The 54,559-nt window shown below is 67.3% G+C and carries 59 protein-coding genes, 1 tRNA gene and 2 pseudogenes (2 of these 62 only partly in view); 39 read left to right on the top strand and 23 right to left on the bottom strand.

Going from position 1 to position 54,559, the window contains the following annotated elements:
• The 3 genes in view from ACFWYW_RS20365 to ACFWYW_RS20355 are tightly spaced (at most 34 nt apart) and all read left to right on the top strand, a layout consistent with a single transcriptional unit that may run on beyond the window.
• A protein-coding gene (locus ACFWYW_RS20365; protein WP_379615104.1) for an LLM class F420-dependent oxidoreductase crosses the window boundary here: on the top strand, positions 1–340 show its 3' portion. 500 nt of this gene lie to the left of the window's left edge; the window shows 340 of its 840 coding nt (coding positions 501–840); its start codon lies beyond the left edge, outside the window; it ends in the stop codon at positions 338–340.
• Between the two features lie 17 nt (positions 341–357).
• Positions 358–1,152, top strand: coding sequence for an SDR family NAD(P)-dependent oxidoreductase (locus ACFWYW_RS20360; RefSeq protein WP_379615102.1), 795 nt, complete (start codon positions 358–360; stop codon positions 1,150–1,152).
• Positions 1,153–1,186: 34 nt separating this feature from the next.
• Positions 1,187–1,750 carry a hypothetical protein gene (locus ACFWYW_RS20355; protein ID WP_379615100.1) on the top strand — a complete coding sequence of 188 codons (564 nt, stop codon included), beginning with the start codon at positions 1,187–1,189 and terminating at the stop codon, positions 1,748–1,750.
• Here the strand turns inward: ACFWYW_RS20355 and ACFWYW_RS20350 are convergent.
• Both ACFWYW_RS20350 and ACFWYW_RS20345 read right to left on the bottom strand, forming a co-directional pair.
• Positions 1,745–4,555 (bottom strand): BTAD domain-containing putative transcriptional regulator, encoded by a 2,811-nt coding sequence (locus tag ACFWYW_RS20350; protein WP_379615098.1) that lies wholly within the window; start codon positions 4,553–4,555, stop codon positions 1,745–1,747. The two genes, ACFWYW_RS20355 and ACFWYW_RS20350, sit on opposite strands and share 6 nt — an antisense overlap.
• A 150-nt stretch (positions 4,556–4,705) precedes the next feature.
• On the bottom strand, positions 4,706–5,140 hold the full coding sequence (locus ACFWYW_RS20345) for a hypothetical protein (RefSeq protein ID WP_379626249.1): 435 nt from the start codon (positions 5,138–5,140) through the stop codon (positions 4,706–4,708).
• A gap of 114 nt (positions 5,141–5,254) precedes the next feature.
• Between ACFWYW_RS20345 and ACFWYW_RS20340 the strand changes: the two genes are divergently transcribed.
• Genes ACFWYW_RS20340 through ACFWYW_RS20330 form a run of 3 tightly spaced genes read left to right on the top strand, consistent with a single transcriptional unit; the run spans position 5,255 to position 10,097 of the window.
• Positions 5,255–5,515, top strand: a complete 261-nt coding sequence (locus tag ACFWYW_RS20340) for a hypothetical protein (RefSeq protein WP_379626247.1) — start codon at positions 5,255–5,257, stop codon at positions 5,513–5,515.
• 56 nt (positions 5,516–5,571) lie between these two features.
• Positions 5,572–6,498, top strand: a complete 927-nt coding sequence (locus tag ACFWYW_RS20335; protein ID WP_379626245.1) for an S-4TM family putative pore-forming effector — start codon at positions 5,572–5,574, stop codon at positions 6,496–6,498.
• Complete coding sequence (locus ACFWYW_RS20330) at positions 6,495–10,097, top strand: tetratricopeptide repeat protein (RefSeq protein ID WP_379626243.1); 3,603 nt, start codon at positions 6,495–6,497, stop codon at positions 10,095–10,097. The genes ACFWYW_RS20335 and ACFWYW_RS20330 overlap by 4 nt, the downstream gene beginning before the upstream one ends.
• Here the strand turns inward: ACFWYW_RS20330 and ACFWYW_RS20325 are convergent.
• Positions 10,094–10,705 (bottom strand): hypothetical protein, encoded by a 612-nt coding sequence (locus tag ACFWYW_RS20325; protein ID WP_379626241.1) that lies wholly within the window; start codon positions 10,703–10,705, stop codon positions 10,094–10,096. The genes ACFWYW_RS20330 and ACFWYW_RS20325 overlap by 4 nt on opposite strands.
• Before the next feature lie 147 nt (positions 10,706–10,852).
• Here ACFWYW_RS20325 and ACFWYW_RS20320 point away from each other — a divergent pair, with 147 nt between their 5' ends.
• From ACFWYW_RS20320 to ACFWYW_RS20310, 3 genes are all read left to right on the top strand, one after another.
• A complete protein-coding gene (locus tag ACFWYW_RS20320) occupies positions 10,853–11,110 on the top strand; it encodes a hypothetical protein (RefSeq protein WP_379626239.1) in 258 nt (85 codons plus the stop codon).
• A 236-nt stretch (positions 11,111–11,346) separates the two neighbouring features.
• Positions 11,347–11,628, top strand: a complete 282-nt coding sequence (locus ACFWYW_RS20315; RefSeq protein WP_379626237.1) for a hypothetical protein — start codon at positions 11,347–11,349, stop codon at positions 11,626–11,628.
• 121 nt (positions 11,629–11,749) lie between these two features.
• Positions 11,750–12,271: a hypothetical protein gene (locus ACFWYW_RS20310; RefSeq protein WP_379626235.1), complete on the top strand. Its 522-nt coding sequence runs from the start codon at positions 11,750–11,752 to the stop codon at positions 12,269–12,271.
• 152 nt (positions 12,272–12,423) lie between these two features.
• Here the strand turns inward: ACFWYW_RS20310 and ACFWYW_RS20305 are convergent, their stop codons facing one another.
• Both ACFWYW_RS20305 and ACFWYW_RS20300 read right to left on the bottom strand, forming a co-directional pair.
• Positions 12,424–12,687 (bottom strand): hypothetical protein, encoded by a 264-nt coding sequence (locus ACFWYW_RS20305; RefSeq protein ID WP_379626233.1) that lies wholly within the window; start codon positions 12,685–12,687, stop codon positions 12,424–12,426.
• 238 nt (positions 12,688–12,925) lie between these two features.
• Entirely contained in the window at positions 12,926–14,149 is a 1,224-nt protein-coding gene (locus ACFWYW_RS20300) for an FAD-dependent monooxygenase (protein WP_379626231.1), read from the bottom strand.
• Positions 14,150–14,800: 651 nt separating this feature from the next.
• Here ACFWYW_RS20300 and ACFWYW_RS20295 point away from each other — a divergent pair.
• The gene (locus tag ACFWYW_RS20295) at positions 14,801–15,121 is read left to right on the top strand and encodes a hypothetical protein (protein ID WP_379626229.1); all 321 of its coding nucleotides are present in this window, start codon (positions 14,801–14,803) and stop codon (positions 15,119–15,121) included.
• Between the two features lie 30 nt (positions 15,122–15,151).
• The gene (locus ACFWYW_RS20290) at positions 15,152–15,970 is read left to right on the top strand and encodes a type II CAAX prenyl endopeptidase Rce1 family protein (protein WP_379626227.1); all 819 of its coding nucleotides are present in this window, start codon (positions 15,152–15,154) and stop codon (positions 15,968–15,970) included.
• Positions 15,971–16,207: 237 nt separating this feature from the next.
• On the opposite strand, the gene ACFWYW_RS20285 is transcribed toward ACFWYW_RS20290, so the two are convergent.
• From ACFWYW_RS20285 to ACFWYW_RS20275, 3 genes and pseudogenes are all read right to left on the bottom strand, one after another.
• Positions 16,208–16,633 (bottom strand): hypothetical protein, encoded by a 426-nt coding sequence (locus ACFWYW_RS20285; protein ID WP_379626225.1) that lies wholly within the window; start codon positions 16,631–16,633, stop codon positions 16,208–16,210.
• Between the two features lie 228 nt (positions 16,634–16,861).
• Positions 16,862–16,987 (bottom strand): annotated as a pseudogene (locus ACFWYW_RS20280) (hypothetical protein); the annotation flags it as partial.
• A 530-nt stretch (positions 16,988–17,517) separates the two neighbouring features.
• Positions 17,518–17,850, bottom strand: coding sequence for a DUF6247 family protein (locus ACFWYW_RS20275; protein WP_379626221.1), 333 nt, complete (start codon positions 17,848–17,850; stop codon positions 17,518–17,520).
• A gap of 603 nt (positions 17,851–18,453) precedes the next feature.
• Between ACFWYW_RS20275 and ACFWYW_RS20270 the strand changes: the two genes are divergently transcribed.
• A complete protein-coding gene (locus tag ACFWYW_RS20270) occupies positions 18,454–18,978 on the top strand; it encodes a hypothetical protein (RefSeq protein ID WP_379626219.1) in 525 nt (174 codons plus the stop codon).
• Between the two features lie 399 nt (positions 18,979–19,377).
• Positions 19,378–19,761, top strand: coding sequence for a hypothetical protein (locus ACFWYW_RS20265; RefSeq protein WP_379626217.1), 384 nt, complete (start codon positions 19,378–19,380; stop codon positions 19,759–19,761).
• Positions 19,762–19,927: 166 nt separating this feature from the next.
• Here ACFWYW_RS20265 and ACFWYW_RS20260 read toward each other — a convergent pair whose 3' ends face one another.
• Positions 19,928–20,434, bottom strand: coding sequence for a transposase family protein (locus tag ACFWYW_RS20260; protein ID WP_379626215.1), 507 nt, complete (start codon positions 20,432–20,434; stop codon positions 19,928–19,930).
• A 474-nt stretch (positions 20,435–20,908) separates the two neighbouring features.
• Between ACFWYW_RS20260 and ltrA the strand changes: the two genes are divergently transcribed.
• On the top strand, positions 20,909–22,177 hold the full coding sequence (gene ltrA, locus ACFWYW_RS20255; RefSeq protein ID WP_379626213.1) for a group II intron reverse transcriptase/maturase: 1,269 nt from the start codon (positions 20,909–20,911) through the stop codon (positions 22,175–22,177).
• A 78-nt stretch (positions 22,178–22,255) separates the two neighbouring features.
• Here the strand turns inward: ltrA and ACFWYW_RS20250 are convergent.
• The 3 genes and pseudogenes from ACFWYW_RS20250 to ACFWYW_RS20240 all read right to left on the bottom strand — a co-directional run.
• A pseudogene (locus ACFWYW_RS20250) lies at positions 22,256–22,642 on the bottom strand (transposase family protein); the annotation flags it as partial.
• A 91-nt stretch (positions 22,643–22,733) separates the two neighbouring features.
• Positions 22,734–23,567 carry an inositol monophosphatase family protein gene (locus ACFWYW_RS20245; protein ID WP_379626211.1) on the bottom strand — a complete coding sequence of 278 codons (834 nt, stop codon included), beginning with the start codon at positions 23,565–23,567 and terminating at the stop codon, positions 22,734–22,736.
• Positions 23,564–23,848, bottom strand: a complete 285-nt coding sequence (locus tag ACFWYW_RS20240) for a DUF5919 domain-containing protein (RefSeq protein WP_379626209.1) — start codon at positions 23,846–23,848, stop codon at positions 23,564–23,566. Before ACFWYW_RS20240 ends, ACFWYW_RS20245 begins: the two co-directional genes overlap by 4 nt.
• Positions 23,849–23,930: 82 nt before the next feature.
• Here ACFWYW_RS20240 and ACFWYW_RS20235 point away from each other — a divergent pair, with 82 nt between their 5' ends.
• The gene (locus tag ACFWYW_RS20235; protein ID WP_379626207.1) at positions 23,931–24,590 is read left to right on the top strand and encodes an NPCBM/NEW2 domain-containing protein; all 660 of its coding nucleotides are present in this window, start codon (positions 23,931–23,933) and stop codon (positions 24,588–24,590) included.
• Positions 24,591–24,736: 146 nt separating this feature from the next.
• Here ACFWYW_RS20235 and ACFWYW_RS20230 read toward each other — a convergent pair whose 3' ends face one another.
• Positions 24,737–26,308 carry an ISL3 family transposase gene (locus ACFWYW_RS20230; protein WP_379626205.1) on the bottom strand — a complete coding sequence of 524 codons (1,572 nt, stop codon included), beginning with the start codon at positions 26,306–26,308 and terminating at the stop codon, positions 24,737–24,739.
• Between the two features lie 632 nt (positions 26,309–26,940).
• On the opposite strand from ACFWYW_RS20230, the gene ACFWYW_RS20225 reads away from it, so the two are divergent.
• Positions 26,941–27,258, top strand: coding sequence for a hypothetical protein (locus tag ACFWYW_RS20225; RefSeq protein ID WP_379641028.1), 318 nt, complete (start codon positions 26,941–26,943; stop codon positions 27,256–27,258).
• Positions 27,259–27,675: 417 nt separating this feature from the next.
• Here the strand turns inward: ACFWYW_RS20225 and ACFWYW_RS20220 are convergent.
• Positions 27,676–27,749, bottom strand: a tRNA-Gly gene (locus tag ACFWYW_RS20220).
• A gap of 92 nt (positions 27,750–27,841) precedes the next feature.
• Between ACFWYW_RS20220 and dcd the strand changes: the two genes are divergently transcribed.
• Positions 27,842–28,417, top strand: a complete 576-nt coding sequence (gene dcd / locus ACFWYW_RS20215; protein ID WP_379626201.1) for a dCTP deaminase — start codon at positions 27,842–27,844, stop codon at positions 28,415–28,417.
• Here dcd and ACFWYW_RS20210 read toward each other — a convergent pair.
• Positions 28,389–29,618: an MFS transporter gene (locus tag ACFWYW_RS20210; protein WP_379626199.1), complete on the bottom strand. Its 1,230-nt coding sequence runs from the start codon at positions 29,616–29,618 to the stop codon at positions 28,389–28,391. The genes dcd and ACFWYW_RS20210 overlap by 29 nt on opposite strands.
• A gap of 198 nt (positions 29,619–29,816) precedes the next feature.
• On the opposite strand from ACFWYW_RS20210, the gene ACFWYW_RS20205 reads away from it, so the two are divergent.
• Positions 29,817–30,434, top strand: coding sequence for a DUF47 family protein (locus ACFWYW_RS20205; RefSeq protein ID WP_184958320.1), 618 nt, complete (start codon positions 29,817–29,819; stop codon positions 30,432–30,434).
• On the top strand, positions 30,435–31,439 hold the full coding sequence (locus ACFWYW_RS20200) for an anion permease (RefSeq protein ID WP_379626196.1): 1,005 nt from the start codon (positions 30,435–30,437) through the stop codon (positions 31,437–31,439). It begins immediately after the preceding gene.
• On the opposite strand, the gene mshD is transcribed toward ACFWYW_RS20200, so the two are convergent.
• Positions 31,372–32,337: a mycothiol synthase gene (gene mshD / locus ACFWYW_RS20195; RefSeq protein ID WP_379626194.1), complete on the bottom strand. Its 966-nt coding sequence runs from the start codon at positions 32,335–32,337 to the stop codon at positions 31,372–31,374. The genes ACFWYW_RS20200 and mshD overlap by 68 nt on opposite strands.
• Before the next feature lie 108 nt (positions 32,338–32,445).
• Here mshD and ACFWYW_RS20190 point away from each other — a divergent pair, with 108 nt between their 5' ends.
• The 4 genes from ACFWYW_RS20190 (at position 32,446) to ACFWYW_RS20175 (ending at position 37,595) form a co-directional block, all read left to right on the top strand.
• Positions 32,446–34,230 carry a bifunctional metallophosphatase/5'-nucleotidase gene (locus tag ACFWYW_RS20190; protein WP_379626192.1) on the top strand — a complete coding sequence of 595 codons (1,785 nt, stop codon included), beginning with the start codon at positions 32,446–32,448 and terminating at the stop codon, positions 34,228–34,230.
• 572 nt (positions 34,231–34,802) lie between these two features.
• Positions 34,803–35,912: a hypothetical protein gene (locus tag ACFWYW_RS20185; RefSeq protein WP_379622800.1), complete on the top strand. Its 1,110-nt coding sequence runs from the start codon at positions 34,803–34,805 to the stop codon at positions 35,910–35,912.
• Positions 35,909–36,493, top strand: coding sequence for a hypothetical protein (locus ACFWYW_RS20180; RefSeq protein WP_379622798.1), 585 nt, complete (start codon positions 35,909–35,911; stop codon positions 36,491–36,493). The genes ACFWYW_RS20185 and ACFWYW_RS20180 overlap by 4 nt, the downstream gene beginning before the upstream one ends.
• 592 nt (positions 36,494–37,085) lie before the next feature.
• Complete coding sequence (locus tag ACFWYW_RS20175; RefSeq protein WP_379622796.1) at positions 37,086–37,595, top strand: GNAT family N-acetyltransferase; 510 nt, start codon at positions 37,086–37,088, stop codon at positions 37,593–37,595.
• Positions 37,596–37,922: 327 nt separating this feature from the next.
• Here ACFWYW_RS20175 and ACFWYW_RS20170 read toward each other — a convergent pair whose 3' ends face one another.
• Positions 37,923–38,048 (bottom strand): hypothetical protein, encoded by a 126-nt coding sequence (locus tag ACFWYW_RS20170; protein ID WP_379622794.1) that lies wholly within the window; start codon positions 38,046–38,048, stop codon positions 37,923–37,925.
• 209 nt (positions 38,049–38,257) lie between these two features.
• On the opposite strand from ACFWYW_RS20170, the gene ACFWYW_RS20165 reads away from it, so the two are divergent.
• Positions 38,258–39,019, top strand: a complete 762-nt coding sequence (locus tag ACFWYW_RS20165) for an SDR family NAD(P)-dependent oxidoreductase (protein WP_379622791.1) — start codon at positions 38,258–38,260, stop codon at positions 39,017–39,019.
• A gap of 105 nt (positions 39,020–39,124) precedes the next feature.
• Here the strand turns inward: ACFWYW_RS20165 and ACFWYW_RS20160 are convergent, their stop codons facing one another.
• Entirely contained in the window at positions 39,125–39,820 is a 696-nt protein-coding gene (locus tag ACFWYW_RS20160; RefSeq protein ID WP_379622789.1) for a winged-helix domain-containing protein, read from the bottom strand.
• A 167-nt stretch (positions 39,821–39,987) separates the two neighbouring features.
• Here ACFWYW_RS20160 and ACFWYW_RS20155 point away from each other — a divergent pair, with 167 nt between their 5' ends.
• The 11 genes from ACFWYW_RS20155 (at position 39,988) to ACFWYW_RS20105 (ending at position 45,954) form a co-directional block, all read left to right on the top strand.
• On the top strand, positions 39,988–40,239 hold the full coding sequence (locus ACFWYW_RS20155; protein ID WP_379622787.1) for a MoaD/ThiS family protein: 252 nt from the start codon (positions 39,988–39,990) through the stop codon (positions 40,237–40,239).
• 61 nt (positions 40,240–40,300) lie between these two features.
• The gene (locus ACFWYW_RS20150; RefSeq protein WP_379622785.1) at positions 40,301–40,966 is read left to right on the top strand and encodes a DUF2993 domain-containing protein; all 666 of its coding nucleotides are present in this window, start codon (positions 40,301–40,303) and stop codon (positions 40,964–40,966) included.
• A gap of 68 nt (positions 40,967–41,034) precedes the next feature.
• Complete coding sequence (locus tag ACFWYW_RS20145; protein WP_379622783.1) at positions 41,035–41,547, top strand: sigma-70 family RNA polymerase sigma factor; 513 nt, start codon at positions 41,035–41,037, stop codon at positions 41,545–41,547.
• Between the two features lie 2 nt (positions 41,548–41,549).
• Positions 41,550–42,353, top strand: coding sequence for an anti-sigma factor family protein (locus ACFWYW_RS20140; protein WP_379622806.1), 804 nt, complete (start codon positions 41,550–41,552; stop codon positions 42,351–42,353).
• A 118-nt stretch (positions 42,354–42,471) separates the two neighbouring features.
• Positions 42,472–42,828, top strand: coding sequence for a TlpA family protein disulfide reductase (locus tag ACFWYW_RS20135; protein ID WP_379622804.1), 357 nt, complete (start codon positions 42,472–42,474; stop codon positions 42,826–42,828).
• A gap of 3 nt (positions 42,829–42,831) precedes the next feature.
• A complete protein-coding gene (locus ACFWYW_RS20130; protein WP_376773436.1) occupies positions 42,832–42,945 on the top strand; it encodes a putative leader peptide in 114 nt (37 codons plus the stop codon).
• Positions 42,946–43,004: 59 nt separating this feature from the next.
• Positions 43,005–43,418: a DUF4395 domain-containing protein gene (locus ACFWYW_RS20125; RefSeq protein WP_379622780.1), complete on the top strand. Its 414-nt coding sequence runs from the start codon at positions 43,005–43,007 to the stop codon at positions 43,416–43,418.
• The gene (locus ACFWYW_RS20120) at positions 43,415–44,254 is read left to right on the top strand and encodes a sulfurtransferase (RefSeq protein WP_379622778.1); all 840 of its coding nucleotides are present in this window, start codon (positions 43,415–43,417) and stop codon (positions 44,252–44,254) included. Before ACFWYW_RS20125 ends, ACFWYW_RS20120 begins: the two co-directional genes overlap by 4 nt.
• Complete coding sequence (locus ACFWYW_RS20115; RefSeq protein ID WP_184958290.1) at positions 44,254–44,559, top strand: DUF1416 domain-containing protein; 306 nt, start codon at positions 44,254–44,256, stop codon at positions 44,557–44,559. Before ACFWYW_RS20120 ends, ACFWYW_RS20115 begins: the two co-directional genes overlap by 1 nt.
• Before the next feature lie 115 nt (positions 44,560–44,674).
• Positions 44,675–45,226, top strand: a complete 552-nt coding sequence (locus ACFWYW_RS20110) for an RNA polymerase sigma factor (RefSeq protein ID WP_379622802.1) — start codon at positions 44,675–44,677, stop codon at positions 45,224–45,226.
• Positions 45,223–45,954 carry a methylated-DNA--[protein]-cysteine S-methyltransferase gene (locus tag ACFWYW_RS20105; protein WP_379622776.1) on the top strand — a complete coding sequence of 244 codons (732 nt, stop codon included), beginning with the start codon at positions 45,223–45,225 and terminating at the stop codon, positions 45,952–45,954. The genes ACFWYW_RS20110 and ACFWYW_RS20105 overlap by 4 nt, the downstream gene beginning before the upstream one ends.
• On the opposite strand, the gene ACFWYW_RS20100 is transcribed toward ACFWYW_RS20105, so the two are convergent.
• Positions 45,921–46,484, bottom strand: a complete 564-nt coding sequence (locus tag ACFWYW_RS20100) for a helix-turn-helix domain-containing protein (RefSeq protein ID WP_379622773.1) — start codon at positions 46,482–46,484, stop codon at positions 45,921–45,923. The genes ACFWYW_RS20105 and ACFWYW_RS20100 overlap by 34 nt on opposite strands.
• 47 nt (positions 46,485–46,531) lie before the next feature.
• Between ACFWYW_RS20100 and ACFWYW_RS20095 the strand changes: the two genes are divergently transcribed.
• Positions 46,532–47,716 carry a benzoate/H(+) symporter BenE family transporter gene (locus tag ACFWYW_RS20095; RefSeq protein WP_379622771.1) on the top strand — a complete coding sequence of 395 codons (1,185 nt, stop codon included), beginning with the start codon at positions 46,532–46,534 and terminating at the stop codon, positions 47,714–47,716.
• Here ACFWYW_RS20095 and ACFWYW_RS20090 read toward each other — a convergent pair.
• On the bottom strand, positions 47,671–48,039 hold the full coding sequence (locus ACFWYW_RS20090; RefSeq protein ID WP_379622769.1) for a tetratricopeptide repeat protein: 369 nt from the start codon (positions 48,037–48,039) through the stop codon (positions 47,671–47,673). The two genes, ACFWYW_RS20095 and ACFWYW_RS20090, sit on opposite strands and share 46 nt — an antisense overlap.
• An 81-nt stretch (positions 48,040–48,120) precedes the next feature.
• Here ACFWYW_RS20090 and ACFWYW_RS20085 point away from each other — a divergent pair, with 81 nt between their 5' ends.
• Complete coding sequence (locus tag ACFWYW_RS20085) at positions 48,121–49,440, top strand: hypothetical protein (RefSeq protein ID WP_379622768.1); 1,320 nt, start codon at positions 48,121–48,123, stop codon at positions 49,438–49,440.
• Here ACFWYW_RS20085 and ACFWYW_RS20080 read toward each other — a convergent pair.
• The 3 genes from ACFWYW_RS20080 to ACFWYW_RS20070 are packed head-to-tail and all read right to left on the bottom strand — an operon-like array spanning position 49,430 to position 51,597.
• The gene (locus tag ACFWYW_RS20080; protein WP_379622766.1) at positions 49,430–50,296 is read right to left on the bottom strand and encodes a hypothetical protein; all 867 of its coding nucleotides are present in this window, start codon (positions 50,294–50,296) and stop codon (positions 49,430–49,432) included. The two genes, ACFWYW_RS20085 and ACFWYW_RS20080, sit on opposite strands and share 11 nt — an antisense overlap.
• A 3-nt stretch (positions 50,297–50,299) precedes the next feature.
• Positions 50,300–50,938 carry a hypothetical protein gene (locus ACFWYW_RS20075; RefSeq protein WP_379622764.1) on the bottom strand — a complete coding sequence of 213 codons (639 nt, stop codon included), beginning with the start codon at positions 50,936–50,938 and terminating at the stop codon, positions 50,300–50,302.
• Positions 50,935–51,597, bottom strand: a complete 663-nt coding sequence (locus tag ACFWYW_RS20070; protein ID WP_379622762.1) for a hypothetical protein — start codon at positions 51,595–51,597, stop codon at positions 50,935–50,937. The genes ACFWYW_RS20075 and ACFWYW_RS20070 overlap by 4 nt, the downstream gene beginning before the upstream one ends.
• Positions 51,598–51,767: 170 nt before the next feature.
• Here ACFWYW_RS20070 and ACFWYW_RS20065 point away from each other — a divergent pair, with 170 nt between their 5' ends.
• On the top strand, positions 51,768–53,717 hold the full coding sequence (locus ACFWYW_RS20065) for a hypothetical protein (protein WP_379622760.1): 1,950 nt from the start codon (positions 51,768–51,770) through the stop codon (positions 53,715–53,717).
• 169 nt (positions 53,718–53,886) lie between these two features.
• Positions 53,887–54,559 carry the start of an ATP-binding protein gene (locus ACFWYW_RS20060; protein ID WP_379622758.1) on the top strand. It continues 2,162 nt past the right edge of the window, so the window shows 673 of its 2,835 coding nt (coding positions 1–673); it begins with the start codon at positions 53,887–53,889; the stop codon falls past the right edge of the window.

Below are 54,559 nucleotides of genomic sequence, written 5' to 3'. Positions count from 1 at the left end.
CAGCTTCCCCAAACCCCACCAGACCACCCGCCTGCCCATCCACGTAGGCGGTTCCAGCCGCCCCGCCGCCCGCCGCGCCGGCCGCCTCGGCGACGGCTACTTCCCCGGCGGCCGCCCGGACCCGGCACAGTGGGACCTCGTCCGCGCCACCGCCGCCGAGTCCGGCCGCGACCCCGGCACCCTGGAATACACCAGGACCGCCACCATCGACCTGTCTCCCGAACGGCTGGCGGACCTGACCAGCGAAGGCGTCACCCGAGTCGTCGTCAGCACCTCGGCCACCTCGCTCGACCAGCAGCGAAAGGAGCTGACCGGCTTCTCCCGCCGCTTCAGCCTCTGACGGGTATGTTCTGGATCATGCTCATCGATCTCACGGACAGAACGGCCCTGGTCACCGGCTCCACTCAGGGCATCGGGGCGGCGATCGCGGCGGGCCTGGCGCAGGCCGGCGCCAGGGTCGGGGTCAACGGCCGGAGCCGGGAGTCGACCGCGGCGGCGGCGTCCCGGTTGAGCGCCGAGGTGCCGGGCGCCCAGATCGTCCCGGTCGCGGCGGATCTGGCGACCGAGGAGGGCACCGCGGCGGTGGTGGAAGCGCTGCCGGACGTCGACATCCTCGTCAACAACCTGGGGATCTTCGAATCGCGGCCCGCCCTGGAGATCGACGATGCCGAGTGGCGCCGCTACTTCGAGGTCAACGTCCTCGCCGGTGTACGGCTGACGCGCGCGTACCTGCCGGGCATGATGGAGCGCTCGTTCGGCCGGGTGCAGTTCATCGCCAGTGACTCAGCCGTCGCGATCCCCGCCGAGATGATCCACTACGGGATGAGCAAGACCGCGCTCCTGGCGATCTCCCGCGGCTTCGCCAAGGCCGCCGCCGGAACCGGCGTCACGGTCAACTCCGTGATCGCCGGCCCCACCCACACCGGCGGCGTCGAGGACTTCGTCTACCAGCTCGTCGGCCGCGACCTGCCCTGGGACGAGGCACAGCGCGCCTTCATGCGCGAACACCGCCCGCAGTCGCTCCTGCAACGCCTCATCGAGCCGGAGGAGATCGCCAACATGGTCGTCTACCTCAGCTCAGCCCAGGCCTCGGCGACCACCGGCGGCGCCCTCCGCGTCGACGGCGGTTACGTCGACGCGATTCTCCCCTGACGAAGAAGCGCGCCCGCTGGATACTTTCGCGTCCATGGACGACAGAACAAGATCACTGAGTACGGCTCTCGCGACGGCGCTCGACGTGGCCGACCCCGGCACGGCGTACCGCGTGTGCGGCACGAGCGCCGCCCTCCTCCAAGGCGTCCAGCTCCCCGCCAGAGACGTCGACATACTGTTCGCCGGCCGAGAGGACCTGGACAGGTTCGCCGCGGCACTCTCGGTGTTCCCCTGCCTGTACGAAGCCTCATGGCTCCCCGAAACCGCGCAGTACTTCACCAGGTTCGACGTGAACGGCGTCGACCTGGAGCTCAGCACCGTCGAACGGCCGGCCGACTCGGACGCCCTGGAATGCGTGGGCAGCGGCCCATGGCAGCACCACGTCCTGATCACGTGCGGCTCTCACCAGGTGCCCGTCGTCCGCCTGGAGCTCCGGCTGGCCACCGAATTTCTGCGCGACCGGCCCGACCGATACGACCCCCTCCTGGACCACCTGAGCACCCATGGTTTCGACGCCGACCTGCTGGGACGCGCGCTGGACGCCCACGCCATCCCCGCGCACCACCGCCGGCTCGTCGAGGCCCGCCTGCGGCTATGACACCAGCAGCAGGCGCACGTCCTCCGCCTCCGGCAGCGCGAGCCGGTCGAAGATCTTCAGTGCCTCGGTCAGACAGGCTCGCGCCCGCCCCGGCTGCCCCCGTTCGCCGAGCGCCCGGCCGAGCACGGTGAGGGCCATCCCCTGCGCCCACTCGTCGTCCGCCTTCGTCAGCACCGCCAGCGCGTCCTCCGCATGCTCGATCGCACGCTCGGAACTACCGACCAGGAGGTAGGTCTCGGCCATCCGGAACAGCGTCGCTCCCTCCCACCCCAGCTTCTTCAGCTTGCGATGTTCGGTCAGGGCCGTCTCGAACTCGGCCAGCGCCTGCTCGGGATGTCCCGCTTGGTGCAGGACGATCCCCAGCTGGTACGCGGCCGACGCGTCCGGCCTGCCGTCACCCACCTCCAGCATGATCTTCTCGGCTTCCCTGCCGGCGTCGAGCGCCTCGTCCATCCGGCCCAGATCGGCCAGCACGCGTGCGAGGTTCCCGAGCGTGATCGCCAGGTTGGACGGGTCACCGACCGAGCGCCACACCTCGGCGGCCTGCCGGTACCAGTCCGCCGCCTCCTCCGATTCCCGCCTGCACATCGCACTGCGGGCCAGCAGGCTGAGCGAGTCGGCGTAGGTGTCCAGATCGCCGTGCTCCAGGCTGAGGTCGCGCGCGGCCAGGCCGTCCTGCGTGGCCGCGTCGAGTGCGCGCCTGCTCACCCAGGTGAACCCGCGCACACAACGGGCCCGCGCCTCCAGAACCCCGTCCGCGCGGTCCGCCGCCGCGGTGACCAGCAGATCGCACAGCCGCTCATAGCGGGCGGTGTCGGACTCATAGCCGATCACGTCGATGGTCATGTCGAGCAGGATGACGGCCTGGCGCAGTTCGCCGCCCGGGGTGCGCGCGGTCTGTTCGAGGCAGTTGAGCAGGCCTTGCTCCTCCTCGTCCGCCCAGTCGACGGCGGCGCCCTCGTCGTTGAAGCGCAGCCCCGCCGAGCGCGTGACGACCTTGTCCGGGCGCAGGTCGCCCAGGAACGTCAACCGGAGCGCCCCGGCCACCGTGGCCAGGTAGAAGTCCAGCATCCTGGCGAGCGCGGCCTGCCGTACCCCTGGATCGTCGGGGCGTGACCTGGCGTAGAGCTTGAGCAGGTCGTGGAAGCGGTAGCGGCCGGGCGAGGGCGACTCCAGCATGCTCAGGTTGACCAGCGCCTCGCACACCTCCTCGGCGTCCGGCTCCGGCAGGTCGAGCAGCGCCGCCGCGACCGGCAGCGAGAACATCGCGGCATCCGGTACGGCCAGCAGCCGGAATGCCCGAGCGTGCACCGCGTCGAGCTGGTCGTACCCCAGCGAGAACGTCGCCTCGATCGCCAGATCGCCCGCCCTCAGCTCGGCCATCCTGCGCCGCTCGTCCGACAGCCGGTCGCGCATCGTGGCCAGGCTCCAGCCCGGCCGGGCCGCCAGCCGGGCGGCGGCGATCCTGATCGCCAGCGGCAGGAATCCGCAGGCCGCGACCAGATCCATGGCGGCCCCGCGCTCGGCGGAGACCCGCTCCTGCCCGACGATCGTCGTGAACATCAGCAGCGCCTCGGCCGGCCCCAGGACCTCCAGATCCACCTGCCGCGCGCCGGACAGCCCGGTCAGCCGGGCCCTGCTCGTGACGATCACCCCGCACCCCGCCGAACCGGGCATCAGCGGTCGTACCTGACCGGCGCCGGACGCGTTGTCGAGCACCACGAGCACCCGCCGGTCGGCGAGCGCGGTCCGGTACTCCGCCGCTCGCTCGGCCAGGTCCTCCGGCGGATCCTCATGCCCGAGCGCGCGCAGGAACGCCCCGAGCACCGCCCCGGGCTCGACCGGCCGCGCGCTCGATCCGCGCAGGTCGACGAACAACTGCCCGTCGGGATAGTGACCGGCAAGCCGATGAGCCGCGTGTACGGCCAGCGTCGTCTTGCCCACCCCGCCCGCCCCCGACACGGCCGAGATGACCAGGGCCGGCGCCTCACCGGAACCCAGCGCGGCCACCACGCCCGCCACCTCGCGCTCCCGGCCGGTGAAGTCGGCCACGTCGGACGGCAACTGCCTGGGCACCTGCCGCTGCGGGACACGTTCGGCGGGGCGGCCGAGCGCCACGTCCGCGCTGATGATCTGCTGGTACAGCTCCGCGAGCTCCGGAGACGGGGCCACGCCCAGTTCCCGGTCCAGCAGCTCGCGCGTGTCGGTGTAGACGCCGATCGCCTCGGCCTGCCGTCCCGCGAGGTAGAGGGCCAGCATCAGCAGCGCGCGCATCCGCTCATTGGTCGGGTGGTCGGCGCACAGCGTGGTGAGCTCGGGGACGATGTCCGCATGCCGGCCGTTTCTCAGGTCGGCGTCCAGGCGGCACTCGAGCGCGGCCAGCCGCCGCTCGTTCAGGCGAGCGCGCTGGGTCTCGGCGAAGAAGCCGTCCAGGCCGGCCAGCGGCTCTCCCTGCCAGAGGGCGAGCGCCTCGGTGTAGTGCCGCTCGCCGTACAGACGCTCGAATGCGACGACGTCGCGCTCACCGCCGAGCAGGACATAACCATGACCGACGGACGACAACACCTCCGCGCCGAGCACCCCGCGCAGCCGCGAGATGTAGGTCCGCAGCGTGCTGAGCGCCGTGCGCGGCTGCTCCTCACCCCAGATCGCGTCGATGAGCAGGTCCGGGCCGGTCGCCCTGCCCTCGGCCAGCAACAGTACGGCCAGCACCGTCCGTTGCTGCGGCGAGCCGAGCTTCAGCTCCCTGTCACCGCGCCAGGCGCGCACCGGGCCGAGCAGCGAGAATCGCAGGTCGTCCGCCATCGTCTTCCTCCTGACCGGCCCTCCTGGGGCTGGCTTGAGTGGAGCCGTGGCCTCGATCGGGGCGCCCGCAATCGTAGAGGACGTTCCTTGTTCAGCGGCCGGCCGAGGTCCACCAGGATGGTCACGTAGCTGCCGACGGCCCTGACCTGGTCATATCGTCCACCCCTGGCGCTGAGCTCCGAGCAGCTCTCGGATGAGGTCACGGGCGTTGGAGTCCCGTTCGGCGATCACCTGCAACGTGCCGGCGGCCCGCCCAACTCGCTCGACGATCGCCGCGATGACATCAACCGTCTCACCCTCCGGATCGATGAACGTCTCGAAGCCCGGTTCCGGCTGAAAACATCCCCACCAGTCCAGCAGAACACAAAGAGCGATCTGCCTCGGCGACCCGGGGCGCTCGGCGATGATCTCCAGTAGGACGTCGGTGCCCGCGACGGCGGCTGGATACAGCGTCCCAGCGTGATCGTTCCCGATCACTGATCGGATGCCGCCACCTTCCGCCATATCTCTGCGCAGGGCGGTGAAGGCTTCCGGGACGGCTTCAGGCCGGTACCACTCCGGCCCGGGGATCGCCGCCCAATCCACAGCCTCAGGGTTCACGAGGGGAGCGTACGCCCGACCATCGCCTCCGCAGGAGGCGTTAGGTTGAAGCGGCACAGATCGAATGCTCGGCTTGGGCACGGAGAAGGGGCGAAGGGTATGGCGGTTCGTCCGAAAGCCTGGAGTAAAGAGTCGCGCGGTGCCCTGCTCAAGCTGACTGCCTGCCTCGTGATGCTTTTCCTGGTGGAGCTGGTCGTCGACTACCTCACCGACGGGCCGGAAAGGTTCACCGCGTCGTACCTCACCGTGCGCCCTCTCACACTCGCCTTCTTCTGGATGGTCGGGGCGGTGTTGATATGGCGATGGGGCTATATTCGCGCTCTCCGCCGGCAGAACGATCCGGACGACGTCAAGGAGTAAGGCGCCAGGCGGTCAGCACAGCGGGTATCGCGGGAACGCTGGGCGTGTGACACTCAGTGAGTCGACCGGCATGCGCGGGAGGGGCATTGAAAGGCGTGCACCCATTATCCGATCGGCAGGACAGTGTCGCGGCCATGCGCCTTCTCAAGGCCATCGCTGTCACTCACGTCTACAACCAGCGCGCGCAGGCTCTGAGCGTCGGTGTCTCGATCGCCGTGGCTGTCGCGGGCCTGGTGACCGGGCTGGGTTCAGGGTACGGCGCCGCGGTCGCTCTCATCGGCGCTCTCTGGGCCGCCGTTTACAAGGCGGTGATGGCCCCCTGGGCCGAGCGGTATTTGCGTATGGCCGCGACGCTCCAGGAAATGTTCGACGCTGACCTGCTCGGATTGCCGTGGAACCACGTCGCGGTCGGGCATCGCATCGGCGATGACGAGGTGAGCCGGCTCAGCCGGCGCTTCCGGGGTGACGAGCGTCGGCTGCGGGGCTACTACCTGGTGGCGAACGCGGCACCGCCGTACGACGTGCTCTTCTGTCTGGACCAGAACCTGGCTTGGGGCTCACGCATCCGGCTCCGTTTCGCCCAGATGATGCTCGGCGTGCTGGGGCTGTGGTCGATAGCGGGCGTCGTGTTCACGCTCGCCACCGGCGCGACGGTGAGCAGGCTGGTCACGGGATGGTTCGTGCCCTCGCTCGGCCTGCTGCTCTTATGCCTGGAGATGTATCGCACGCAGATGGCGAGCACCGCGGAACGGCTACGCGTACTGGGATTGGTGCGGGCGGCCATTGACGATCCGTCGTCACCGGTGATCGCCACCCCCGCCGCGCTGACGCTCTTCGTCCGCCAGGTGCAGGACACGCTGTATCACATGCGACGGCTCCAGCCACGCCTGCCGACGTGGTTCTTCCAGCGTTACCACGACCAGGACAAGGCCGATTTCCAGGTCAGAATGCAACTGCTGGAAGCGCGGTTTCCCCGCTCATGAACGCCTTGGAGCAGTTGACCCGCGTGTTCGACGACCAGGTGGTCGCGTCGGAGATCATCGAGTCGCTGTTCGGCGACGAGGTCGAGATCGATGCCAAGAGTGTCGCGCCTCTCGCGCGCGGCTACACCGGGGCCCGGCTGGCGAAGGCGATGCTGACCAATCGCAGCGGGAAACCCGATCCTCGCTGGTGCGTGATCAAGTTCTGCCCGCCGGTGCCGGCGAACCATCGGCGGGAAGGCGAACAGCACAGGCAAGCTCTGAATGAATCGCCCCGGGAGTTTCGCGAGCAGCACCTCACTGAGATCGCCTTTCCGGCCATTCGATGTCCCGGGGGCACTTTGGTGATCGGTCAGTCGATGGTCGACGGCGATCCGCTGGGAACGGTGGAACTCAGCCAACTCGCGGGCGCCTGCGAAGTGGTCTGGAAGGAAATCCTTGAGAAGTGGGCCGGTTGTGATTACGGCAGCGAACACTCGACGGTGGCAGAGCTACTGCGGTGCGAATTGGGCAGTAGCTTCGAAACAGGCGGGTGGTTACGCGGCTGGGCGGAAAAGCACAACCTCCTTGAGCCCGCTTTCCTGCGACTGCCGGACGAGGAAGCGGCGCTACCGAACCCATGGCGGCTTTTCGCCGAGGACTCGTCTGCGGCCCAGGCGGGGATCCACTATCTGGTGGGCCGAACGCACGGTGACCTGCACGGCGACAACGTTCTCGTACCGGTGCGCAACAGGACCGTCTGTCCAGCCGACTTTCGGCTGATCGACCTGGCGACGTACAACTCGCGGGGACCACTGAGCCGGGATCTTGCCACCCTGCTGCTCTCGCTCTGCTCCCGCGAGATAGGCGCCTCCTCCGAGCACAGCCAGAACGTGTTCCTCGCCTACCTGGAGCTCGGCTATCGAGATGAACGCCTCGACGGCGGCATGCCGGGTGACGTGCGGAGCGTCATCGACGCGCTCCGCGAGCCGGCGCTCGGGTTCGTGCGCCGGAAGAGCTGGGACCCGGCGCTCTGGCAGCGGCAACTGCGGGTGTCTCTCCTCGCGCAGGCCATGCTGCACAGTGCCTACACCTCCGGTACGCCGGCAGCCGCCCGCTGGTGCTCGCGGCTGGCGGGTCGGCTCACCCGGTGTCTGCTCGGGCCAGTGGACGTTCGGACGGGCCCGAGCATGCCCTTCGACGCCGGGAAGATCGTTGAGAACAGTCGCACGACGGCGACACGGACGATGAGCCGGTCGGCACAGAGCGGGTCGGTCTTCGTCGACCGAACAGGGCACCGCGGTCACCTGCGCGCGGCTCTGGAGGATCAGGTCACGTCCGTCATCGTGGTCACCGGCCCGCCCGGCATCGGAAAGACGGCGTTGGTACGCGAGGTGCTCGCCGACCTGGGCTGGAACGATCCGGATGTCGATATCTCGCCGGTGCGCTGGCACGAGGCCACACCGCACGAGGAAATCGGCGTACCAACCTTGATCGAGGCCATCGAGCCGCCCGGGTCGGGACAGGTGGCCGGCCCGTCCGCGCCGGCACGCCTGGAGATCGCCCTGGACGGTCTTGAGCAGGCCGGTGGCATCCGGCCGATCATCGTGCTGGACTCGGCGGAGAACCTCCTCAAGGAGGGGAACCTCCTGCGCGACCCGCAGCTCGATCTGGCGCTGGACGTCGTGCAGAGCCGGCCGTACCCCCTGGTCAAAGTCGTTCTTCTGACGCAGCACCCGCCCGAGACGACGACGGGTGTGGCGTGGGCGGGAAGCGCGTGCCGGATCAGTCTCGAAGGACTGGAGCCGCCGTCCTTGGGCGAATATTTCGCCCAGCTCGATCCAGACCGCAGGTATGGCCTCGCAGAGCTGAGAGGAGCCGATCTGCGGCGGCTTCATGGCCTCTTGGCGGGAAATCCCCGGCGCGCCGAACTCCTCCATGCGTGCCTCAGCAGCGAGCCGCCCGCCCTTCAGGCCCATGAGGTTGGACCATGGCTGGAGGCGAGCGAGGTGCATCAGCGTCTGGTACGCACGTTCGTCGACCACCTGCCCGTCGAACAGCAGCGGGTGGCGGAGGCCGTCGCGGCGCTCGGCGTCCCGGTTCACCATGACACCGTCATCAATGTCCTCAAGCCGTACGTGTCGGCGACGCGGGTCGAGCCGGCCCTGCGCGCTCTCGTGGCGGCTCGCCTCGTCCTTGAGCGCAGGGATGGCCGCAGACATCTGCGAAAAGCCGAAACGGACGCGGTCCTCGGGCGTCTGGGCCAGGGCGATCGGTGTGCGGAAGAGGGAGAGCCGCCAACCCGATTTGACCTTTTGCTCCGGGCGGCCGAGGTGCTGGCGACCATGCAGAAGGACGACGAGGACGTGCGCGGCATCGCCGACCTGGACATGCACTTCGCACGCGTCGACGTCTGGCTGCGGGCCGGGATGTACGGCGCGGCGCACGACTTGATCCACTCCATGGACCACCTGGTGTACCTCTGGGGCAGCGGCGCCGAACTGCGCACCCAACGGGAAGCCATCCGAGGCCGACTCCATGACGACCGGGAGGGCGAGATGATGAACCTCGCGGCCCTCGGCGACATCTACTCCTACAGCGGCGACCATCCCTCCGCCCTGATGGCGTACAAGAACGCGCTCTCCATTGCTCAAGAGGAACACGATCGCGAGGCGATACGCCGGTGCCACATAGGCATGGGCGCCATGTTCTGGGAACACGACGATCTCGCGAAGGCCGAGGAGCATTTCGGCTGGGCGTACGCTCTGGCGGGCGAGGACGAGGATGACGGCGGCGATCGCGCCGCCGCGCTGATGGGCCTGGCCGACTGCCGCCAGCGGCGTGGCGACTACCGACATGCTGTCGGAAATGCTCTCGAAGCCTTCGGCGCCGTACGGGAAACCGAACCTGGGCTGGCGTCGAGCGCCACGCTGCGCCTCGCTCGCTGGTACGCCGAGCTGAACCAGATCCCGGACGCCCAGCGGATGCTGGACGAGTGCGCGAATCTCATCCTGGCCGCCCCTGATCCCACGGCCCAGGCGGAACTGCTCACCTCGACCGCGGACCTCCATCTCTACCGGGACCTGCACAGCGAGGCGCGAACGACAGCGCAGCGGGCCGTCGATGTCGCGCGCGACCACCGGGATCCGATCAACCTGCGGCGGTCACTCACCACGCTGGCCCTCGCCCACGTGCACATGGGCGCTCTCCCGGAGGCTCGAAAGGCGATCGAAGAGGCGGCTCGATACCGAGTGGCCGGCCGGGAAACCGCGGAACTGGCGCTGCGGGGCATCATCGCGCACCGCTGCGACCTTCCAGGCACCGCGAGGGACCTTTTCCAGCAGCTCCGTGAGGAGACGGACAAACGCACCGGGGCGGACCAGAATGATCTCGTAGCCTGGGACTTCACCGGGATCGCCCGGTGCTACTCAGTCCTTCTCGGCACCTCGGAAACAACGGTGGCGCTGGAGGCGTTCCGTCGCGCACGGCCAGAGTGGGCCGAGCCGACCCCGGGTCTGGACGTCCGTCTGAGGTTCATGGTGAAGGCGATGGCCGACGGCGCCTCCGAACTGGAGCCGGTGCTGAACGGGCTGGCCTGCATCCGCCCGGGCGCTACCGTCTAGGACTGAAGCCAGCCCTCCTCATGTGCCAGCAACATGGCCTCAAAGCGGGAATTGGCGCCTATCTGTTGATAAAGCGTCTTGAGCAGCCGGTACATCGCTCGCTCGGAGTAGCCGGCCTCCGTGGCGAGGCGCGCCACCGTCCACCCATCGGATAACCGTCGCAACCAGGCGATCTGCTCCTTCGAGAGAACCGAGCGACGGGGCGGCCGGCCACCCCGGCCGGCAACCAGAAGGTCGGCCACGTCGGCCGGCATGACCGCTTCGCCGTCGAGCGTCGCCGCCACCGCCCGTTGCAACGCCGGCACCGTCGCCGTGTGCGCCACCACCGACCGGGCACCTGCCCGCACGGCCCGCGCTCCCAGCGAAGAGGCCTCGCCGAAGGGCAGCGCCACGACGAGGGGCCGGGGCCGTACTCGGCACAATGTGATCACCTGGTCGAGGTCCTCGGCGGAGCGCAGGGTCAGCAGGATCATCGCGCCCGGCCGTTCGCTGAGCCATGCCGCCGCATCGGGGGGCTCCTCGACGAGATATCCCTCGCTGGACAACGCCGCCACGACGCCATGACGGAACACGGGCACGGGGTCCACGACCGCAACGTGAACGGTCACCCGCACCTCCCTCTCACCTCCAATGGCAGCCGACAGCTTAGGGCTGGCAGGAACATGTCATTCGACGTCACAGTCCCGCACAATTCGGTCATAGACCTGCATGCCGTGCATTTTTAGCGTCGAGTCATCCGGTGCTGGGAGGTATGCGTGGTCTACTTCGACAAATCAGGCCGGCGTATACGTCGGCCCCTCGAACGCCGCATCCCACGAGCAGACTCCAACCCCGACGAGGCCAAGGCCCGATACATCCGCGACGTTGCCGCCCAGCACCCAAAGTTCACGCCTGAGGAGGTGTACGTCGAGATTCGCTACGTCCGGCGCCGGAACGACATCACCAAGGACCTGGTCCGTCGCGTCCTTGGCCGGCGACGCCGCACCTTTACGTTGTGGCCTTTCCGCCGTTGACGACGGCCCGCAGGGCCGGCTGTACGGCGTGCTCGGCGGCGCCATGGCCGGCCTGAGCCGCACCAGGGCGCCTATCCAGTCCCGTGCCCAGCGGATTTGAGCTCCAGACTTCGCCTTGCCGCGCTGCGAAACCAGGGCGCAGGTAAGAGCTGGCTCCCTGGCACGCGATGGCTCGCTCGTGCTTAGGTGTTCGATGTGAACCCCGATGTGAGTGGCGTGGGCGTCTCCGATCTGCGGTGGCGACGATGAACCCAGCGGCTGGCAAGTCGAAATCCCTCACGCCGGCCCTTTTGCTGGGCGCGGTCCCTCTTCTCCTGGCCAACTGGTTTGCCGTTGTTGCGATCCTGGGGCGCAACTGCGTGTTCTTATACGACGGCGGCAACATTACGGAATGTGGTGGTGGGCTTTCGGAGGAACAGATGTCCGCCGTGTCGGGACTGATCGCGCTGGCGATGCTTGTTATCCAGACAGCGCTGATCGTCCTGGTAAATCGGCGCGTCCGCTCCGGCCCTCAGTGAGGACGCCCGGCGTACCGGCGCAACCCTTCGGACCATGACTCTGACACGTATCTGGCACGGAAGCCGCTCTGTGCCGCCCGGCAGCCGAAACTGTCGTGGAAGAACTCTATGCTCCCCGTCCATGAGCAGAGACGAATCTCCTGTCGTGCGCACGAGGCGGATGGTCGTGGAGGTCGAGGACTGTGGTCAGGTCTATCTCATGGATCGCGGGGACTATAAGTCGGCCGACTCACGGACCCACACCGCGGGGCTCATCAAATTAGAGGAGAGAGGTCTCGCGAGCCTGAACATCGCCACGCAGTGGGGGGATATTCCCTTCACGGTGACTGCCGCCGACCGGGATCCAGGCGCTGACCTTGACGGCTATGAGGACATCGTAGAGATCAGTTTTGAGTCCCCGTCCGGCAAGCTTTTCCTGGTGGGATGGCTCATGGACTGGAACGATGAAAAGGCGCACAACCTTGCCCCGTTGCTTTCTGGTCCCGGTACATACCGCTTGCGATACCACCTCCGAGGAAGGGATGAAGAGCGCTGCGCGGTAGATGACCACTACCTTCAGATATGGCCCGCGCCACATTATGACCCGGCAGTGCTGAAAACCACGGACGCCGCCGTCCAGTACTTCCTGAAGCCCGAAGCCTGATGCTGTCAGATTGGAAACAACAATGATCCGTTCCTGCGTGACCGTGATCGACTAATCGCACGACGATCACGGTGAGGCCGGGCAGTCGCCGTCCACCGCGGTATGGCACCCGCCCCCGCTGACAGACTGCCGGCGGGAACGGACGCTCGTCGTCAGCGGCGATACTCGCGGAAGAACGTGAAGTTGCGATACTCCCGGACCCGCCCGCTGTTGTAGACATAGTCGTAGTTGCCGAAACCGGGGCGTTCGACGACCACGAACCCATCTTCATCGGGATGCCGGCCCTCGAAGCAGCAGGCGCTCGCGGGTGTCGCTGTACTGACGGCACCAGCGACGGTGAGGCTGGCGGTCGCTACGGCCAGGGATGCCAGCAGCCGGACCCAGCGGCGGGTAGGGCGGGAGATGTCAGCTTGCATTTCTGCTCCTGCGTTGGTCGGGACACCGGAGAACCCCGGCCAGCTCTATTCGAAATCGGGCATCCGCAGGATGTGTCGGCGGCCTTGAAATCGTCGATCGCATCGGGGGCATGCCGAGGCCGGCGCACGCCGTACCGCGAAACTCGTCCCGCCCTTGGACCAGCCGAAGGTCCGCACGGGCGGCACCTGACGCTCCAATGCGCACTACGCGGCTTGAGCGGAGATTGTCCGGCCGTGTCTACCGCTTGGCCGACGAGGCGGGTGGCGATCCGGCAGGGTCCGGCACGCCCGCGTAGTCGGGCAGCTCGACGCCGTTGATCGCGCGCCCGACCAGCTCGGCGAACCATTCGCCGGCGAAATCGGGGCGCGGCTCGGCGTCCGGCCCGGGGACGTCGCGGCTGCGGGCGTTCAGGCGGCCGATCTCCTGGTTGGCCTCGACGAACGAGCGCATCCGCGCCTCGTAGGCGGCGAACCCCGCGTCAGGATCCCATCCGGCGGCGGCCAGCTCCCCGGCCAGCACGTACGCGCCGACCAGCGCCAGCCCGGTGCCCTGCCCCGACATCGGCGAGGAGCTGAACGCCGCGTCCCCGAGCAGCCCCACCCGGCCACTCGACCAGCGGCCCATCACCACCTGGGCGACCTGGTCGAGGTAGAAGTCCGGGGTGTCGTCCAGGTGCGCGAGGATGCCCGGAGTCACCCAGCCCAGGCCCGCCATCCGCTCACGCAGCAGGACCTTCTGGGCCGCGATGTCACGGTAGTCGACGTCGAAGCCGGCCGAGGAGAAGTAGAACATGGCCATCGCCCGGCTGGCGTCCTGAATGGGCCGCAGGAGGGCGGAGCGCCCGGACTCCTGATCCTGGTACTCAAGCAGCCAGCGGTCCAGCCCGAACTCGTTGGGCACACTGTAAAAAGCCAGCACATGCCCGAGATGGCGAAGGAACCGCTCATGCGGCCCGAAGACCATCGCGCGCAGCGCCGAGTGCAACCCGTCGGCCCCGACCACCAGGTCGAAGCGCCGCCGGCTCCCGCCCGCGAAGACCACGTCGACCCCGTCCGCGTCCTGGGTGAGCTCCGCGATTCGGTCGCCGAAGACGTACTCGACGCCGTCGCGGGTGTCGTCATAGAGCACCTGGGACAGGTCCCCGCGCAGGATCTCGATGTCCGCGATGAACCCGTCGCCGCCGTCGTCGTCGACACGGAAGGTCTCCAGCACCTGCCCGTCCGCGTCCACCGTGTGCGCGCCGGCGGTGTCGGTGCACGCCGCGCGTACCGCCGCGTCCAGCCCCATGCGCCCGATGACCTCCCTGGCGACCCCGCGCGCGTCCACCGCCTGTCCGCCGGGACGCAGCTCGGGAGCCCACTCCACCACGGTCACGTCGGCCCCCCACCGGCGCAGCCAGTGGGCCAGCGCGGGCCCCGCGATGCTCGCCCCCGCCACCAACACCCTGGGACCGACGCTCATCGTTGCCTCCATATGCTTCCTCCCACGCTGAGGCGTTTCCAGCCGTATAGACCGCGGGTCCGCACAAAACTCATCGGCACGACCCGAAATCGCGTCCTGAACTCGGCATCTGCGTGCCGCAACGATCAGCCTTCGCGGCGGTCTCAGGTAGCCTCCAGCGTCATCTCCCGGTGCGGTACGTTCTCGCGCCCCACGGACGGCGACGGCGTACAGCCAGATCTCCGTGCTCTGTAGCGTGCGGAAATGACCAGAAGCGATGAGATTTACGGGAGATGGAACGCAGGGGTCCGCGAACTCTCGGACACCGACCTGGAGAAATCGAGCTCCGCACGTACACGTGAAAGGCACCAATCACGGCCTCAACCGTGCGCACGTAACGTCATGCCCGCCGCGACCGTGCGCGACGTCACCTCCGGGACATCGGCGCCGGCCCCGGTGGGTGGCCGCGACGATCCTCGATCTCGTACGGCGGGTGCCGATGCGGAGGGCGACCGCCCTGAACGGCCGTACCTGCGCGACCACATGGACACGGTGATCCACGCCTACGCGAATGAGCTCGTCGCTCGCCACGAAGTCCATCCTGGCGGGCGGTACCCGGTTCACCCCTTCGGGTGAGGACGGACCGATGCCGCCCGGCCTAGCTTCGAGATTGTGCGTTTCCCACGTCTCATACTTCTCAGCGTCGTCATGCTCGTCGGCTGGACAGCCCCGGCCTATGCCGGTGACCAGGAGCTGACCGACGACCACCGCTCCGCCTACGGTACGCCGGGCGTACCCGCGGCCGTGATCGACGGGTGGTCGGTCGAGACGATCGTCCGCGGCCGAGACGAGGACGACAACGCGGTGACGCCCCGGACGCCGTCCCGCATCGCGTCCTTGAGCGAGTCGATGACAGCAACGGTGATCATGCTGCGCGAGTTCAAGATGGCCGATCCGCGCCACACCAAGATCACCGCACGTTCATCGAGCTAGATCCTCGCGCCCGCACGAAACGAGGTCATCATGACTACGTCCCCCACGCGCTCCAGTCCCGCCAGATCAACCACTGCCGACGTCACGTGGTTCTTCGCGATCGCCGTCCTGCTGTGTTTCGCGCTGTCCATTCCGATGGTCTTCCGGCTCGTCTCGACGGACCTCAACAACCTGATCACTCCGATCCTGCAACTGACCCCGCTGCTCGCAGCGATCATCATGTGGCTCGCCCGACGACCCGGAACGTTCCGGGAGACGTTCGCCACCAGGTGGCGCGGCACACCCAAGTGGGCCGGCATCGGGATCGGCCTCATCGCCGCGATCGCCGCGATCCAAACCGCCATCGCACTGGCGTTGGGAATCTGGCCGCTCAACCCGCTTGACCAGATCCTCGTGGCGTCCATATGGATCGTTCCGGTCTTCCTCATGCAGTCGGTCTTCGCCATCGGCGAAGAGTTCGGCTGGCGCGGCTGGCTGGCGACGCGCGCCGCGTCCTGGGGATTCTGGCGGCTGGCCCTTGTCAGCGGCCTGGTCTGGATCGTCTGGCACCTGCCGGTCTTGGCCGTCATCGGTGATCGCCCATTCTGGGACCTCGTCATCTACTACGCGGGCATGCTGCCGTGGGCGCCGCTGTTGCTCGCACTTCGCTGGCAGTCGGGAAGTGTCTGGCCCGCGGTCCTGACGCACGGAGCGATCAACAGCGTCCGGGTGTTCCTGCTGCAATCCGTCCCCACCGCAACGGATCACCTGCTCATCGAAGTGATCGGCTGGGTACTCACGCTCGCCGCCGCCGTATGGCTGATGCGCCCAAGCCGGGCCCGGCTCGTCCGCGGGCCTATCGAAGGTTAGGTTGATCCCCTTGCTTGAGCCTTCGCCCCATAGCCCTGGCCTCTTCCTTGAACTCCGGCGAGAACTGCCTACGACGCCTCGTCACGTACCTACCTCTTCCGGACTTCTGTCAGCTTATGGAGCCGACTGTCCGGAATCTGCTGGGCACCTCAGCCTCCGGCGCCCCGCTCGTGGTGGTCGAGATCTTGCTCCCTGCTGATCGTCACGAGCTGGAGGACGCCTACCCGGTCGGGTAGGTCAGGTGCAGCGCCAATCCCAATCGCTGTTGTGGCTGTCGTACACCTCGACGATGACCCGGCGTCCGCCGGCGTTGCCCTCCTCCTCGAAGAACAGGGAGATCTGTGCCTGGTGCACAGCTCCAGGGATCTTCGCTTCGCGGTAGTGCGTGCGGATCTCCTCTTGGGTGAGTGCGGTCTGAAGCGTCAGGCGTACGCGGTAATCGCAGTAGTCTCCGCTCCCGCCAGTCAGGTTCTTTCCGAAGGTCGCTTCGGGATCTTTCGGATAGATGCCGCTTGTATTGGGCGGGAGAGGGTGAGCGAGAACCCGTTCTCGCAGGTCGTTGAGCCGAGCATTGTCACGCCAAACCGGGCTCATGATCAGATAGAAGCCGCCGGCTAGCGGCACCAGTACGATCGCGGTCAGAGTCGCCCATAAGATCCGCACGACGGCACTCTAAGGTCGCGGCCCTATGCTTCGAGCCACCCCGTTCCATCTAGGAACTCGACCTATCAAGAAGCCGGCATGTTCGTAGATCATAACTTGATAGCTTAAGTGACTATCGCTCAATGGGAGGAGCAGGCTCGGCTCTGCGAGGTTCGATCCCTGCCACTTGCGAGACGCTCTACGGCGGGTGCGCCGCGCCGGATGGCGTTGGGCCGCCCAACAGGTGCTTCACGATCGCGATTGCAGCCCTGAATCGAGGTCCTGGGTACGTGGGAAGCCACTCAGCCCCCTCAGGCGATCGCCGAGCCCTGCCTCGAGCTTCCGGCTCAGGCCGGCCAGTTCGCCCTTGGCCTCGAAGAGGCTGAGCGGTCACGCTGATCCTTTTGACGGTTCTGGGCCTGTCGATCATTCAGCCCTGATGATCGATCTGTTGCCGAGCGGGTGCTGATCAGCCCATGCCTTCGGGAGTCAGGAGATTGGTGTCGATCTGGCTGACAGGTGCTGCCTGGGGCTTGCCCTGGAGGCCGTGTTCGCACCCGCCTTTCGGCCGTGGCTTAGCTGATGGCGTTAGCTCTTAGAGGAACGTGCGGAGCGAAGCGGTGGGATCCAACTGGCTGACCACTTGGCTGGGCAACGGGTGGGGCCTCAAAAAGGGCACTAGGTAGGTCTCGCGCTGTCGTTCCAGGACGATGTAGGTTGCCAGACCGCGTTCACCGAAGGCGTGGGTGAGCATGTTCGCTTTGGGATTGGCGGAGTTGTACGGCTCGCCGCTCCACGGAGCGGTTTCCAGGAGGGTGAACAACTCCGCGAGCGGTCGAAGGGCCTTCATCGGGGGGAGCGGCGATCTGATCTTCGGCTATCGGATCGATGGCGAGCTTGTACACCTACACGTCGATTCCGCGCGCGGACAAGATCTCACGCCATGGCTTTCCTTGCTGTACCGCTTCGCCGGCCATGACTTGCTCAGCCCGGATGTGCATCTGCCGCCGCCCTTCGGGATCCTTCACCGAGTCGCAGGCGGAGATCCACCAGCGGTGCACGAACGCGCTCAGCGCTCCGAGGTCGAGGCTGACCCTGACTTCGTCGAGTACGGCCTTGAGCCCAGCGTCGAACGCCTCCCGATCTTGTGGGACCACAAGCGCGGCGCGTATGGAGCGGAGATTCTTGTCCGGCATGGACGCGCCTGCGGGGGTGAAGTCCTGCGGTTGGGCTGTCATGGCTTGCTCCTATCCCTGTTATAGAGGGTACAGAGTGAGGGTGACATCGCTCATGAACATGGGTGGAGCGGGTGACGGGAATCGAACCCGCGCTGTCAGCTTGGGAACTCTTCAAGATCATGGGCTCTGAGCAGGGGAAACGCTGAGCTGGGCATATGCCGGTCGAGTGACCGTGAGTCCCCGTGACTCCCCGATGATCGCCCAGCTCGTCCGCGGGCCTATCGAAGGTTAGGTTGATCCCCTTTCTCGAGCCTTAGCCCCATAGCCCCGGCCCGCTGGGGCTTGTCCCGGGGTCGACGGCGGGCGGGACGATCAGGCTTCCACCTCAGCCACCCATCCACCGGTCACGACTGGCCGCGATCATCCCCGGCCGGAGGCGTATTGTCTTTTGCCGTTGAGGTCCGAGCATCATCCCGAGGGCTTCGGAACTGGCGGCGAACGAACCACCAAAGATGCCAGATGAGCTGACCAGAGAGCAGGAAGAAGCAAGGCCGCGCGCCGGCGCTTAAGTATCCAGTTCGCAAGATCGTGAGTGCGGCGCCAGGGCTCAGCGTGCGGGCATGCGCGGGCCGCGTGGCGGCGCGCTCCTGGCATGATCGCCAGATGTTCGACTTTGGGATCAGCGGATACAGGCCTGTGTGGTTGAGCGGAAGTTCGGTAGTTGCCACCGCTCACGAAGGGAGGCTGGCCTTGCTGGAAGGGAGGAGGCTGACCCGAGCCCTGTTGATGTGGGACCTCGACGAGGATGTCTGGTTCTCCGATGGCCCGGTCCTGCTGGACTTCGAGGGTGAGCAAGTCGAGATCGTCCACCAGAAGCTCGATGAGATTTCGATCACGTGGAACACTGTCGATCCGGCCCGGCCGCTGGATTGGACAGGGGGAGGATTCCGACTGACATGGCGAGGGCGCGAGCCTGACGAACTGGCGAGCTTGCAGGGACAGAGACTGCAAGCCGTGGAACTTCTTGAGTGGACGGGTGACGACATGGCGCAAGGGATGGTGGCTGTCGGATTCCTCTTCCCGCACGGCCGTCTGACGATCTACAACGCTCTCGATGAGAACGGCATGGAATTCGGAGATCCCGATCAGCGGTACACGTGCCAAAGGCTCAGAACGTCGCGCACCTGATCCAATACGCGGCTTGCCGCGCTCGAAATGTGGAGCCGGTGACGGGAATCGAACCCGTGTGGTCAGCTTGGGAACTCTTTCAAGATCATAATGTCTGAGCAGGGGAAACACTGACCTGTTCGTGTGCCGGTCGAGTGGCCCTGAGTTCCCGATATCCGCCGATGGAACGGGCAGGCAAGCCACGATGCCCAGGGGACCGGCGATCGCCCCCACCTTCGTCGGCCAGCCAACAGCAGTCGATCGTTAGGGCAGCATATGTGCGCTCCGATGTGGGCCTGGCGGGTCTGGCGGCTGGGACCGTAGCTCTCGGCCATCTCAACCGCTTCGCTACCGCTGCCCCGCGACTATCTGGAGTCAAGGACTATGAATGGTCTTGCGAGAACCTGTGCAGTCTTCACGGTGGGTATCGTCTTAGCTGTCTCAATAACCGGCTGCGGGCCGATATGCGAGGAACGGGCAAAGCAGGAGATTAACGAACTCAAGCAGATCGTTCCGAACCTTCTTCCAAGAAATATTGCTGAGACTGTCAATGAAGAGGACGACTGTGACTCCGGAAGCAGCGGTTCTCTGGTCTTTAAAGCAAGCCGCACCATGACTAGCGACCAGATCTTCGAGAAGTTTCTCGCCCATGGGTGGGACCGAATCGATGACCCACAGGATGGGTGCCCGCGTTGTGTCGACGGGATCGACGGCGTAAGGACTGAGCTGAATGGCCAAGAGGTCTATCTGACGATCAGCAACTCGGAGGATGGCTCAATGGACATCCTGGCGGCGTTTGCATAATGTGCGACCCGAGTGGCGGGCGCGCACGAGAAGGGCCTCCAGGCGCACGTGCAGCGCGCGGCCGCGAGCTCGGGGCCGCGCGGCGGCGCGTGCGCCCGCCTTGATACCTACAAGAACAATGCGGCAGTGCTATGCCTTGGCTGCCTTCTGTGACCCCTTTTCATCCTCAGGCGGCTTGGGCAACACGGTGGTTCTGAAGGACGGCGATGGCCTTGCACAGATGACCGGCCTTGGAGGGGCTGCATCGTAGCTTGCGAAGGATGCGCCAGCTCTTGAGCTGGGCGTTGGCGCGTTCACCGGGTCCGCGGAGGCGGGCGTGGGAGCGGTTGGCCTGCTTCTGGGACCCGGGTTTGTTCTTGCCCTTGTAGGGGGTGCGGACCGGGCCTTCGGCTCCTTGATACGCCTTGTCGGCCAGGGTGACGATCCCGGCCTGCTTCAGGGCGCGCAGGATGCCCCAGATGCGGGCGGCGCTCAGGTCATGGGTCTTACCGGGCAGCGCGCCGGAGGTCCACAGGACAGCCCCGTCCGGTGAGGCGATGACCTGGATGTTCAGTGTGCCACGAGCACGGAGAGGGGTTGATCGGTAGGCCGATCTCTCGATGTGGTGCTGTGCGGATGATGAAGGTTGGCCCTTCGGCGTCGCCCTGCGGGGGGAGGCGTCAAACCGCCTCATGCTGCGTTGGCTGAAGACCGTCGTGGTGAGCGATGAGGAAAAGGCGCGGAAGATGCGTCAGGTGGGGGTCGGGAAGGCGAGCGTGAGCGAACCGCTGAGGACGTGTCGTAACTGGAAGGTGGCATCGAAACCGGGGCGGTGAATGTGCCTCGGGATGAGCCTGGCGGAGACCCGTAGTGCTGGCCAGGCGGTGCCCGGCATGAAGGCGGCGCGAGCCCGGCCTGCGGCGTCCGTACGGAACGTGGGAAGGTGCGCGCTGAAACGGCGTGCCCGTGCCCGGGGTGGTGCGGGGTGGCGAGAGGGAGCACGCCGAGCGGCGGAAACCGCGAGGCGTTGAGTACCGTCGCGGCGCGTGCTGGCGGACCGGCTCGTAGTAGTGATGAAACCTCGGTAATCGGGGTGGAGCGAAGGGGCCGGCTCATCTGGAGTTGTTCGCACGAGCAACCAGCCCTGTGAAGGGCTGGGAGGAGACGAGTGAGCAAGTCAGTCCCGAAGGACAAGCCGTTCAAGATACCGAAGCAGCTGGTGTGGGAGGCGTATAGGCGAGTAGCGGCTAACAAGGGCGCCGCCGGGGTGGACGGGCAGTCGATCGCCGACTTCGAGAAGGATCTGAGGAACAACCTGTTCAAGATCTGGAACCGGATGTCGTCGGGGACCTACTTTCCGCCTCCGGTGCAGGCGGTGGAGATACCCAAGCCGCACGGCGGGGGGACTCGGATACTTGGGGTGCCGACCGTCGCGGACAGGGTCGCGCAGACCGTGGCGGCGATGGCGTTGGAGGCCCGCACGGAGTCGATCTTTCATCCTGACTCCTACGGATACCGGCCGCGCCGCTCGGCTCTGGACGCGGTGGCCACGTGCCGTCAGCGGTGCTGGAAGAAGAACTGGGTGATCGATCTCGATGTCGCCAAGTTCTTCGACTCCGTGCCGTGGGACCTGATGGTCAAGGCAGTCGAGGCCAATATCACCACCGAGCAGCGTTGGGTATTGCTGTATGTGAAGCGATGGCTGCAAGCCCCGCTGGCACTGCCCGACGGCACCCTGCGCGAACGAGATCTGGGAACCCCACAGGGATCGGCGATCTCACCCGTGCTGGCCAACCTGTTCATGCATTATGCGTTCGATCTCTTTCTCGCCCGGGAGTTCCCGGACGTGGAGTTCGAGCGGTATGCCGACGACGCGGTCGTGCACTGCGTCACCGAACAGCGGGCGCGCCAGGTCCTGGCTGCCCTCTCCGAGAGGATGGCGGAGGTCGGGCTGTCACTGCATCCGACCAAGACCAGAATCGTGTACTGCAGGGACCGGGTTCGGCCGGGCTCGTATGAGCACACCGAGTTCACGTTCCTCGGGTTCACCTTCCGTGCCCGGGCGGCCAAGGCCAGGAACGGCGGGGTGTTCTCCTCGTTCCTGCCCGCGGTCAGCCCACAGGCCCTCAAGGAGATGGGGCGACGGCTCCGCCGCTGGCGGATCCACCTGCGCACCCGGCTCGACTTGAACGAGCTCGCCAAAGCGATCAACCCCATCGTGGCGGGCTGGATGAACTACTACGGCCGGTTCTACCGGTCACAGCTCGGCCCCTTCCTCAAACGCATCAACACCTACCTGATGCGCTGGGCGCGCCGAAAGTACAAACGGCTCCGGACGTTCAAACGCTTCAGGAAGTGGTGGCTCGCACTCGTCCAACGGGCGCCCCGCCTCTTCAGACACTGGGCCTGGATGGCCGAGACCGGAAGGATGAGATGAGAAGAGCGGAGTGACGGGAGACTGTCATGCTCCGTTCCGTGGGAGCCCAGGGGTGAAAATCCCTTGGGCGACCCGACTCCCGTGCACGCGGTGCTTGCCGGAGAAGTAGGGTCGGTCGGCGGCGATCCGGTCGATGGGGATCAGCGTGCCGTCCAGCACCAGGTAGTGCAGCCCATCCCGCTTCGCTTTGCGCAGCGCCTGGCCGAGCTTTGGCGAGCGGGCCGACAGCAGCGTCACCGTCTCCTCCACATACCGCCACGCAGTCGCCGTCGAGACCCCGAACCCGACTCCGAGCTCGGTAAACGTCTCGCCTTTGCGTAGGTAGACCAGCACCAGCAGTGCTTGCTGTCCCGGGTTGAGCAGTCGCCAGGCCGATCCGATCGCCCGCCGGCGCCGGCGGATCACTCCGGCGACGTAGTTCAGCGTTGCACGCGACAAATCAACGGCGGCACGATAGAACAGCATCCGAGGCCCCTGGTTGTGACGGATCTGGTTGTGGTGATCAATCCATCTACCAGGGGTTTCTCACGTCGTCAGGCGAACGCTTAGCTCGCGATCATGCTGTGATCAGCACCCCCGCCGCCACGGGTTGAAAAGGCCTCTGTGCTTCGGCGATCAGCTCGACGAGGTCTGCGATGAGCTTGGGGCTGGCCGCGATGGTGGCTCGGGCGTTCATGGTGTGAGGGCTGCCGTCGGTGTCGACAACTACGGCTCCGGCTTCTCTGGCGATGAGGACGCCAGCGGCTGTGTCCCAAGGGTTGTTGCTGAGCATGATGTTGGCGTCAATCTTGCCGTCTGCGACCCAAGCCAGGTCGATGGCGGCTGAGCCGAACATACGCACTCGCTGTACCCGTGCGGCGAGTTCATGAGTGAGTGCGAGTCGTGGCCGATTTCTCGCCTCGGCGTTGGTGCCCACTGCATAGTCGCCGAGAGCCACGATTGCGGCGTCCAGGTCACTGGTGTCGCTGACGCGGATGTGTTCGCCGTTGAGCTTGGCTCCGCCTTCGATGGCTGCGCTGTACCGCGCGTCGAGGAATGGCAGCTCAATTACGCCAAGTGTCGGGGCATCCTTATCGACCAGTCCCAGGGAGACCCCGCACAGGGGGAGACGGTGCATGAAGTTGGCGGTGCCGTCGACTGGGTCGAGTGTCCACATGAGACCGGTTCCGAGATGGGCAACGCCTTCCTCCTCGCCCAGGAACCCGATCTCGGGCGTCTCGGCGGTGAGGAATTCACGCACGGCTTGTTCGACGGCGTAGTCCACTTCGGTGGCCATGTCGCGGTCGCCTTTGGCGGTGATGATGCCGGGCAGCTTGGTGCGGATGATCGCGCTGGCGATGGTGACGGCTTGTTCGGCGATCGGGAGAAGCGTTCGGGTGTCTATGATCATGCAGGTCTGCTCCGCTCCCACATCTCGTTGAACACCTGGTCGAAGACGGGGAACAGCCCCTCCGCGGCGGTGTTGTCGGTGATCACAAACGTAGGGGAGTCGACGCCGCGCGCCTGCGGGAGGTAGGGCTGGACGACGCATATTGCCCGGTCGATGAGGAGAATGTTGAACTGGCTACTGATCTTGGTGTCGTGAGCTGGGATAACCGAGGTCCTGGTCAAGGCGTGACGAGTGACCGTGAGTGTCCCTGAATGGCCTTGACTTGTCGTCCGTTCTGGCACGCATCTGGCACGCTGAGAGTTGGATCGAAGATGATCCTCCGATCATGCTCGTACCGACTCTCTGCCCCCCAACGGAGTCCCTATGCCAGTCGAGAGAACCCCAGAAGCCGGTCGCGACTCCTCCGCCTTCAAGGCCGCGGTGGTTACGGCTATTGCAACCGTCCTCGCCGCCGCTATCGCCGCGGTAGGAGCATTCGCAACGGGCTGGCTCCAGTTCCGTAACGCGACTGACTCAACCGCTAGCTCTTCGCCGGCAGCTGACCATTCTGAGAAGCCTGATTCTTCCGGAGATCCAAGCGCGACCCATAAATCAACTAGCCAGGCGCGAGTCAGCGTTGCCTATCTTCGCGACTTTCAAATCATTGAGGGTCGGATTGAAGCAAGTGAGCACAAAGCGAACACTAAGGCCTACGAGCACGGAATCTTCTTGGGCTATGATGACTGCTCGACCGACTTTCAAGTTGGCTATAATCTCGACAGAAAATATCGCCGCCTTAGAGCAACGATCGCCCCTGCTGATACAACGCGGTCCGGTATTGCTGTACGTTTCATGGTCTTTCTTGACGGAAGAAAAATCGCCGACCATGACCTTGCGGTTGGCCAAGAAAGGCATCTCGACCTCAAGGTAGAGGACGGACTTCGGGTTGTCCTCATGTCAAGGATTCATCGCGTGGGAGAGGAGTCCTCGACCTGTCCTCAAGATGGAGATAGGGCTGTGTGGGGAGATCCGCAAGTTTCCTGAACGGACGTTCGCGCCGCCTCGTATGATCACCCCGCCTGCCGTCGACCCGCCCGAAAGGGAAGCGGGCAAGGGCCATGGGGTCAAGGTGGAGCGCCCTACCGGGTTCTGGCTCGGTTTCCGTGATCGGTTGCGGAGCGTGAGTGCGATCACGTGGTGGACAGGACTCGTCTGCGGAGTAGGTCGAAGTTGGCTCGGCCGAACATTTGGCGTTTGAGCATTTTGATTCTGTTGACGTGGCCTTCGACGGGGCCGGAGTTCCAGGGCAGGGTGAGTCCGGCGGTGACCGCGGCGCGGTCTCGTTCGATGCCGCGGATGAAGGAGTTCAGGCCGGGAAGATCGCTGCTTGCTGCCCGGGTGAGCCATTGGGTGAGCTGGTCGCCGCGGCGTTTGCTCATCATGATGGCGAATTGGCGGACGTGCTCGATGAGGACGGTCAGTTCAGGGCACCGGCTCAGAATCCGGTCGAGTGCCTGCTGGTCGTCGGGGTCGAGGTTGTCGGGGTGTTTGGTGATCCAGGTGACGACGGCGTGGATGGGTGGAGGCGGCGCGGATTCTGGGCGGGTCTGGGCCCATAGGCGCAGGCGTCGGATGTAGTCGCGGACATTGTGGTAGCTGCCGCTGTAGCCCTGGGCGTGAATCTCCTCAAACAGCCGGATAGGGCGGGTGGTGCCTGAGGTGAAGCGTTCGTGCAGGTAGGGCTTGAAGGCGTCGAGATTGCTCGGCCGGGCGGCCTGGGTCAGTTTGTCTTGCACTGTGGTAGCCCGGGCGTAGCGCTGGACGGTGCCGCGTGCCAGCCCGAGTTGGCGGGCGATGGGTTTGATGCCGTATCCCTGGGCGAGGAGCTCCTGGATCAGCGCGTAGCGCTCGCGGATGCGTGTGTTCAGCCGGGTCTCCATCTCGATTCCGGCCGTGACCGGGTGCGGTGCCTGCTCGTGCTCGGCGTGTCCGTGCGGCTCAGCCGGCGGGGCGGGTTCGCGCAGGCAGGCGCGATGGTGGATGACGCATTTCTCGACGGCTTCGATGAGGTTGTGCCACAGATGCCAGCGGTCGGCTACCTGGATGGCCTCGGGTGCCGCGCTGCCGGCGCCCTCGGCGTAGCCGGCCGCCCGATCCCGGCAGATGACCTCGACTCCGGGATGGGCACTCAGCCATGCGGCCAGCGTGTGCCCATCCCGGCCGATCAGCAGATCGATCGGGCGGCGGGTGTCCATGTCCACCAGGACGGTCCCGTAGACCTTGCCGCGGCGTAAGGCGAAGTCGTCCACTCCGAGCACCACCGGCGCGGTAACGGGCAGTTCCGGGAGCGCGCGGATCAAACGCAGCAGCGTCGTCCTGCTGACCGGCAAACCCAGCGCCTTGGCCAGACGAGCACCGGCGCGGCCGGCCAGCGCCAGCGCGATCGATTCCAAACTCGCGGTCAACGACTGGCTGCGTCGTCCATGTCGACGCGTCAGATCCGGCACCTGTTCAGCGAAGGTCTTTCGCCTGCAGGCTGGGTTGAGGCAGACGAACCTCCGGGCGATCAGACGAATCAGCACCTGCTCGCCACTGACCGCCAGATCATCCAACCGGCGCTCATAACGGCTATGCACCCGCGACGAACCGACACCGCACGCCGTACAGGCCGCCGTCGGGCTGACTGAACGGCCCGAGATCTGCAGGACACCGGATACCCGATCGAGCCGATCGATGACAATGCCGCGCAGATGCGGAAACACCACCTCAAGATCGCTGAGACCGCACCACGAACATGATCACATACTCGATCACCCACCGTCACCAAATCACGAAATGTGAACCAGAACCCCCACCGGACGAACGACCTTGGCCCCATGGCCCTGGGCTGCTCGGCTTGTCCCGGGTCGATGGCGGGCGGGATGATCAGGCTTCCACCTCAGCCACTCTCGGACCTCAGACGCAACGCGGCGATCATCCCGGAGCCGGAGCCCCCCGCCGGAGGCTTCCTATGATCGATCTATGGCCACGCTCAAGCTTTCGGATTGGTTAGCAATCACGGCACTTTGTGATCAGCCTGGCAACCCTCTCGTCAGAGGGCAGCGATTGGCGGCTCTCCAAGCCCGGCTTGAAGTCCAGCAACACGACTCCACCCAACACGGGGCATACCAAAGTCTCCACCGAACCCGGGACGATTCAGAGACGTGGTGATCACCAGCGGGACGTGTGCGCGGTCGAGACGTGACAGGTGATCGGGAAGTCCTCGCTCTGTGGCAGCGCAATGTGGATCGTGTTCGGGGCGAGGGTGGAAGTATCTGAGCCTGCGTCGCGCCCTGGTGGCGGAGGGCACGGCCCATGCCGGTCGTGGCGGACGACAGCGAGCGACCTGCCTGCCATGCTCGGGCACAGGATCGGTGCGAGCATCGTGATCGTCCTGTCGGAGTGCTTCAGCCCTCATGTCGCTCCCGCGCAGGAGCGCTACACACAGATCGGCTGGCGCGGGGCGGTCGACAGGGAAGATCGCGTTCGGGTGGTCGCTTGGACTTGCGACTGCCGTTCCACGGTGTACGAGCTGTGCCACGCGGGAGGCCAGGCGCACACTCGCCGAACCAGCCGCAAGAAGGCCGAGCCGGGGATCCACGAGACGTTCCGCTGGACGTTCAACGACGCCGACAAGCTCTGGGCCGCACTACTACGCGGCAAGGCTCGATAGGCGGACGCGGCGGCGCTGACATGGGGTGTCCGGTGTCGTCGTGTCTCTCAACGCGGGGGCTTGCTGTAGCTCGTACAGCAGGCGCTGCCTGGGGTGTGTGCCTGCGGTCGGCGCCTGTCTTGGCCATGGCGCAAGCTCTTCAGAAGGGCGCGCGGAGCACCTTTGAGCCAGGGTGGGATCCAACTGGCTGACCACTTGGCTGGGCAACGGGTGGGCCGAGAAGGGCGCCCGACCGAAGGGAGGACCTTCAGGGGTCGAGCCCGCGGCTCGACTGGAAGAACAGCCTGAGCCCTATAGGCGCGAAGCGCCCCCAAGAGCGAAGCCCGAGCAGTGGGCGGGGTGTGGGGGCCGCGCCCCCACTGAACACAGCCTGAGCTAATTGGCGCGAAGCGCCTCGGGAGCGAAGACCTTGCCTTTTGGAGCGGGTGACGGGAATCGAACCCGCGCTGTCAGCTTGGGAAGCTGATGTTCTGCCATTGAACTACACCCGCGTCGGCCGAACGCCGCGCCCCCCACTGTAGCGGAAACCAGCCGTCCCCAAGCAACCCCGCCCCACCCCCGCAACCACGGTAGGTTGCTCTACGTGCTGCTTTCAGACCGCGACATCTTCGCCGAGATCGACTCCGGCAGGCTCAGCCTGGAGCCGTTCGATGAGGACATGATCCAGCCGTCCAGCATCGATGTCCGGCTTGATCGATTTTTCCGGGTCTTCGAAAACCATAAATATCCGCACATCGATCCGGCAGTCGAGCAGCCCGACCTCACCCGTCTCGTCGAACCCGAGGGTGACGAGCCGTTCATCCTGCACCCGGGCGAGTTCGTCCTGGCCTCCACCTACGAGGTCATCACCCTGCCCGACAACCTGGCCAGCCGTCTGGAAGGCAAAAGCTCGCTCGGCCGCCTCGGCCTGCTCACGCACTCGACGGCCGGCTTCATCGACCCGGGCTTCAGCGGCCACGTCACCCTTGAGCTCTCCAACGTCGCCACGCTCCCCATCAAGCTCTGGCCCGGCATGAAGATCGGCCAGCTGTGCGTGTTCAGGCTGAGCTCGCCGGCCGAGCACCCGTACGGCGCCCAGAAGTACGGCTCCCGCTACCAGGGCCAGCGCGGCCCCACCCCGTCGCGCTCGTTCAAGAATTTTCACCGGACCAAGATTTAGACCGCAGCTCCACGAGCCCGGGAATCATCAGCGCCACCAGCGGCAGCACCGCGGCGAGCGCGCTGACGAGCAAGACAGGCCTGGCCCCGACGGTGTCCACGAGCACACCGGTCGCGACCAGGCCGAACGGCGTCAGCCCGAGCACCGCCACCCATTCCAGCGAGGCCACCCGGGCCTGCCGTCCCGGCGGCACCTCGCGCAGCATGCCGATGACCCATTCGATGGCGGCGACCTCCAGCCCGACCCCGGCCAGCAGGAAGCACGTGAACACCGGCCAAGGCGTCGTCGAGGTCAAGAGCGACAAGGGCACCAGCCCGTACGGCAGCAGCCCCAGCATGGCCGTGAGCCCTGGCCGAGGCCTGGGCCCGAGGAGCGCGATGACGGCCCCGATGAGCCCGCCGAGTGAGAGCGCGGCCAGCGACAGCCCGTAGATGGCGTCGGCCTCGTGCAGCGGCAGGAAGTTCCACTGCAGCTTGGACGCGGTGGCCGGCAGCAGGACCTGGGCCGGGGCGACGATGAGCGTCTGGTGGAGGGCGAGCACCGCGATCACGGCGGCCATCCAGGGCCGGGACCAGACTTCGCGCATGCCTTGGCGGATCTCGTCCATGAGGCGGTGGCGCGGCTGGGCGGGCAGAACGGGTTCGCGCATGAGCCAGATGAGCCCGGCGCTGATGCCGAACCCGAGGGCGGCGGCGAAGAAGGCGGCCCACGGGCCCCACGCGACGACGATGGCCGATCCGGTGAACGCCCCGAGCAGCGATCCGCCGCGCAGGGAGACGCTGGTCATGGCGATTCCGGTACGGCGGTGCCGTTCAGGAAGAACGGTTGACAGGACGCCCTGCAACGCAGGGCGGAAGAACGCCTCGCACAGCCCGCCGAGGAAGACGGCGACCCCCATGAACGGAGCCAGCGGCCAGATCGCGACGACGAGCGCGATGACGAGGAGGCCGAGTTGGGAGCAGGCCATGACGACGCGGCGGGGGAGCCGGTCCGCCCATACGCCGCCGAAGAGGGCGAAGCCCACCAGGGCGATCAGGCGTCCGGCCAGGACGAGGCCGATGGCGGCGGCGCCGTACCCACCCCGGACGAGTGAGATCACCACGGCTATGGGAAAGATGTAGTCAGCCGCCACAGATGCGGTGAGGCTGCACCAAAGCAGACGGAAGGCTCGATCTCCCAACACACCGGCGGCTGGCCGCATATGTCACCAGGATGAGCCATAAGTGGCTCAAAAACCAGCAAAGCGGACGTCGGCAAAATGGTGATCAAGCTATCCGCAGGGCCGGTGTCCGGCAAGGGATGGAGGGTAGCCACACGATGAAGGGGACATGAAGTTCGCATTTTGCCTGGTAACCCGTACTCTCTTCCACGGACCATCCCCGCACATCTGGAGAACGACGTGCGCCTGCGTCTCACGCCTCGTGAGGACAGCTACTACGACCTGTTCGCCGACTCCGCGAACAACCTGGTCACGGCATCCCGGCTGCTAGTGGAGATCATCAGCGACGGCTCGGACCGGGAAGCCCTGGCCGAGAAGATGCGCGCTTGCGAACACGCCGGTGACGAACGCACTCATGCGATCATGAATCGGCTCAATGAGAGCTTCATCACCCCATTCGACCGCGAGGACATCTACCGCCTCGCCTCGAACCTCGACGACGTGATGGACTTCATGGAGGAGGCCTCCGACCTCATCGTCCTCTACCAGATCGACCACCTGCCCAAGGACGTCATCCGGCAGGTCGAGGTCCTGGAACGCGCAGCCGAGCTCACCGCCGAGGCGATGCCGAGGCTGCGCTCGATGAAGAACCTGAACGAGTACTGGATCGAGGTCAACCGCCTGGAGAACCAGGGCGACCAGGTGTACCGGCGCCTTCTGGCCAAGCTCTTCAGCGGTGAGTACGACGCGCTCACGGTCATGAAGATGAAGGAGGTCATCGACCGTCTCGAAGAGGCCGCCGACGCCTTCGAGCACGTGGCCAACACGATCGAGTCGATCGCGGTCAAGGAAAGCTAAGTGGACCTCACGCTCGCCCTCGTCGTCGGCGTGGTCATCGTGGCGTTGATCTTCGACTACACCAACGGTTTCCACGACGCGGCGAACGCCATCGCCACCTCGGTCTCCACCAGGGCCCTCACCCCAAGGGCGGCTCTGTTCATGGCGGCGGCGATGAACTTCATCGGCGCCCACCTGGGAACCCAGGTCGCGCAGACCGTCGGAAAAGGCATCATCGATGCCCCACAGGGCTCCCACGGTCTGGTGGTCGTCTGCGCCGGCCTCATCGGCGCGATCACCTGGAACATGGTCACCTGGTACTTCGGACTGCCCTCCTCCTCCAGCCACGCCCTCATCGGCGGCCTGATCGGCGCGGCGCTCGCCTCGGCCAGCGTCGTCCACTGGGACGGCGTCGTGGAGAAGGTCGTCATCCCCATGATCCTGTCGCCGATGGTGGGCTTCTCGCTCGCCGCCGCGATCATGATCGCAATCTATTGGATCTTCCGCAACGCGCAGCCCGGGAAAACCAACCGCGGCTTCCGTTACGCGCAGACCGTCTCCGCCGCCGCCATGGCGCTCGGGCACGGCCTGCAGGACGCGCAGAAGACGATGGGCGTGATCTTCCTCGCGCTCACCGTCGGCGGCTACGCCTCCCCGACGGACCCGATCCCGCAGTGGGTCATCCTGGCCGCCGCGGGAGCGATCTCGCTGGGCACCTACGCGGGCGGCTGGCGCATCATGCGCACGCTGGGCCGGCGCATCATCGCGCTCGACCCACCGCAGGGCTTCGCGGCGGAATCCGCCGCGGCGACCGTGCTGTACGGCGCGGCCATCGGCTTCGGCGCCCCGATCTCCACCACCCACACCATCACCTCGGCCATCATGGGCGTCGGCGCCACCAAGCGCCTGTCGGCCGTGCGCTGGGGGGTGGCCGGCAACATCGTGACGGCCTGGATCCTCACGATTCCGGCCGCGGCTCTTGTCGCGGCTCTGTCGTACTTCGCGCTTCACTGGCTCGTGGAGTAGCGGCGTACATCACGTCGACGTCCCAACGGCTGAACCCGAGACCCGAGTAGAGCCTGATCGCCGCCGCGTTGGCCTCGTCCACATAGAGCATGACCTGGGCGAGGCCGCGCGAGCGCAGATGGCGCAGGCCCGCGACGGTCAGCGCCTTGCCCAGGCCGGTGCCCTGCTGGGAGGGGTCGACGCCGACGACGTACACCTCGCCCAGCGGCTCGTGGCCGTGCTCGTCGGAGCCGTGGACCTTGGTCCAGTGGAAGCCGACGAGCCGGTCGCCGCGGAAGGCCAGGAAGAAGCCGGCCGGGTCGAACCACGACTCCGCCTCCCGGCGCAGCACGTCCTCCAGCGTCCACGCCCCCTGTTCGGGGTGATGGGCGAACGCCGCCGCGTTCACCTTGAGCCAGGCCTCCTCGTCGCGGCCGGGGACGAAGGCGCGCAGCCGTACCCCTGAAGGCATCTCAAAGGACGCCAGGGGCGCGAACAGCGACCGGCGCATCTGCCACAGGGAGCGAACCCTCTCGAACCCCATGGAAGCGGCCAGAGCGCCCGCACCGGGGTGATCTCCGTGCGCCCACAGGCGCAACTGGCCGTCGGTGATGTTCAGGACCTCGCTGAGCAGGCGCTTGCCATGCCCCTTTTGGCGGTACGACGGGTGGATGACCAGCTCACCACTTGGACCCTCGACCTCGTCGGTGGGGTCCACGTGGGCGTAGCCGGCCAAGGTCTGGTCGTCGTAGAGCAGGAGCGAGCGTGCGCGGGCGTCGCCGCCGTAGCGCAGGTGGAGCATCACGTGCTCGTTAAGGGGGCGGACGCCGTCGGCCTCGGTGGCCGCTTCCACGACACTCAAAACGTCGGCGATTTCCTGTTCAGCCAGTCGTTCCGCGACCTTCACATGCACGCTCATGCGTCGAACTCTAGGCGTCCGTATGGCAAACAACGCCAGGGGGCTGGCCGATGAATCGTTACCTTTGCGACATGGGTTGCATGGATTGCGGACGTAACGTCTTGGTCCATGACGTCTCGATCCCTCCTCCGGCTTGCGCTGGCCGGAGCCGTGGCGGCCGGCGGGTTAGTCCTGGCCATCACCCCCGCGGACGCCGGTAAGACCACCGCCAGAACGGTCCCCGTGCGCCTGCTCGCGCTGAACGACTTCCACGGCCACCTCGAGCCGCCCACCGGCTCCTCCGGCCGCATGGTCGACGAGAACGGTCAGACCGTCGACGCCGGTGGCGCCGCCTACGTCGCCGCCCACATGAAGCGCCTGGCCGACCGCAACACCATCGGTGTCGCCCAGGGCGACCTCATCGGGGCGACGCCGCTCATCTCGGCCGCCTACCACGACGAGCCCTCCGTCGAGTTCCTCGGGAAGATCGGGGTGAAGGTCTCCGCGGTCGGCAACCACGAGTTCGACGAGGGGTACGCCGAGCTGCGCCGGATCATGAAGGGCGGCTGCCACCCGGTCGACGGCTGCTCGCCCGCCGGCCCGTGGAAGGGCGCCCAGTTCGACTACGTCGGCGCCAACGTGCTGTTCAAGAACCGGAACGAGAGATCCGACGCGCTGGCCGGGCTGTCCTCCACGCCGCAGGCCAAGCAGTTGCTCAAGGACTGGGGCGTCCCCGCGCTGCCGCCGGTCAGCATCAAGTGGAAGAACGGCGTGCCGATCGGCTTCATCGGCCTCGTCACCCAGACCACGCCAGGCATCGTCACCGCGGAAGGCATCAAGGACCTCAAGTTCGTTGACGAGGTCAAGGCCGCCAACGTCGCCTCCAAGCTCCTCAAGCTCATCGGCATCAAGGCCCAGGTCGTGCTGGTGCACGAAGGTGACCAGGTGAACGCCGGCCAGTCGCCCGACACCTGCAGCGCCGTACCCGGAGCGGGCAACCGCATCGCCACGCAGGTGGACGCCGAAGTGGACATGGTGCTGAGCGGGCACTCGCACCAGGCGTACAAGTGCACCGTCAAGGACCCGGCGGGCAACGATCGCCTGTACTCGCAGGGCGGATCGTTCGGGCGCGTGATCACCCAGGTCGACTTCCAGGTGAACACCCGCAGCCGCGACATCGTCCGCAACACCGTCACGGCCGACAACCACGTCGTGACCCGCACCATCGCCGCGGACCCCGAGATCTCCACCTTCGTCCAGACGTGGAAGGACCGGGTCGCCCCGGTCGCCAACAAGCCCGTCGGCAGGATCACCGCGGACATCACCAACACCGCCACCCCCACCGGCGAGACCCCGCTCGGCAACCTCATCGCCGACGCCCAGCTCGCCGCCACCAAGACCGGCGGCAACGCGCAGGTGGCGCTGATGAACCCGGGCGGCATCCGGGCTCCGTTCACGTTCGCCGGGTCGCCGGCGGGTGAAGGGGACGGCGTGGTGACATATGGGGAGGCGTTCACCGTTCAGCCGTTCAACAACCTGATGCAGGTCGTGACGCTGACGGGGGCGCAGCTGAAGACGGTGCTGGAGCAGCAGTTCGTCGGTGGTCCCAACGGCCAGCCGTTCCAGAAGATCCTGCAGCCGTCGGCGAACCTGACCTACACGTACAGCCGGGGCGCCGCCTGGGGCTCCAAGGTCAGTGACCTGAAGATCGACGGCGCTGCTGTTACGGACACCCAGCAGGTCAGGGTGGCGGCGAACAACTTCCTCGTGGGCGGTGGCGATGCCTTCGCCGCCTTCAAGGACGGGACGGACGTGTGGAGCGGGCCGCTCGACATCGACGCCCTGGTCGTCTACCTCACCGCGAACCAGCCCATCGCCCCACCGGCCCTGGGCCGTATCACCGCGGTCAATTAGGTGTGGGGGCCGCGTCGCTTCGCAAGCTCGGTCTTCCCTTCGGAGGGGCTCCGGCTGTGTCTTGCGGCGGCGCGGCCCAAAAGCTCGGGCTTCGCTGTGGGGCGCTTCGCGCTTTGGGGCTCAGGCTGTGCTTTGTGGGGGCGCGGCCCCCACACCCCGCCCAAAAGCTCGGGCTTCGCCCGTGGGCGCTACGCGCATAGGGCTTAGGCCGTTCTGATTCCGATCGAGGGGCTGCCGCCCCTCGAGCACCCCGCCCCGTCGACCGTCTAAGAAGTCGATGGAACCACCTCGCCAAGATCGCACGAGCATTGTCACGGCGCGCCCCATTACGCGGAACCAGAAGTTTGAATGGGTGGCATGGTGCCGTTTCGAGAGCGCCCAGGTGAGTATCCACTCATGTCGCCGCGGCTTTCGCCCGATGGAAGTTGCCCGATCGGGCGGCTGTAGCCGAGCCTCTGCCGAGGTGTAAGGCAGTATCCTCGAGCGGAGGCGCGTCACTGAACCGCTGCCACGCTGGTCAGTAGGAGCGAGTTCACTGCGGTGCTGGTGTTCCGCAAGCTAGGGTGTTCCGCGTGATGCGGAACAGTGAGCCGCGAGAAACGGAACTCGAACACCTTCTCTATGCCAACTTGCGTTCGATGCTCCCAGATGAGTGGGTCCTGAAGATCACCAGAGGGCCTCGATGGGCCTCTGACGCGGGTGTGGACGCAACTCTCGAGATCCAAACCCCCGACGGCACCCTGAGCCACATACACGTAGAGACGAAGCGCCGGATAGAGCCGCGAGACGTTGATCGGCTCCTGCGCAAGATCTCGGCCTATGACAAGCGGTATTTCTCCGCAGAAACCGCCGATAGTGCCCAGTTGATCGCGGCTTCCTATGTCTCGCCCCGCGTGCGCGAGCTCCTGGCCGCGCAAGGCGCCGGCTGGTTCGACCCCACCGGCAATCTCCGGCTCCAACTGCGGAAGCCTCTGATCTTCATCGATCGGCGGGGAGCTGATCGAAACCCCTATCCCACGACGGACCGCCGCCTCCGATCCCTTCGCGGTCCTGGCGCTGCCCGAATCGTTCGCGCGCTTCTGGACGGCCGCGGGTTTCGTGGAGTACGAGACCTGGCGGCTGAGGCCCAGGTCAGTGCGGCCACGAGTTCGCGTGTCCTCGATCTGTTGAATCGAGACAGTCTGCTCGAGCGCGACAAGGGTGGGGCTGTCGTCACAGTACGCAAACGATCGCTCGTCCATCGGTGGATCCAGGACTATGGAGTGACCACCTCCAATCACGCGGTACCGATGCTCAATCCCCGTGGCACCGAGCAGGTCTTCCAGTACCTCTTGGATTATCCAGGGCGCTACGCCCTGACCCTGTCTGCTGCGCTGCACGCCTACATGCCCGTCGGACGCACCGCCGTCACCCCCCTGATGTTGCCGGCGCTGTATGTCGATGACGTCGTGGCCGCACAACGGGACCTCAAGCTGCACCCTGCGCCACGAGGCGCCAACGTGCTCCTCATCGAGCCCTTTGATGAGGTCGTCTACCGCAATCCCACAGTTCACGCTGACTTGCGCTATGTCAGCCCCGCGCAAGCCGCGGCCGACCTCCTGACCGGGGCCGGGAGATCCCCTGAAGAAGGTGCTCAGCTGTTGGAACTCCTGACCGAATCCGATCGAGAGTGGGCGGCATGACATTCACCAACTCACTGGAGTACGTGCTCGCCCGTCGCGTCCTACTGGACGCGCTGCATGCTCTCGGCCCTCATCGTGCTGCCGTCGTTCTGGTAGGTGCGCAAGCGGTCTACCAGCACGTTGGCGACGGCAACCTGGCGGTGGCGCCGACGACTACCGATGCCGACGTCGCCCTCGCTCCAGACTTGCTATGTGAGGAACCCCTGCTGGAGGCCGCTCTGCGGGACGCCGGGTTCACTCCCGGAGCCAACCCGGGTACTTGGCTCAGCGCCAGCGGTATAGCCATTGACCTGATGGTCCCTGACGCGCTGAGCGGCGGTGGCAAGGGTCGGCGCGGAGCCAGGCTTCCTGTGCACGGCAACCGCGTCGCACGACGCACCACTGGACTTGAACCAGCGCTAGTGGACAACCAGCAGCACAACCTCACTGCCCTGGACCCGGCCGACAACCGCTCCTTCAGCATTCGCGTCGCCGGGCCCGCCGCCTTGCTCGCAGCCAAGGCCATCAAGGTCGACGACCGATTGGACAACCCCCTCCGGCTCAAGCCTAAGGACGGGCTCGACATACTGCGTCTCCTGTAGGTCACGGAGGCTGGGCCACTTGCCTCCCAGTTTCATCTGCTCAGCGATGATGCGCTGGCAGGCGAAGTGACCAAGAGAGCCATTCAGGTGCTACGCCAGCATGGAAGCGGCCCAGACAGTACCCTCGCGCGCCTCGCGGCACGGGCAGTAGGCGTGCTGGAAGATCCGGATGAGATCGCCGTCTCATTTGCCGTCCTTCTCCAAGAGATGCTCGCTGTCTACGATGCACGCCCATAAGCCGTGTTTACTGTCCGAGTTGATCAGTAGCGTCGACTCCCCCTTTCGACCCTCGCGTACTCACGGTCCTAAGGGTTTGGCAGAGAGATCAGCGGACGGGTATCAGCAGATGATCTCGGTGGAGCAGCGCCGTGCCTCCGGTCAAGGTATGCGCACAGCGAGCGTCGGTGGAGCACGATCCACGACGTCGACATGATGGCTGGGCAGCGGTGTTGTCACATCGGCCATCCATTGGAGCGTGCGGAACTGCGGCACTTCGAACCGTTACTCCCTGATTCGGCGAGCCACGGGCGGCACACTACCCGTGCGATGTGGCTCGTCGCGGCCGGAGAACGGGTTGCTACGGTCGCTGGTTGTGGCTGATGATCTGGCGCTGCCCGTTCTCCCGACCTCCGTGCCCCGGCTTACCCTGCGGCCGCTCACGGCCGACGAAGTGGAGGCGTACTACGAGCTGATCGTGCGCAATCGCGAGCACCTGACCCGCCACGGCGATTATGAGGAGGTGAAGGTCGCGACGCCGGAGTCGGTTGCGCGGGATTTTGTGAGCCCACTCGACCGGAATCTGCGGTTTGGTATTTGGCTTGAGGATCAGCTCGTTGGCAGAGCGGATCTCAATCCGGTTGATCCGCCCCGGTACTCGATTGGTTACTGGCTTGACGAAGAGGTGACGGGCAGGGGTTACATGACCGCCGCCTGCGGAGCGTTGATCGCCTTTGCCCGGACCGGGTTGGGGGCGACGGATGTGTTCGCTGGAGTGACGCATGGCAATGACCGGAGTGTGGCTGTTCTGGAGCGGCTGGGGTTTGGCGTGGTGGCCGAATTCGAGCGCTACACCAGGTTCCACCTCTCGTTGCGGGCCGAGTAGCTTGATCGAGGGCGGTTCTCGCCGTGAGCAGTGGTGCCAGGTGCGGGCGACGGCCTTGAAACCGTCCCCCCATGCTTCGCTCGGGTTGTATGCGCTCCGCCGGACCGCTCGTGGGAGGTGATTATGACGCTTGTCGCCGCCGCGCTGTCGGCTGGAGCGGTTGTACGTGGACTGTGGCGGGGGCCTTGGGGATCGGGGTTCGTGCCGCACGGACCGAACTTGATGCGGCCAACTGACGAGCCAGCGTGAAATCACGCGAGAGCGGCGGGCTCCGGTTGGTCGGCGAAGTCGCCTCGGCTCCGCGCGCCTGTGTGTCGCTTGGGGGCCTCAGACTTTCGGGCCCTCCTGCCGGTACCTCTCATGCCTGATCGCCAGCCGTACGGCCCAGTAAACAATCAAGAAAAGCGCGATGGCCGGAATGATCCAGCTCGTGAGAAAGAAGACCTCGGCCACGTCGTTCCCCTTCCAGGTGCGTGTTGTGAGTATGTCTGGTCGACCGGAGCCCCGGGCGATGATCGCGACTTCCCGAGCGGAGCGCCGCGGACTGTGACCATGCGCGTTCTGAGAACAGTCTCGCCTGTGGGATCTTGGCGCCAACGGCCAAACCGTCCGCGGCGATCAGGTCGCCGGTGCGGTTCGGATCTCCTGGCGAAAGGACACAAGTGACCACAGATGACACGGGCGGGGGCAGGCGGCGTGTGGCGCTGGTGACCGGGAGTTCGCGCGGGCTGGGGAGTGCCATCGTGCGGCGGCTGGCCGAGGACGGCATGGCCGTTGCCGTCAACGGGCCGCCCGGCGACACCAACGCCCGTGAGGTCGCGCGAGCCATTCGCGGCACCGCCGACGCCTTTCTCGCTGATGTCACCGACGAGCGGCAGGTCGCGGAACTGGTCACCGCCGTCACCACCACCCTGGGCCCCATCGAGGTGCTGGTGCTGAACGCCACGGGGCCCCAGCCCGAGGCGCCCCTGACCGACGTCACCTGGGCGGACCACCTCGCCCAGCTTGAGTTCTTCGTCAAGAGCCCGGTGCTTCTCGGCCGCCTGGTGATCGAACAGATGCGGGCCCGCGGGTTCGGCCGGATCATCCAGATCGACTCCGAAGTCGCCCACCGGCCACCCCCGGGCCGGTCGGCCTATGCGACCGCCAAGAACGCGCAGATCGGCCTGACCCTCAGCTGGGCCCGCGAACTGGCGCCCGACGGCATCACCGTGAACACCGTCGCCCCCGGCTTCATCCCGGTCGAGCGCCATGCCGGCGTACCGGCCGAGATCAGGAGCACCTACCGGGCCTCGGTGCCCGCGGGCCGCATGGGTACCGCCGACGACGTCGCCCATGCGGTGAGCTTCCTTGCCTCGGAAGGCGCCGGCTTCATCACCGGCCAGCGCATCGTGGTCGACGGCGGCCGCAGCCTCGGAACCTGACCGCCGCCCCGCACCCCGGCGAAGCCTGCCACAGTCTCATGAAGCCCAAGCCCAGTGTGATCATGGAGGGATGACAGGATCTGGAGACGTTCTTCACATACTCGGCTAGGAGACCAGGGATGAGTCGCCGCGTTCTGGGACGAATCTGTAGCCGACGTTGCGGACCGTGCCGATCAACGACTCGTATTCGGTGCCGAGTTTCGCGCGCAGCCGCCGCACGTGTACGTCCACCGTCCGGGTGCCGCCGAAGTAGTCGTACCCCCACACCTCCTGCAACAGTTGCGCCCGGGTGAAGACGCGGCCGGGGTGCTGGGCGAGGTACTTGAGGAGTTCGAACTCCTTGAAGGTCAGGTCGAGGACGCGGCCGCGCAGGCGGGCCGTGTAGGTGGCCTCGTCGATGGACAGTTCGCCGCTGCGGATCTCGTCGGGTACGTCCTCGGTGGTGGCCAGGGACAGGCGGCCGGCGGCCATGCGCAGGCGGGCCTCGACCTCGGCGGGGCCGGCGCTGTCGAGCAGGACGTCGTCCACGCCCCATTCGGCGGTCATCGCGGCCAGGCCGCCTTCTGTGACGATGACCAGCAGGGGGACGTCTATGCCCGTGGTTCTGATGAGGCGGCACAGGCTCTTCGCGTGGGCGAGTTCTTTGCGGGCATCGACGATGACGGTGTCGGAGGGCGGGGCGTCGATCAGGGCGGAGGCCTCGGCCGGCGCGACGCGGACGGAGTGGAGCAGCAGGCCGAGCGCGGGCAGCACTTCGGCCGACGGCTCCAGAGCGTTCGTCAGCAGGAGCAGGTTGCTCATCACGGCCTCCCCAAAACGCGCAAGGACCCGGGGGCTACGTCGCCCAGGTCCCATACGTGAGGATAACCCAAGGGAATCTCGCGTTCATTGTGCGTCCACCTGTTGAACAGCGAAACACGCGTGTTAACAGGGGCGCACAATGGACCCGACACGATTGTGAGGAGCCTATGGCCACGGGAAAGGTTCGTTATTGGGCGGCGGCGAAGGACGCGGCGGGAGTCGCGGAGGAGCCGTTCGAGGCCGTCACTCTTGGCGAACTCATGACGAAAATCACAGCCGGGCGCGACGATCTGGCCAGGGTGATGCGGCGCTCGTCGTTCCTGGTGGACGGCGATCCGGTCGGCCGGCGGGCGCATGACGAGGTGGTGCTGGGCGAGGGGGTGACGGTGGAGGTTCTGCCGCCGTTCGCGGGCGGGTGATCTCCCGTTTTTTCAGGGAATTGGTCGGTAAGCTCAATGTCCCCCGTGCCAAAGGAGCCCGATGCGCAAGCTGGTCATTTTCCTGATCGTGCTGATCGTTCTCCTTGTCGCCGTCGACCGGGTCGCGGTGGCCGGCGTCCAGCGTGACCTGGCCAACCGGATCGGGGCCGCCGCCGACCTCAGTGGTACGCCCACGGTGACGATCGAGGGCATCCCGTTCCTGACCCAGGCGTTCGCGGGCCGCTATCCCGAGGTCCGCTTCGACCTCGGGACGCTCACCTATGGAGGCGTGCCCATCCGGAACCTGCACGGCGTCGCCTACGGGGTCACCGCGCCGCTGTCCGACGTGATCCAGAACACCGCGGACGTCCGCGCCGAACGGCTGGCCGTCAGCGGCACCGTGACCAGGGCGACGATCGACAAGTTCGCCCCGCCCGGCGTGAAGATCTCGGGCAACGGCCAGCGGCTGGTCGCCTCGGGAGAGGTGCCGTTCGGCGGGCAGAAGGTGAAGTTCAGTGCCGAGCTGAAGGTGGAGCTGACCGACGGCGGCATCAAGCTCGCCGCCACGAAGATCCAGGGAGTGCCGAGCCAGCTGGCTCAGTTCGTCACCTACACGATTCCGTTCAAGGGCAAGCTGCCGTTCGACGTGAAGGTGACGGGTGTGAAGAGCGTGGCCGACGGGCTGGAGCTCTCGGCCGAGGGAAAGAACGTGCCGCTCCGTGGATGAGGAAAAAACCAGTGGATGAGGACAAAGCCACCGGTGAACCGCCTGGCCGTGCCGTACGTGATGAGGGCGTGAGTCCAGCTGGCACCGCCGACGAGGAGCTTGTACGCACCCTCTTCGACGAGCACGCCGGGCCGCTGTATGGCTACGTATTGCGACTTACCGGAGATTCCGGCCGGGCGGAGGATGTCGTGCAGGAGACGCTGCTGAGGGCTTGGCGGCATCCCGAAGCGTTGTCCGGGCGTCCGATCCGCGCGTGGCTGTTCACGGTGGCTCGCAATCTCGTCGTCGATCAGCACAGGGCGAGGAGGGCCAGGCCGCCCGAGACGGGTGACGACGCGCTGGCCGTGATCCCCGCCGACGACGAGCTGGAGAAGGCCGTCGAGTCGTGGGCCGTGGCCGAGGCCCTGGCGGCGCTGCGGCCCGAGCACCGTGAGGTGCTCATGGAGGTCTACTACCGGGGGAAGTCCGTGAAGGAGGCATCGGCCACGCTCGGCATTCCGCCGGGCACGGTCAAGTCCCGCACCTACTACGCGTTGCGGGCGTTGAAGCTGGCGCTGGAAGAGCGGGGGTTGGCGCCGTGAGGATGACCTGTGAGGAGGTACGGCTGTCGCTGGGCGCCCACGCGCTCGGCGCGCTCGACCCCGAGGAGGCGCTGGAGATCGACACCCATCTCGCCACGTGCGAGGCGTGCGGCGCCGAGCTCGTGGAGCTCGAAGGCGTCACCGCTTTTTTGGGCAAGGTCTCCGAGCGCGACGTGGAACTGGTCGCCAGCCCCCCGCGCCAGGTGCTTGACCGGCTGCTGAACGACCGGGCCAAGCGCAGCAGGCGCGGCCGCGTCCTGCTGGCCGTGGCCGCCTCCGCCGCGGTGATCGCCGTCGGCGGCACGATCTGGACGGCCACGACCAGCGGCGAGCGCACCAGCTCGTCGGCCGCGGGAGTGGAGCATGCCGATCAGCGCGAGGCGGCCGCCCCTGACAGCGCCGCCCAGCCGGAGTACGGCTTCGACTCCAGCGCGAGCCCGGAGCCGCGGACCGCGGCGAGCAAGAGCGCGACGGAATCGCCCTCGACGATGAACGCCCCCGCGGGCAAGGAGTTCAAGGGCGCCAACGGCGCCAGGCAGGCAACCGTCATGGCGATGCCCGCCGAGGACGGCACCGAGCTCAACCTCACCGTCTCTGGGGTGGCGGTCGGCACCCAGTGCCGCGTGATCGTGTTCGGCGAGGGCGGCAAGCGCGAGACTCTCGACGGCTGGGAGGTCAGCCGGGAGAACTACGAGAAGCCCCCGGTCTTCCAGCTGACGACGAAGCTGCCGCTGGAGTCGATCCGGTTCATCAGGATCGTCGACCAGGACGGCAAGCTGCTGGTGCACACCAAGACCGTGACGTAGGGAAGAACCCGGGCCCCGCGATGGTTGGCCATGACTGATGACGGGTTTGTGGGTGGCGCTCGGCACACTGGCGCTGGGCTTGGTGATCGGGGTGGTACGACTGCGCCGCGATGGAAGGATGCGCGAAACGGCCACGGACATGCCGGCAGGCGTGCTGACGGAAGGGCAGATCGGCGCGCCGCTGGGAGAACGGGCGACGCTGGTGCAGTTCTCGACGGCGTTCTGCCAGCCGTGCCGCGCCACGCGCAGGATTCTGGCCGAGGTGACCGATCTCGTGCCGGGCGTGGCGCACGTGGAGATCGACGCGGAGTCCCGGCTCGATCTGGTGCGCCGGCTGGACATTCTGCGCACCCCTACGGTCCTCGTCCTGGACAGGTCCGGAAAAATCACTAAAACGGCGTCGGGGCAGCCCAGGAAGGCCGACGTGCTCGCGGCTTTGGGCAATGCGGTGTCTCAGGAGCCGGACGAGATGTGACAGATGGCGAGACGTCGATGTAGTCTCATCGACATGAACCCCACGACAGAGCTGCTGACGAAGCGGCGCGCGGTTGATTTCTGCCGCGTGGCCACCGCGCTCTGTCGCGCTGCCTGAGGACGGTCTCGCGGACATTCAGGTCCGCCCCAACCCGACCCCTTCAGGAGCATCCAGCGATGCGTGCCGACCCTAGAGCGCTGCGCTTCGGCGCCGCGATGACGACCTTGGTCCTGATCCTCGTCCTGGTGACCGAGAGCCCGTGGCTCCTGGCCGCCCAGGCGGTGGTTTTCGCACTCGGTACGGCGGGTCGCTCGCCGTACACCATGCTCTTCAAGGCGCTCGTCAAGAGCGCTCCGAAGGAGACGGAAGACGCCCGCCCGCCGCGCTTCGCGCAGGTGGTGGGGCTGGTCTTCGCGGGTGCCGGGCTGATCGGTTTCTTCACCGGGATCACGCCGCTCGCCCTGGGGGCGACGGCAGCGGCCCTCCTCGCCGCCCTCCTCAACGCAGCCTTCGGATTCTGTCTTGGCTGCGAGATGTATCTGCTGATTCGCCGTCTACTGCCCGCCGCCAAAATGGAGGTTCCCCAATGAGCCGCTCCGCCGTCCTGGTGGATGCCGACTGGGTCGAGGCCAACCTCGACACGCCCGGTGTCGTACTCGTCGAGGTCGACGAGGACACCAGCGCCTACGACAAGGGCCACATCCGTGGCGCCGTCAAGATCGACTGGAAGTCCGACCTGCAGGACCCGGTCCGCCGCGACTTCGTGGACAAGGCCGGGTTCGAGGCCCTGCTGTCCGAGCGCGGCATCTCCAACGACGACCAGGTCGTGCTCTACGGCGGCAACAACAACTGGTTCGCCGCCTACGCCTACTGGTACTTCAAGCTCTACGGGCACGAGAACGTCAGGCTGCTCGACGGCGGTCGCAAGAAGTGGGAGCTCGACTCCCGCGAGCTGGTCAAGGACGTGCCGGCCAAGGCCGCCACCACCTACGTGGCCCAGGACCAGAACAGCTCCATCCGCGCCTTCCGCGACGACGTCGTCACCGCGATCGGCAAGCTCAACCTGGTCGACGTGCGCTCGCCCGACGAGTTCACCGGCAAGCTGCTGGCTCCCGCGCACCTCCCGCAGGAGCAGGCCCAGCGCGCCGGCCACGTGCCCACCGCCCGCAACATCCCGTGGTCGAAGTCGGCCAACGACGACGGCACGTTCAAGTCCGACGACGATCTGCGCACCCTCTACGGGGAGGCCGGCGTCGACTTCGGCAAGGACACCATCGCCTACTGCCGTATCGGCGAGCGCTCGGCGCACACGTGGTTCGTGCTGCACGAGATCCTCGACCAGGCCAACGTCAAGAACTACGACGGTTCATGGACCGAGTACGGCTCGCTCGTGGGCGTGCCGATCGAGCTAGGAGAGGCCCGCTGATGTCTGTTGTATCTCAGGGTTGCGCGGCGCCGGAGCAGACCGCGACGCTGCCCGCCGGGATCGATCTGTCCACCCAGGCCGTCATCCAGGGCGTGGTGACCGGCGCGGGCACCGCCTACGCGCGGCTGCTCGACCACTCGGGCGAGTTCACCGGCGAGGTCGTGGTGTCCGACGAGGGCATCTTCCGCTTCTTCGCCGCTCCCGGTGACTGGACCGTCCGCATCATCGCCGGTGGTGGCGTCACGCGTGACGTCCACGTCTCCGCGCGTCTCGGCGAGGTCTCGCAGCTCGCCGTCGCCGTCTAGGTCCCCCTCTGAAGGACCCGCGCCGTGTTTCGCGGCGCGGGTCCTTTCTTTTCCGGTACGGCTACCGCCCCGCAACCATCCGCACCCCGATGGTGTTCTATAGAACGTGATTGACATGGAATGCCTGGATCCGGTGCGCAAAGCGTTGCTCGACGACCTCGACGAGGGGTTCGCCGAGCTCTTCAACGCTTACCGGGGTCTGGTGTTCTCGACCGCGCTCCGCCTGACGGGCAAGTGGGCCGACGCCGAGGACCTGACGGCCGAGGCGTTCCTGCGTGCCTACCGCGCGCTCGCGGACTACGACCACGACCGCATCTCCGCGCTGCAGCCGCGCGCCTGGATCGTCACGATCGTGATGAACGTCTGGCGCAACTGCGCCCGGCACAAGTCCCGCAAGCCACCACCGCACCTGCTCGACGAGCCGGTCGAGACCCTGGACCCCGGCGAGGGAGTGGAGGAGGCGGCCCTGCGCCACGAGACCGGCGACGAACTGGCCGACCTGCTCGTCCAGCTCCCAGACGACCAGCGTGCCGCCGTTGTGCTGCGGCACGTCGTCGACCTGCCGGTCAGCGAGATCGCGACGGTCATGCGGATCCCGCAGGGCACCGTCAAATCGCATATCTCACGAGGCCTGAAGCGGCTGCGCACACTGGGAGGTGCCCGATGACCCACGACCCGATCATCACCGGACTCGCGGCACTGGCCGCGGAGCCGCCGCGCGACCTCTACGACCGGATCGCCGCCCGCTGGACCCGCGTGCCGGGCCCGATCGGCGAGCTGTCGGTGGCCTTCACCGATCGCGGCATCGCGTACGTGCACCACGGCGACGGCTTCGCCGAGACCTTCCACCGGCGCTTCGGCCGCCCGCTGGTACGCGCCGAGCGCCCGCCCGCCGGGCTGGTTCCCGCTCTGCGCTCGGGAAAGGCGTCCGGGCTTGAGCTGGACCTGCGCGGGATCAGCGACTTCCAGCGCGACGTGCTGCTGGCCGCGCGGACGATCCCGCGCGGCGAGGTACGCCCGTACGCGTGGATCGCCGCAAGGATCGGCCGGCCCAAGGCGGTCAGGGCGGTGGGTACCGCGCTGGGCAACAACCCGGTGCCGCTGCTGATCCCCTGCCACCGGGTGACCCGCTCCGACGGCGTCCCGGGCGAGTACGTCTTCGGCGCCGGCGCGAAGGAGGCGGTGCTGGCGGGCGAGGGCGTGGACCTGGCGCGGATGCGCGAGCTGGCCGGTTCCAGCGTCTTCTACCTGGGCAGCGACACCACGGGCGTGGTCTGCTTCCCGACCTGCCACAACGCCCGCCGGATCACCCCGGCGCACCGCGTCGGCTTCCGGACCCTGGACCAGGCCGAGCGGGAGGGCTACCGGCCCTGCAAGGTCTGCCGTCCCGGGTAGCGGATGAGCAGGCTGGCCTGCACGATGTCGGGTCCCTGCGCCCGGTAGAGGTGCGGGCCGTCGGAGGTCCAGCTGATGTGGTCGCCGGGTCCCGCCGTCAGCGGCGCGGACGCCGGCCCGGCGATCAGGGTGCCGTGGAAGACGGTGAGGTGTTCGGTGACGCCCTCGTGGTGGGCGGGTGAGGACTGGGTGGTTCCCGGCGGGACGCGCAGCCGGTAGAGCTCGTAGGTGACCTCCTGGTCCTCGAACACCTCCAGCAGGGTGGCCTCGACGGCGGCGCCGTACATGACCTGGGGTTCCGCGGGGGTGTCGAGGATGGCGCCGATGGGCACGCCGAGCTGCGCGGTGATCGCCCAGAGCGTCTCCAGGGTGGGGTTGCGCTGGCCGGTCTCGACGCCGGAGAGTGTGGCCTTGCCGATCCCGGCCCGCCTGGCCAGCTCCGACAGGGAGACTCCGCGTGCCTCCCGTAGCCTGCGTACGCGCTGGCCCACCTCGCGCGGGTCGCCGTCGAGCGCCGGCCGGGAATCCATGCCGCCCATCTTGCCCTCTCGCCGCCGAGTTCACTACTGTTCCATAAATGGAACGAACCGCCCTGAGACCGGTCATCGCCGGCATCGTGACCGCGGTGGTCGGCTTCGCCAGTTCGTTCACCATCGTGCTGGCCGGCCTGCGCGCCGTCGGCGCGGACTCCCGCCAGGCCGCCTCCGGCCTGCTCGCCCTCTGCGTGGCCGTGGGCGTCACGACCATCGTCCTTTCCGTACGGCACCGCATGCCGATCACCGCCGCCTGGTCCACCCCCGGGGCGGCGCTGCTGCTGTCCACGGGCCCCGTCGACGGCGGCTACGCAGCGGCGATCGGCGCCTTCCTGGTCTGCGGCCTGGCCATCATGGCCACCGGGCTGTTCCCCGCGCTCGGCCGCCTCATCGCCCGCATCCCGCAGCCGATCGCCGGCGCGATGCTGGCCGGCATCCTGCTCAAACTGTGCCTGGCGCCGGTGGCCGCGGTCGCGCAGGTGCCGCTCATGGCGATCCCGGTGATCGTGATCTGGGCCCTGCTCTACCGGTACGCCCGCATGTGGGCCGTGCCGGGCGCGCTGGCCGCCGCCGTCGTGGCGATCGTGGTGACAGAGTTGTCGATGCCCTCACTCACCTTCGACGCCGTGCCCGTGGTGGCGCCGGCCGTACCGGCCTTCACCGGCTCCGCCATGGTCGGCATCGCGCTGCCCCTCTTCCTGGTGACGATGGCCTCCCAGAACGTACCGGGCATGGCCGTCCTTTCCGGGTACGGCTTCCGCCCGCCGTTCGGCCAGGTGCTGCTGACCACCGGGGCCGGCACCGCCGCGGGGGCCTTCCTGGGCGGCCACGCGATCAATCTGGCCGCCATCTCCGCCGCGCTCGCCGCCGGACCCGACGCCCACGAGGACCCCGCGCGCCGCTGGGTCGCCTCCCTGACCTCGGGCATCTCCATGGTCGTCCTGGGCCTGGGATCGAGCCTGGCGGTGGCGCTGGTCCTGCTGGCCCCGCCGGTGCTGATCGAGGCGGTGGCCGGTCTGGCGTTGCTCGGCGCGCTGGCCGCCGCGATCGCGTCCGCGTTCAGGGCCGGGGTGGAAAGCGCCGCCGTCACCTTCGTGGTGACCGCCTCGGGAGTCTCCTTCTTCGGCGTCGGCTCGGCCTTCTGGGGCCTGCTGGCGGGCGGCGCGTTCCACCTGTTGATGAACTACAAGGACAGCTTCCGCTCGACTCGCGCCACCGAGTCGGCGTAGTCGGGCTCGGCGGCCATGGCCGCGGCCATCCGCAGGTGCGGCAGCGCCTGCTCCGGCTTGCTCGCCCGCTCCAGCGTCCGGCCCAGCAGGAACCGGGCATAGTGGTCGCTGGGGTCGCGCTCGATCAGCGTGCCCAAGGCCTTCCGGGCCCGGCCGAGCTGGGCGGAGTGGAAGTAGGCACGGGCGGCGAGCAGGAGCACGCCGGGATCGTCACCGTGCTCGTCGAGCAGCGGCTCCAGCATGTACAGGGCTCCTAGCGCGTCCCGCTGGCCAAGCAACCGCTCGGCGTAGCGGTAACGCTCGATCTCGTTGAGAAGCGTCATGGACGGTTGAACAATCAACTGATTGGCGGCATTCCGCGATGTGGATGCGCCCATCCTGGACAGACCGCTACGATTCTTCAGATGTCCGGATCGTCTGGTGTGGTGGCACCCCCTCAACCCGGGCCGACACCGGCTCAGCGAGTGCCCTCGCCGTACTCGCTGCCCCTGCACACCCTGCGTCTGGCGGGCAAGTGCGCGCTGCCGCTGGTCCTGTGGTTCTCCGCGGGAGAGACGGCCAGATGGGCGCTCCTCTACATCGCGACGGAGATCTCCCACGGCGACTTCCGTCAGGCCCGCCTGGTGGTGACCGTCATCCTGATGACGGTCATCGTCATGCTGGCGATGACCGTCATCACCGGGATGATGCTCTCCCTGCGGGCCGCCATGTGGGAGAGCGCCGCGCGCCGGGCCGACGGGGCGGAGGACGAGTCCTTCTGGTCGTCAATGAACCGGATCGCCCCCGCGTTCGCGGTGATCTATCTCGCCTGGGAGCTGTACAAACCCGACGCCGCGGCCTTCCTGGCGATGGACTCGCTGCACAACCTCGACGACAACTTCTACAACGTCATCTTCAACAACATCGCCAACGGCACGAAGGAAGAGACCACGCTCAACACCGGGCTGGTCGGTCTCGACTGGCGTGTGTCGCTGGCCGCCATGGCGGTGGCGCTGGGGCTGCGGATGCTGTTCGAGCGGCAGGTCGAGCGCGGATCCGGCAAGCTGGCCGGCGTCGCGGCCGCCTTCGCCGAGTTCGCGTTCATGTTCTGCGGCCTCAACGCGGTCTTCACCTTCAGCGCGCTGCGCGCCGACTGGGCCGAGCACCGCGTCGTGGTCTCCGAGGCGGGGGACATCGTCGTCAAGGCCAAGGAGAGCGTTCCCGGCCTGGAGGCGTTCTGGGGCTGGATGGGCGAGATCTGGCCCTTCATCGTGGACGCCCTGGTCATGCCGCTCACCTGGCTGGCCGTCGCCGTTCTGGTGTTCGGCGGCACGGTCGACGACACCCGGCGGGCGCTGCGCGGCACCCGGCTGGCGGGCAGTGTCGACAGGCTGGAGGGCTCGCACGAGGTCACCCAGCGGTCGGTCAACCGCGTGGTCGGCGGGTTCCAGGAACGCTGGGTCCCGGTCGTGAACGCCTTCCGCGTCACGGTCAAGGGCGGCGCGACGCTCTTCGGGCTGATGTGCCTGCTGTTCGTGGGAATCCGGGTCGGCGCGGACTATCTGGACAGGGCGGTGAGCACGTTCATCGGCTCGCCCACGCCGTACATGTGGTTGTGGGTCAGCTGGCCCGTCGACTTCGTCAAGAACCTGCTGGTGACCGTGCTCACCTACTGCCTGCTGGCCGCCACCTTCGACATCGCGGCGACCAGGGCCCGGGCCCGCGGCGAGGACATCACCGCCTGAAGACGATCACATCGTTGCGGCGGGACTTCTCCGTGTCCTCTTCGTTCGCCTCGAACAGCTTCTCCGTCGGGGTGTCCATGCGGTAGGTGATGTCCGGCTCCAGGTTCAGCTGGACCTCCTTGCCGACCGCCGCCGGGACGACCGCCATGGCCAGGTAGCTGTACTCCTTGCCGACCTCGTGCTTCTCGGTCGGGGTGTTGTCCTCGTAGATCTCGGCCATCCAGGCACGCCCGGCTGCGTCCTTCAGCGTGAGCTTCGGCTTGGCGGTGAGCACGGCGCCGGTGTCGTCGGTGGCAGAACGGGTGACGGTGATCTTCAACCACTGCTTGTCGGGAGTGTTGTGCCTGCTGTCCGGGGGCGCCGTGGCCGGCTCGATGGCCGACTTCCAGGACACGTGCTCGTAGGTGAGCGTCTGGCCGGGCCCCGCCAGGTGCACGGTCGGGCTGGGCCGCCCGCTCTTGTAGAACAGGTACCGGTCGGCGGTCGGTACGCCGAGGGCCACCACCAGGGCGACGACCGCCCCGATGCCGAGCAGGAGCCGGCGCGGCCTGGGCGGCGGCGTGGCGGCGGGCGGCGTCTCCTCCGGAGGGGTCCACGGCGGCTGGGGCGGCCTCGGGGGCAACGGGCCCGCGCTCGGGATGGCCGGGATGGGCTGTGTCGAGCTGTCGGTCGGCTGGGCGGGAGCGGGCGGCCACACCTGCTGGTCGGCGTGGATCGCGGGCCGGGGGCGCGGCGGCGTCGGGGCGGCGGCCCGGCGCCCCGGACGCCGAATCGGCGGCGCCGGCGGCTGCGGACGCTGCGGGGGCTGGCCGGCGGGCGGGGCGAACCAGTCGCGCTCTGAATCGTTCGTGCTCATCGTCTACTTCTTCTCGCCCAGCGTGTACACGTCCTGAGGGGCGGTGGCGAGCTGCTTGGCCGCCGCCTCGTCGATGCCCAGGTCGATCTCCGCCGCCGGCAGCATCGGCTCGCCGTAGAAGGCGCTCGTGGGCGCGACGAACGAGGCCTGGGCGCCGGCCAGCGCGTCGGCGGGCACGTCGAACACGAACACGCCCGAGGCCCACCAGCCCGGCTGGCTCCACACGTTCGCCAGCGTCTTGCTCCTGTCGACCTTGTCGGTGGTGTCGAAGCGCCGGCCGTTCTCGGCGACCAGGACGGGCGGCCGGATCTTCGTGGGCTCCCGCGGTACGGTCGCGGAGGTCTCGATCACCAGGAAGACGTTGCCCGTGACGGCGGTCTTGTCCCCGGCGCGGATGGTCTTGGCCGTCTTCACCCCGTCCACGCGGATGGTGAACCGTCCGGTGGCGACCTCCTCGCCCTTGTCTCCCGTGCTCGCGAGCGGCATCGACATGTCGTCGGCGCTCAGGCCCAGGGTCTGGAGTCCCACGGCGGCCGCGGCCAGCGCGAGGCCCACGACGGCGCCGAGAACCTTGGAACCGCCCCCGCGGGCGGGCGCGCGGCGCCTGCGCGGCGCCGCCGGCCGCTGGTCGGTCGCGGTCACTGCGCCGCCTCCTGCTTCACCGGGGCCTTGATGGTGTAGAGCACTTCCACGGCGCGCTTCCGGGTGAAGGGATCTTCCTTGTCGACGGGCATCCACATCGTCGTGCCGGAGATGGGGTTCTTGCTCTCCTCCAGCTTGGACAGGCTCAGGGCCACCTCGGGCGGCGCTTGGGCCGCCTTCTCCAGCTCGTAACGGACGGTCACGTTCGACGGGACCCCGGGATGCAACTGGGAGCTCTTGCCGTCCTCGCCCGAGGGGATGAAGGCCTGCGCGCCCCACTTCGACTTGATCTCCGGCGCCATCTTGATCAGCGTCCCGGCGAAGCCGCTGCCGGCGCCGGTGGCGCTGGAGCCCGCACCGGTCGTGATCGTCGTGTCGCTCTTGTTCGTGACCTTGAAGAGGATGTCGAGATACCGCCGGTCCTCCGCGAACTCGCCGGGGCCCCGCTGGACGGTGATCTTGGCTTCCACGAACTCGGTCTCGTACAGGCCCTGGTCGATCTTCTGGCCGGCGGCCATCTGGGGCGGCGGCTTGTCCGGCGCGGTGTTCAGACCGCCAAGGAGGGCGGTGATGCCGAGGGTGGTGAGGATGACCAAGCCGATCGCGGGCACCACAACCGGGCGTTTGGGGGTGCTTGGTGCGCCGGAGGGTTCCGTCATGGGTAAGGATGGTAATAGGTCGCGCTTGTACCATCTGCCGCAATGGTCCCATCCCTGTGATGGATTTGGCGGGAACCCTGCCCGAATAGGGGTTCTAGCTCTTACGCTGTCACGAGCGGCCGACGACGAGGTCGCCGCGGGACAAGGACATATCGCAGCCGGAGGGTCACGTGACGGACGTGCATCCCGAGCATGCGCAGCTCCAGGCCGACCGGATCTACCTGGGCTGGCAGTACGTCCTGCTGCACCCCGACCCCGGCCCGCCGCCGAAGCGGCCCTCGCCCATCGGTGACACCGGCGATCCCGCCGACGCCGGAGAGCAGGCCCGGGTCGACACCGAGCTGCTGCGGCGCGAGAAGCTCCAGGAGGATCTGCTCAACCGGCCGGTCCGGATCTTCCGCATCTTCATGATCTTTCTCACGTTGCTCATCTTCGCCCTCGCCCTGCTGGGCTACCTCGACTGGTCGTTCGCGCTGATCGGGTTCGTGGCCGCGGGCGGCGTCGCGGGAATCTGCAGCTACGCGCTGCTGCAGGGCGACCGGGCGGTGCGCTACCGGGTCCTGGAGCAGCAGGCGCGCGACGACCGGGTGCGTCAGGAACGTGACAAGGAGTTGTTCCGCGCCCAGGAGGAGCACGCCCAGCGCTACCGCGAGTGGCAGGAGGTCAAGGACCGCCACGACCGGCAGGTCAACTGGTACGCGGTAGCCGTACCGGATGAGATCGACCGCATCGACGTGGCCGGCGGGACGCTGCCAGGATGGTCGGCGCTGATCACGCTGATCGGCGCGACCCGGCTCTACAGCGGCGGGCACCTGACCGTGCTCGACCTGTCCGAGGGCGCCATCGCCAAGGACCTCATCGAGCTGGCCAGGCGCGGCGGCGACGACCCGCTCGTCTGGGTGCTGCCCGTCGACCTGCCCCGGCTGGACCTGGGGGCGACGCTCAAGCCGGAGGCGTTCGCCGACGTGCTGGCCCATGTCGTCAGCGTCAGCGAGGAGCACCGCACCACCCGAGACCTCAGCTTCGACAACGCCATCCTGGAGCGCGTGCTGGAGGTCCTGGGCGAGGACGCCACGATCAGGCAGGTCACCGCGGCCCTGCGGGCGCTGGCCCAGGTGGGCGACCCGCGCGACGACCTGAGGTTCGGGCTGATCACCGCGACGCAGCTGGAGCGCATCGGAACGTTGTTCGGGCGCGGCGTCAGCGACCGCGTGGTGATCGAGCGCGCGTGGGCGCTGGAGTCACAGTTGCGCAAGCTCGAAACCCTGGGCACCCAGGCCGTACGGCTCCCGCCCGCGCGCCTGCGCGTGGTCAGCATGGACCGCCAGGCGGGCGTGTTCGGCAACCGGGTGCTCGGCACGTACGTGGCCACGGCGCTGACCCACATCCTGCGCCAGTCGCCCGCCTCCGAGCGGCCCTGGTACCACACGATCATCGTCGCGGGCGCGGACAAGCTCCGCGGCGACGTGCTCGACCGGCTCATGGACGCCTGCGAGACCTCCCGCACCGGCCTCGTGCTGACCTACCGCTCGCTGACCCCCACGGTCAGGGAACGGCTGGGGCGCGGGCACGCGGCGGTGGCGTTCATGCGGCTGGGCAACGCCGAGGACGCGCGGGTGGCCAGCGAGCACGTCGGCACAGAGCACCGGCTGGAGCTGGCCCAGCTCACCGAGACGATCAGCGCCTCGGTGCCGGGGCTCGACGGCGGCTACACCTCGACGATCTCCCAGGTGGAGGAGTCGACGGAGGAGCGGGGCGACAACCGTACCGACCTGGCAGGGGACATCACCGAGTCGACCGAGTGGGGCAGGACGGCGACCAAGATCGGGGAGAAGGAGCGGGTGCTGCAGCGCTCGCGGGAGTTCCTGGTCGAGCCGCACCAGTTGCAGCAACTGCCCACGACGTCCGTGATCGTCACCGACGCCACCGCCGAGGGCCGCCGGGTCCGCCTGGCCGACGCCAATCCCGCGATACTGACCTTCCCCAAGACCACGCTTGGCGAGCTGGAGGACGTTCGCGACGCCGTACTGGCGCAGAACGGCAACGAGAACCCCGGCGAGGAGCCACCCCCGAACCTCGGCCCGCCCCCGCCGCGTCTGGACTGGCGCAAGGAGAGGTAAGGACCTCCCCAATGACCGGTCCACACGCCGAATGGAGGCGGACTTTACTAAGAACCATCTGTGGGGGGATGAGATGCAGCTAAGCGGACCCTGGTACAGAATCCAGTCGATCGCCGCACCCTCGCGAAGTTCATCGGCGGAGTGGGACTTCGTCTCCATCCTGCCGGCCGTGCTCTCGGCGGCCCAGCGGCAGCGGCCGTTCGTCATCGGCTGGCTCTCGCGCGGCTCCGGCGCGCCGCTGGAGCTGATCACCAACGCCGGGCCGCTGTCGCCGCCCCGGCAGCCGCGCCGCGCGCCGGGGCCCGAGGGCGCGCGCGGTCCTCAGCCGTTGCTGTTCCCGGGCGGGGCCAGGGGCGTGCAACTGGGCGAGGAGTGCCTGGCCGACCTGGCCGACCTGGTGTGGATGCCCTGCCCGGGACGCCAGGCGCCGCCGCTGAACGCGCGCAGGGAGTACGACCCCGACGAGCTGAAGCGGCCCACGTTGTTCGAGTCGACGCTGGTCACGCTCATGTCGCGGCCGTTCGCCTGGCTGCTGGTGGCCGAGCCGACCGACATGCTCGACGCCGAGGTCGCCCACCTGCGCACCCAGCTCAACGTCCTGCGGCAGTACGGCGACGCCTCCGAGCGCTCAAGGTTCGACGCCGAGCGCGCCGAGCGCCGCATGCAGGAGCTCGACGCCTTCCGCGAGGCCGGGCTGTGGAACGTCAGGGCGCTGGCCGGCGCCGCCACCGCCGACGAGCTGCGCCAGCTCGCGCCCGTCCTGGTCGGCTCGGTCGAGATCGGCCACCACCCCTACCGGCTGCGCAGCGCCGCGGGCGCCGTCTACGCGCTGCCCGAGGCGC

The sequence above is a fragment of the Nonomuraea sp. NPDC059023 genome, assembly GCF_042740095.1.
GTDB lineage: Bacteria > Actinomycetota > Actinomycetes > Streptosporangiales > Streptosporangiaceae > Nonomuraea.
Note: the sequence above shows the minus strand (reverse complement) of the source record. Positions and strands in the feature narration are given on the sequence as shown.

Bases quoted from the DNA above. Each gene is read 5' to 3' on its own strand.
- ACFWYW_RS20115 (WP_184958290.1), top strand. From the start codon at position 44,254: ATGTCTGTTGTATCTCAGGGTTGCGCGGCGCCGGAGCAGACCGCGACG.
- ACFWYW_RS20100 (WP_379622773.1), bottom strand. From the start codon at position 46,484: ATGGATTCCCGGCCGGCGCTCGACGGCGACCCGCGCGAGGTGGGCCAG.
- ACFWYW_RS20130 (WP_376773436.1), top strand. From the start codon at position 42,832: ATGGCGAGACGTCGATGTAGTCTCATCGACATGAACCCCACGACAGAG.
- ACFWYW_RS20095 (WP_379622771.1), top strand. From the start codon at position 46,532: ATGGAACGAACCGCCCTGAGACCGGTCATCGCCGGCATCGTGACCGCG.
- ACFWYW_RS20235 (WP_379626207.1), top strand. From the start codon at position 23,931: ATGCCAGTCGAGAGAACCCCAGAAGCCGGTCGCGACTCCTCCGCCTTC.
- ACFWYW_RS20070 (WP_379622762.1), bottom strand. From the start codon at position 51,597: ATGACGGAACCCTCCGGCGCACCAAGCACCCCCAAACGCCCGGTTGTG.
- mshD (WP_379626194.1), bottom strand. From the start codon at position 32,337: ATGAGCGTGCATGTGAAGGTCGCGGAACGACTGGCTGAACAGGAAATC.
- ACFWYW_RS20150 (WP_379622785.1), top strand. From the start codon at position 40,301: ATGCGCAAGCTGGTCATTTTCCTGATCGTGCTGATCGTTCTCCTTGTC.
- ACFWYW_RS20210 (WP_379626199.1), bottom strand. From the start codon at position 29,618: ATGCGGCCAGCCGCCGGTGTGTTGGGAGATCGAGCCTTCCGTCTGCTT.
- ACFWYW_RS20190 (WP_379626192.1), top strand. From the start codon at position 32,446: ATGACGTCTCGATCCCTCCTCCGGCTTGCGCTGGCCGGAGCCGTGGCG.
- ACFWYW_RS20350 (WP_379615098.1), bottom strand. From the start codon at position 4,555: ATGGCGGACGACCTGCGATTCTCGCTGCTCGGCCCGGTGCGCGCCTGG.
- ACFWYW_RS20080 (WP_379622766.1), bottom strand. From the start codon at position 50,296: ATGAGCACGAACGATTCAGAGCGCGACTGGTTCGCCCCGCCCGCCGGC.
- ACFWYW_RS20180 (WP_379622798.1), top strand. From the start codon at position 35,909: ATGACATTCACCAACTCACTGGAGTACGTGCTCGCCCGTCGCGTCCTA.
- ACFWYW_RS20140 (WP_379622806.1), top strand. From the start codon at position 41,550: ATGACCTGTGAGGAGGTACGGCTGTCGCTGGGCGCCCACGCGCTCGGC.
- ACFWYW_RS20360 (WP_379615102.1), top strand. From the start codon at position 358: ATGCTCATCGATCTCACGGACAGAACGGCCCTGGTCACCGGCTCCACT.
- ACFWYW_RS20105 (WP_379622776.1), top strand. From the start codon at position 45,223: ATGACCCACGACCCGATCATCACCGGACTCGCGGCACTGGCCGCGGAG.
- ACFWYW_RS20135 (WP_379622804.1), top strand. From the start codon at position 42,472: ATGCGCGAAACGGCCACGGACATGCCGGCAGGCGTGCTGACGGAAGGG.
- ACFWYW_RS20125 (WP_379622780.1), top strand. From the start codon at position 43,005: ATGCGTGCCGACCCTAGAGCGCTGCGCTTCGGCGCCGCGATGACGACC.
- ACFWYW_RS20290 (WP_379626227.1), top strand. From the start codon at position 15,152: ATGACTACGTCCCCCACGCGCTCCAGTCCCGCCAGATCAACCACTGCC.
- ACFWYW_RS20340 (WP_379626247.1), top strand. From the start codon at position 5,255: ATGGCGGTTCGTCCGAAAGCCTGGAGTAAAGAGTCGCGCGGTGCCCTG.
- ACFWYW_RS20090 (WP_379622769.1), bottom strand. From the start codon at position 48,039: ATGACGCTTCTCAACGAGATCGAGCGTTACCGCTACGCCGAGCGGTTG.
- ACFWYW_RS20245 (WP_379626211.1), bottom strand. From the start codon at position 23,567: ATGATCATAGACACCCGAACGCTTCTCCCGATCGCCGAACAAGCCGTC.
- ACFWYW_RS20155 (WP_379622787.1), top strand. From the start codon at position 39,988: ATGGCCACGGGAAAGGTTCGTTATTGGGCGGCGGCGAAGGACGCGGCG.
- ACFWYW_RS20310 (WP_379626235.1), top strand. From the start codon at position 11,750: ATGAGCAGAGACGAATCTCCTGTCGTGCGCACGAGGCGGATGGTCGTG.
- ACFWYW_RS20355 (WP_379615100.1), top strand. From the start codon at position 1,187: ATGGACGACAGAACAAGATCACTGAGTACGGCTCTCGCGACGGCGCTC.
- ACFWYW_RS20225 (WP_379641028.1), top strand. From the start codon at position 26,941: ATGCTCGGGCACAGGATCGGTGCGAGCATCGTGATCGTCCTGTCGGAG.
- ACFWYW_RS20330 (WP_379626243.1), top strand. From the start codon at position 6,495: ATGAACGCCTTGGAGCAGTTGACCCGCGTGTTCGACGACCAGGTGGTC.
- ACFWYW_RS20270 (WP_379626219.1), top strand. From the start codon at position 18,454: ATGTTCGACTTTGGGATCAGCGGATACAGGCCTGTGTGGTTGAGCGGA.
- ACFWYW_RS20275 (WP_379626221.1), bottom strand. From the start codon at position 17,850: ATGACAGCCCAACCGCAGGACTTCACCCCCGCAGGCGCGTCCATGCCG.
- ACFWYW_RS20260 (WP_379626215.1), bottom strand. From the start codon at position 20,434: ATGAGGCGGTTTGACGCCTCCCCCCGCAGGGCGACGCCGAAGGGCCAA.
- ACFWYW_RS20110 (WP_379622802.1), top strand. From the start codon at position 44,675: ATGGAATGCCTGGATCCGGTGCGCAAAGCGTTGCTCGACGACCTCGAC.
- ACFWYW_RS20085 (WP_379622768.1), top strand. From the start codon at position 48,121: ATGTCCGGATCGTCTGGTGTGGTGGCACCCCCTCAACCCGGGCCGACA.
- ACFWYW_RS20120 (WP_379622778.1), top strand. From the start codon at position 43,415: ATGAGCCGCTCCGCCGTCCTGGTGGATGCCGACTGGGTCGAGGCCAAC.
- ACFWYW_RS20305 (WP_379626233.1), bottom strand. From the start codon at position 12,687: ATGCAAGCTGACATCTCCCGCCCTACCCGCCGCTGGGTCCGGCTGCTG.
- ACFWYW_RS20160 (WP_379622789.1), bottom strand. From the start codon at position 39,820: ATGAGCAACCTGCTCCTGCTGACGAACGCTCTGGAGCCGTCGGCCGAA.
- ACFWYW_RS20300 (WP_379626231.1), bottom strand. From the start codon at position 14,149: ATGAGCGTCGGTCCCAGGGTGTTGGTGGCGGGGGCGAGCATCGCGGGG.